Source organism: Paenibacillus sp. 2RAB27 (assembly GCF_052115445.1).
In the GTDB taxonomy this organism is placed as follows: domain Bacteria; phylum Bacillota; class Bacilli; order Paenibacillales; family NBRC-103111; genus Paenibacillus_E.
Map to the genome: position 1 here is coordinate 1 of NZ_JBFRGR010000043.1, position 41,359 is coordinate 41,359.

37 protein-coding genes, 1 rRNA gene, 1 other RNA gene and 2 riboswitches are annotated in these 41,359 nt (G+C 46.8%); of the genes, 28 read left to right on the forward strand and 11 right to left on the reverse strand.

Annotated elements, in window-relative coordinates; translation table 11 throughout:
* Nucleotides 1-374: 374 nt before the first annotated feature.
* Nucleotides 375-779, forward strand: a complete 405-nt coding sequence (locus AB4114_RS31500) for a VOC family protein (RefSeq protein ID WP_441991958.1) — start codon at nucleotides 375-377, stop codon at nucleotides 777-779.
* Nucleotides 780-836: 57 nt separating this feature from the next.
* On the opposite strand, the gene AB4114_RS31505 is transcribed toward AB4114_RS31500, so the two are convergent.
* The 3 genes from AB4114_RS31505 to AB4114_RS31515 form a co-directional block, all read right to left on the reverse strand.
* On the reverse strand, nucleotides 837-1,493 hold the full coding sequence (locus AB4114_RS31505) for a DUF2306 domain-containing protein (RefSeq protein ID WP_441991959.1): 657 nt from the start codon (nucleotides 1,491-1,493) through the stop codon (nucleotides 837-839).
* Between the two features lie 131 nt (nucleotides 1,494-1,624).
* Nucleotides 1,625-2,383, reverse strand: a complete 759-nt coding sequence (locus tag AB4114_RS31510) for an exodeoxyribonuclease III (protein ID WP_441991960.1) — start codon at nucleotides 2,381-2,383, stop codon at nucleotides 1,625-1,627.
* A 555-nt stretch (nucleotides 2,384-2,938) separates the two neighbouring features.
* Nucleotides 2,939-3,601: a hypothetical protein gene (locus AB4114_RS31515; protein WP_441991961.1), complete on the reverse strand. Its 663-nt coding sequence runs from the start codon at nucleotides 3,599-3,601 to the stop codon at nucleotides 2,939-2,941.
* A gap of 232 nt (nucleotides 3,602-3,833) precedes the next feature.
* Between AB4114_RS31515 and cysK the strand changes: the two genes are divergently transcribed.
* Nucleotides 3,834-4,772, forward strand: coding sequence for a cysteine synthase A (cysK, locus tag AB4114_RS31520; protein WP_441991962.1), 939 nt, complete (start codon nucleotides 3,834-3,836; stop codon nucleotides 4,770-4,772).
* Between the two features lie 96 nt (nucleotides 4,773-4,868).
* Here cysK and AB4114_RS31525 read toward each other — a convergent pair whose 3' ends face one another.
* Nucleotides 4,869-5,651, reverse strand: coding sequence for a lipase family protein (locus AB4114_RS31525; protein ID WP_441991963.1), 783 nt, complete (start codon nucleotides 5,649-5,651; stop codon nucleotides 4,869-4,871).
* 176 nt (nucleotides 5,652-5,827) lie between these two features.
* Between AB4114_RS31525 and AB4114_RS31530 the strand changes: the two genes are divergently transcribed.
* From AB4114_RS31530 to AB4114_RS31545, 4 genes are all read left to right on the forward strand, one after another.
* A complete protein-coding gene (locus AB4114_RS31530; protein ID WP_441991964.1) occupies nucleotides 5,828-7,543 on the forward strand; it encodes an ABC transporter ATP-binding protein in 1,716 nt (571 codons plus the stop codon).
* Nucleotides 7,544-7,690: 147 nt separating this feature from the next.
* Nucleotides 7,691-8,767, forward strand: a complete 1,077-nt coding sequence (locus AB4114_RS31535) for an ABC transporter permease subunit (RefSeq protein ID WP_441991965.1) — start codon at nucleotides 7,691-7,693, stop codon at nucleotides 8,765-8,767.
* On the forward strand, nucleotides 8,764-9,720 hold the full coding sequence (locus AB4114_RS31540; protein WP_441991966.1) for an ABC transporter permease subunit: 957 nt from the start codon (nucleotides 8,764-8,766) through the stop codon (nucleotides 9,718-9,720). The genes AB4114_RS31535 and AB4114_RS31540 overlap by 4 nt, the downstream gene beginning before the upstream one ends.
* Nucleotides 9,721-10,561: 841 nt before the next feature.
* Nucleotides 10,562-11,503, forward strand: coding sequence for a methyltransferase domain-containing protein (locus AB4114_RS31545; protein WP_441991982.1), 942 nt, complete (start codon nucleotides 10,562-10,564; stop codon nucleotides 11,501-11,503).
* A gap of 106 nt (nucleotides 11,504-11,609) precedes the next feature.
* Here AB4114_RS31545 and sugE read toward each other — a convergent pair whose 3' ends face one another.
* The 5 genes from sugE to AB4114_RS31570 all read right to left on the reverse strand — a co-directional run bounded on the left by sugE (nucleotide 11,610) and on the right by AB4114_RS31570 (nucleotide 16,819).
* Nucleotides 11,610-11,930 (reverse strand): quaternary ammonium compound efflux SMR transporter SugE, encoded by a 321-nt coding sequence (gene sugE, locus AB4114_RS31550; RefSeq protein ID WP_056622008.1) that lies wholly within the window; start codon nucleotides 11,928-11,930, stop codon nucleotides 11,610-11,612.
* Nucleotides 11,931-12,024: 94 nt separating this feature from the next.
* Nucleotides 12,025-12,127: riboswitch (guanidine-I (ykkC/yxkD leader) on the reverse strand.
* 70 nt (nucleotides 12,128-12,197) lie between these two features.
* Nucleotides 12,198-12,809 carry an MSMEG_1061 family FMN-dependent PPOX-type flavoprotein gene (locus AB4114_RS31555; RefSeq protein WP_441991967.1) on the reverse strand — a complete coding sequence of 204 codons (612 nt, stop codon included), beginning with the start codon at nucleotides 12,807-12,809 and terminating at the stop codon, nucleotides 12,198-12,200.
* A 234-nt stretch (nucleotides 12,810-13,043) separates the two neighbouring features.
* A complete protein-coding gene (locus AB4114_RS31560) occupies nucleotides 13,044-13,514 on the reverse strand; it encodes a C40 family peptidase (protein ID WP_441991968.1) in 471 nt (156 codons plus the stop codon).
* A 3-nt stretch (nucleotides 13,515-13,517) separates the two neighbouring features.
* A riboswitch (cyclic di-AMP (ydaO/yuaA leader) is annotated at nucleotides 13,518-13,656 on the reverse strand.
* A gap of 168 nt (nucleotides 13,657-13,824) precedes the next feature.
* A complete protein-coding gene (locus tag AB4114_RS31565) occupies nucleotides 13,825-14,643 on the reverse strand; it encodes a hypothetical protein (protein ID WP_441991969.1) in 819 nt (272 codons plus the stop codon).
* Between the two features lie 181 nt (nucleotides 14,644-14,824).
* Nucleotides 14,825-16,819, reverse strand: coding sequence for a M1 family metallopeptidase (locus tag AB4114_RS31570; protein WP_441991983.1), 1,995 nt, complete (start codon nucleotides 16,817-16,819; stop codon nucleotides 14,825-14,827).
* A 194-nt stretch (nucleotides 16,820-17,013) separates the two neighbouring features.
* Here AB4114_RS31570 and AB4114_RS31575 point away from each other — a divergent pair, with 194 nt between their 5' ends.
* Nucleotides 17,014-17,505 (forward strand): YwhD family protein, encoded by a 492-nt coding sequence (locus AB4114_RS31575; protein WP_056621992.1) that lies wholly within the window; start codon nucleotides 17,014-17,016, stop codon nucleotides 17,503-17,505.
* 172 nt (nucleotides 17,506-17,677) lie between these two features.
* Here the strand turns inward: AB4114_RS31575 and AB4114_RS31580 are convergent, their stop codons facing one another.
* Nucleotides 17,678-19,792 (reverse strand): transglycosylase domain-containing protein, encoded by a 2,115-nt coding sequence (locus AB4114_RS31580; protein WP_441991970.1) that lies wholly within the window; start codon nucleotides 19,790-19,792, stop codon nucleotides 17,678-17,680.
* A 285-nt stretch (nucleotides 19,793-20,077) separates the two neighbouring features.
* On the opposite strand from AB4114_RS31580, the gene speE reads away from it, so the two are divergent.
* The 4 genes from speE (at nucleotide 20,078) to argS (ending at nucleotide 24,341) form a co-directional block, all read left to right on the forward strand.
* The gene (gene speE, locus AB4114_RS31585; RefSeq protein ID WP_056621986.1) at nucleotides 20,078-20,905 is read left to right on the forward strand and encodes a polyamine aminopropyltransferase; all 828 of its coding nucleotides are present in this window, start codon (nucleotides 20,078-20,080) and stop codon (nucleotides 20,903-20,905) included.
* A gap of 641 nt (nucleotides 20,906-21,546) precedes the next feature.
* Complete coding sequence (locus AB4114_RS31590) at nucleotides 21,547-22,050, forward strand: DinB family protein (RefSeq protein WP_441991971.1); 504 nt, start codon at nucleotides 21,547-21,549, stop codon at nucleotides 22,048-22,050.
* 201 nt (nucleotides 22,051-22,251) lie between these two features.
* Nucleotides 22,252-22,662 carry a DUF1934 domain-containing protein gene (locus AB4114_RS31595; RefSeq protein ID WP_171629087.1) on the forward strand — a complete coding sequence of 137 codons (411 nt, stop codon included), beginning with the start codon at nucleotides 22,252-22,254 and terminating at the stop codon, nucleotides 22,660-22,662.
* 5 nt (nucleotides 22,663-22,667) lie between these two features.
* Entirely contained in the window at nucleotides 22,668-24,341 is a 1,674-nt protein-coding gene (argS, locus tag AB4114_RS31600) for an arginine--tRNA ligase (RefSeq protein ID WP_441991972.1), read from the forward strand.
* Between the two features lie 110 nt (nucleotides 24,342-24,451).
* Here argS and AB4114_RS31605 read toward each other — a convergent pair whose 3' ends face one another.
* Nucleotides 24,452-25,618, reverse strand: a complete 1,167-nt coding sequence (locus AB4114_RS31605; protein ID WP_441991973.1) for a S8 family peptidase — start codon at nucleotides 25,616-25,618, stop codon at nucleotides 24,452-24,454.
* A 668-nt stretch (nucleotides 25,619-26,286) separates the two neighbouring features.
* On the opposite strand from AB4114_RS31605, the gene rpoE reads away from it, so the two are divergent.
* The 17 genes from rpoE to AB4114_RS31690 all read left to right on the forward strand — a co-directional run.
* Nucleotides 26,287-26,868, forward strand: a complete 582-nt coding sequence (gene rpoE / locus AB4114_RS31610) for a DNA-directed RNA polymerase subunit delta (protein ID WP_441991974.1) — start codon at nucleotides 26,287-26,289, stop codon at nucleotides 26,866-26,868.
* A gap of 340 nt (nucleotides 26,869-27,208) precedes the next feature.
* Nucleotides 27,209-28,810: a CTP synthase gene (locus AB4114_RS31615; RefSeq protein WP_056621971.1), complete on the forward strand. Its 1,602-nt coding sequence runs from the start codon at nucleotides 27,209-27,211 to the stop codon at nucleotides 28,808-28,810.
* A gap of 163 nt (nucleotides 28,811-28,973) precedes the next feature.
* The gene (locus AB4114_RS31620; RefSeq protein WP_056621969.1) at nucleotides 28,974-29,366 is read left to right on the forward strand and encodes a response regulator; all 393 of its coding nucleotides are present in this window, start codon (nucleotides 28,974-28,976) and stop codon (nucleotides 29,364-29,366) included.
* A 134-nt stretch (nucleotides 29,367-29,500) separates the two neighbouring features.
* Nucleotides 29,501-30,355, forward strand: a complete 855-nt coding sequence (gene fba, locus AB4114_RS31625; protein ID WP_065850891.1) for a class II fructose-1,6-bisphosphate aldolase — start codon at nucleotides 29,501-29,503, stop codon at nucleotides 30,353-30,355.
* A 236-nt stretch (nucleotides 30,356-30,591) separates the two neighbouring features.
* Nucleotides 30,592-31,851: a UDP-N-acetylglucosamine 1-carboxyvinyltransferase gene (locus AB4114_RS31630; RefSeq protein ID WP_441991984.1), complete on the forward strand. Its 1,260-nt coding sequence runs from the start codon at nucleotides 30,592-30,594 to the stop codon at nucleotides 31,849-31,851.
* A 62-nt stretch (nucleotides 31,852-31,913) separates the two neighbouring features.
* Entirely contained in the window at nucleotides 31,914-33,212 is a 1,299-nt protein-coding gene (gene rho / locus AB4114_RS31635) for a transcription termination factor Rho (RefSeq protein WP_441991975.1), read from the forward strand.
* Between the two features lie 73 nt (nucleotides 33,213-33,285).
* Nucleotides 33,286-34,560 carry a radical SAM protein gene (locus AB4114_RS31640; protein ID WP_441991976.1) on the forward strand — a complete coding sequence of 425 codons (1,275 nt, stop codon included), beginning with the start codon at nucleotides 33,286-33,288 and terminating at the stop codon, nucleotides 34,558-34,560.
* Nucleotides 34,561-34,780: 220 nt separating this feature from the next.
* A complete protein-coding gene (gene rpmE / locus AB4114_RS31645; RefSeq protein ID WP_056621960.1) occupies nucleotides 34,781-34,978 on the forward strand; it encodes a 50S ribosomal protein L31 in 198 nt (65 codons plus the stop codon).
* 91 nt (nucleotides 34,979-35,069) lie between these two features.
* Nucleotides 35,070-35,474: a hypothetical protein gene (locus tag AB4114_RS31650; RefSeq protein WP_441991977.1), complete on the forward strand. Its 405-nt coding sequence runs from the start codon at nucleotides 35,070-35,072 to the stop codon at nucleotides 35,472-35,474.
* Between the two features lie 164 nt (nucleotides 35,475-35,638).
* An RNA gene (gene ffs, locus AB4114_RS31655) (signal recognition particle sRNA large type) lies at nucleotides 35,639-35,902 on the forward strand.
* A 173-nt stretch (nucleotides 35,903-36,075) separates the two neighbouring features.
* On the forward strand, nucleotides 36,076-37,512 hold the full coding sequence (locus AB4114_RS31660) for an ATP-binding protein (protein ID WP_441991978.1): 1,437 nt from the start codon (nucleotides 36,076-36,078) through the stop codon (nucleotides 37,510-37,512).
* Nucleotides 37,513-37,590: 78 nt separating this feature from the next.
* Complete coding sequence (gene dnaX / locus AB4114_RS31665; RefSeq protein ID WP_441991979.1) at nucleotides 37,591-39,318, forward strand: DNA polymerase III subunit gamma/tau; 1,728 nt, start codon at nucleotides 37,591-37,593, stop codon at nucleotides 39,316-39,318.
* Between the two features lie 20 nt (nucleotides 39,319-39,338).
* Complete coding sequence (locus AB4114_RS31670) at nucleotides 39,339-39,650, forward strand: YbaB/EbfC family nucleoid-associated protein (protein WP_028555044.1); 312 nt, start codon at nucleotides 39,339-39,341, stop codon at nucleotides 39,648-39,650.
* Nucleotides 39,651-39,695: 45 nt separating this feature from the next.
* Complete coding sequence (gene recR / locus AB4114_RS31675) at nucleotides 39,696-40,292, forward strand: recombination mediator RecR (protein ID WP_056621953.1); 597 nt, start codon at nucleotides 39,696-39,698, stop codon at nucleotides 40,290-40,292.
* Between the two features lie 131 nt (nucleotides 40,293-40,423).
* The gene (locus AB4114_RS31680; RefSeq protein ID WP_441991980.1) at nucleotides 40,424-40,708 is read left to right on the forward strand and encodes a DUF2508 family protein; all 285 of its coding nucleotides are present in this window, start codon (nucleotides 40,424-40,426) and stop codon (nucleotides 40,706-40,708) included.
* 3 nt (nucleotides 40,709-40,711) lie between these two features.
* On the forward strand, nucleotides 40,712-40,981 hold the full coding sequence (locus tag AB4114_RS31685) for a pro-sigmaK processing inhibitor BofA family protein (RefSeq protein ID WP_441991981.1): 270 nt from the start codon (nucleotides 40,712-40,714) through the stop codon (nucleotides 40,979-40,981).
* Between the two features lie 291 nt (nucleotides 40,982-41,272).
* Nucleotides 41,273-41,359, forward strand: a 16S ribosomal RNA gene (locus AB4114_RS31690); the annotation flags it as partial.

A 41,359-nucleotide genomic window follows, 5' to 3' on the forward strand; every position in this document is an offset into this window, starting at 1 on the left:
GTAGCACAAAACATAAAAAAGATCGCCCGACAGCTTGCGAAGTGCGCAAACAAAAGGGGGATCTTTTTTATTGCATGTAAATATGCGTGGAAAGCAAATTGGAGGGTATTGAAAGTTTCATGAAAGCGCTTTACTCGACAGCCTGAAAAAGCGCAGTTAATTTCAAGGCTAGCCTTCGAAAACGAAGAATTCGAAAAATTAACTGTACGTTTTCCATCTATTGCGGATAATTAGCAGTTTGACGTCAAAATAGATGGAGCTTTTCCAGTTAATGAACTGGCGCGCCGCAGGATCTGCACGAAATAAGAACGCTTGATCCCATTCAGATGTGCATGTTACAATTTTAGGAAACTAAAGAATGGTGGGATCGCCAAATGAAAATCCAATTAGAAGGCATCACAATGCTATCGCAGGATGTGGCACGACTAGCTCGTTTTTATCGGGATGTGCTTGGATTTCGTATCGTTGTGGAAGAAGCGCAGTATGTCGAATTTGACAATAGCGGTGTCCGTTTAGCCATTTGCTCGACTCCCCTTATGGCGGATAATACGAATGATCATCCATCGTTCCTAGAGGAGCGCAAAGGGCAAGTCTTCGAGTTCAATTTTCAATGTGACTCACCGGAAGAAGTGAGCGCTCTTTATAAGGAGTATGTCTCCAAAGGGGCTACGGCGATAATGGAGCCAATAGTAAAGTCCTGGGGGCACGTAACAGCCTTCTTTGCTGATCCAGATGGGAATATCCATTCACTTTTCGCGGTTAACCCTGAATCAACTTAAACAAGCTAAGACCCCCCTTCGCAATTAAAGGGGGGTTCTTGTATAGCTAATTCTAGCTTACACGTTCAAAGGACGCGCCACTCTATGAAGCCCAGCGCGAATGATCATCTCCGCTAAGAGCAAATTCGGCAACCAGCAGATCCAAGCAATGACGCCGAACGTATCGTTCGTATCCGTGAGACCCCAGAACACAGCTGCAAGTGGCGTCATAACACGGAGCGAGATCGCTGCGCAGGACAAGGCGTAATTTCGCAGCATCCATTGACCGTGCGCGCGCGGATTGCGATCGACTATAATGCTCTTTAGGCTTTGGTAAAGTGTGTACAACCACATGAGAGATAGAGCTCCAAAGCCAAGCTGAGCGCTCAAACCACCGCTAGTATAATAAGCCATGTAAAGACCAGTCACACCTGCTACCGTAATCATCGTTGCATATACATAGCCAATCGCGCGATGGACATTCGGTGTTCGGAGGCGAATCCTCTTGATGAATTGCAGCCAACCAATGCCAAGCGCAATGCCGCCAGAAACCGCATGGAACCAAAGCACGGTATACCATAGATCAGGCATGGTACCTTTCGCGGTAACGAAGCCTTGATCCTTAATATCATCTGGGTTGCCATACAGCAACAGGGCATAAGCCGCGATCCCCACCGCTAGGAAAGCTAGAATACCAAACACCCAATTCCGTCGTCTTCTTCGGTTTCTCTTCATTTTGCATCCCTCACAGCTCTCATCGAATTCTTGTTGATTCGATTTTACCATTCAGGGAGTTATTTCCAGAAGCGACCATAGTCGGAGCGTGCGCTCCGACTATGGTCGGGGATTGGGACCAGCCAAGTGATCTAGGCTAAATCCAACTCCAAAACCACCGGACAATGATCGCTCCCTAGAATATCACAGGCAATGGATGCCTCCGTGATCTTAGGTGCTAATCGCACTGATGCGAGGAAATAGTCAATCCGCCAGCMCACATTCCGGGCACGAACGCCAGGCATATTGGACCACCACGAATACACATCGGTTCTCTCGGGGTATAGGTGCCGGAACGTATCGAGAAAGCCTGCTGCTAACAAGTCCGTCATTTTACCGCGCTCTTCGAGAGTGAAGCCGGAATTGTTGTTGTTGCCTTTGGCATTTTTCAAATCGATCTCCTGATGGGCGACATTCAAATCACCGCAAACCAGCACTGGTTTAACCGCGTCCAAACCGACTAAATAATCACGGAACCGATCCTCCCACTCTAACCGATAGGGCAATCTGGATAGATCACGCTTCGCATTGGGCGTATACACAGTCACGAGGTAGAAATTCTCGAACTCTAAGGTCAGGATGCGACCTTCAGGCTCGGAATCTTCTTCGATACCGTATCGGACAGAAAGTGGCTCCACTTTCGAGAAAACAGCCGTACCGGAATACCCTTTTTTCTCCGCATAGTTCCAATATTGCTTATAGCCCTCTCCTAGATCGAGGTCGATTTGCCCCTCCTGGAGCTTTGTTTCCTGCAAGCAGAAGATATCCGCATCCACCTCTTTAAAATAATCCGTAAACCCTTTATTCACGCAGGCTCTCAAGCCATTCACATTCCAAGATACCAGTTTCATTGTCGGTTCTCCTTGCACTCTATTTATGATAGTTATCATCTAAAAATCAGTGTACCATATGTTCGCGCTAGGGTCGTCCTAATATGCGGATCTTCCCAACTTACAGGTTAGGCCACACTCTAGAATGCCTCCCGCAACTGCCTCTACCAGCCTGCCAAACTAGAATACCTCTCGCAACTGCCTCTACCAGCCTGCCAAACTAGAATGCCTTACCCAACTGGCTCCCCCCAGCAGCCCCATCGATCTCCCCACTGGATAAATACAGTACAATACTGTTTTTACCCCTAAGAAATCAATTTTGATTGGACAAATCCACTCTAATAACTGAAATGAGCCCCAAATAACACAATTTCAGAGCTGTTTACTGTATAAATCCATTGAAACAGCCATTTCATTTCTCAATTTTAGAAGTACATTGGATAAATCCAATGGGGAAGGCAGGGCAAAGAGCATAGGTATTGGCTATGCAGGGGATAGGAGAGAAGAAAGAGGCGGGCTTAGGTGAGGGAAAAGAACAGAAAAAGAACAGAAAAGGTAATTAATCGCACACACTACTCACAAATGCTCCATCGAAACCTGATTTAGCTCATAATATCGAACATCCTCCCCGCGGACAACGGGTGTTAAATAGCCCTTGTCGACCAAATTTCGAAGCCGTTTGCGTGCGGTTCGGAAATCGATATCGAACTGTTCGATGACATCCTTCGGCCTCACCCGGCTGCCTAATTGCCAGGCCAGTCTAAGCATTTCTTTTTCCATAATGGCAGAGAAGTTCGTCGCTCCATGGCGAATCATACGTGGGCCGATTACCATCTGCAGCAGCATCCGACAAACATCGGGACGATGCTGAATATCGTCGAAGGAGAAATGGATCATCTTCCAGCCCATTCCCGTCAAGAAAGTTTCACGATTTAACGAGTAGCTAAACTTCTCCCGATCCATGTCCTTCACATGACTTTGATAACCATCACATTCAATCCCGAAACGACCGAAAGGAGTTAAATAGGCAAAATCGATAAACTGAGATTTTCGATTCCAATCGTAGATCTCATACTCAGGGTGCAAATGGTCAAAATGCTGAAACAACGGATACCAGACTTGCTGAAGAAAAAGTTTCTCCGCATAGTTATGTCCCCGCAGGAGACGTCCTTTTCTTTCACCTCTACGAAGTGCAGTATGCTTCTTCATAAAAGTTTGATGAGCTAGTTCAAATTCCATTCCTTCCGACCTCCGATTTCTGGCTAAAATAAAAAAACGCCCTCTCGCCACATTGGCAAAAGGACGTTCCTCGTCTCTGAATTGTAGTATAGCAAATCCCCCAATATAAGAAAATACCATACCTCTTCATCAGGATTATTGATTTAATTTCCCTCAAAACAGGTGTTATACTTTAAGAATATCCCACTAAACGTATCGGTTTAATATTACACCTGCGAAAGCGAGGGTCCTTATGACCAAAATATATAATAATTTAACAGAACTCATCGGAAATACGCCGTTGTTGGAGCTCTGGAATTTCAATAAAAGGCAAGGGATTGAAGCACGCATTGTCGCGAAGCTGGAGTATTTCAATCCGGCGGGCAGCGTGAAGGATCGCATCGGCTATGCCATGCTGAAGGACGCAGAACGCAAGGGGAAAATCAATCAGGACACCGTCATTATCGAGCCGACGAGTGGGAATACAGGCATAGGTCTGGCTTTCGCAGCAGCAGCTTTGGGCTATCGGTTGATCATTATTTTGCCGGATTCGTTCAGTGAAGAGCGTCGCAAAATTGTAAGAGCTCTAGGCGCAGAGCTTGTGCTCACGCCAGCTGCGGAAGGCATGCAAGGTGCCATTCGCAAGGCCAAGGAGCTAGCTGCTGAGTTGCCCAATTCCTATATTCCGCAGCAGTTCAGCAATCCAGCCAACCCTGAGGTTCATCGTACGACCACCGCAGAAGAAATTTGGCGAGATACGGGCGGGAAGGTTGATATTTTTGTGGCAGGTGTTGGTTCGGGAGGTACCATTACAGGTGTAGGAGAGATTCTGAAGCAGCGACATTCCGATGTTCAAATCGTGGCCGTTGAACCTGCGGATTCTCCCGTGCTGTCCGGCGGCACACGTGGTGTGCACCAGATCCAAGGGATCGGCGCAGGTTTTGTGCCGGATAACTTCAACCGGGCCATCGTGGACGAAATCCTCACCGTTAGCAATGAAGAGGCGATGGAAACGGCGCGCCAATTGGCGAAAAGTGAAGGGCTTCTTGTCGGCATATCGTCTGGGGCTGCAGCCTTTGCAGCCGTTCAACTGGCGAAGCGACCTGAGAATAAAGGGAAGACGATCGTCGTTATCCTGCCAGATACCGGGGAGCGATATTTGTCATCGGCGCTTTTTGCAGAGCTCGAATAAGGAGAGCAAGATAGTCCAATAGGCCGTGAAAGGTAGCGAAATTCAGCGAATTACGTTTGAAAAAAAGAGACTATGGGGACCTTCCCATAGTCTCTTTCAGTTCGGGCAGAAGCCCAGCGTCTTGGCGCAGAGGAGCTTCGCATATTTCGGATCGAGCTTAGCCAGCTCCGTGAAGTAGCTGCTAACGGCATGATTACCAGCGAGTGATCCTGTTGGAAAGTCGAGCTCAACGGCTTTTTTTACATGAATATAGTGATAGAGGTCACCCGTACGAGGCGATTTGTAAACGAGAGGCGGCAGTGAAGGAACCATATCGTTACGATTATATACGCGATAGTGGGGGCCTGTTTTGCGGTTAAACTGACCTGCGAATGTCGTATTACCGACCCTGGGCGAACCAAACGTATAGACGGAGGGATCTTTGAACTTGGTGTTCGTTGCCAAGTCTGAAGCGCATAACGTGGCGAGAGAGCCACCGAGGCTGTGCCCTGTGAGGTAGAGTTGTTTGTGAGGGGATAGTTTGCTCATAGCTGTTACAATTTGTTTGCGAGCGGATTCGTAAATATCCAGGAATCCCTGGTGCACGAGACCGCCTTCTTTGGCATAGGGGAACTCAGTCTGTCTGGCGATGGCATCCGAGATCCAGTCCGATGTGGTGGACGTGCCTCGAAATACAATCACAATTTGACTATCGGACTCTGTAATAAAGCCGAATAACTCACGTCCACCAAAGGCGGAATTCGCCGTGAATGAAGTTACGATTCGATAGGCAGCGGGTAAGATAACGCCTTCCGTACCTTGTTCCAGTTGGGTATAGCTTTGGCCGCACATCGCTGCGAGGCGAAGAGCAGTTCGCGTATCCATAGAGTTGTTGAACATGATGACATGCCTCCACAGCCAGGATAAGATATACCTATTCATATGAAAATATTGGATACATGTCCTCCGACAACTGCCTATTTGTGGAGGTTTTCAGGTATAATAGGCATTGTTGCAGCCATTAGGTGTGCGAGGCCATGGTGGTTGTCGACGATACGAAAGGTGGGATTAGACACATGTTGAGAAGGTTTTTTTCATACTATCGACCCTATAAGCACTTATTTATATTGGATTTCACTTGTGCGGTGGTGGCTGGGTTGCTGGAACTAGGTTTCCCGCTAGCCGTCAATCAGGTTATCGATAAATTGCTTCCTGCAGGAAATTGGGCTTGGATTATTTGGGCATGTGTGGGGTTGTTGGCCGTCTATCTGCTGAATACACTGCTGAACTTTGTCGTGACGTATTGGGGTCACATGCTGGGGATTAACATTGAAACGGATATGCGGAAAAAGCTGTTCACTCATCTGCAGAAGCTGAGCTTCCGATTCTATGACAACAATAAAACAGGGCAACTCATGTCGCGTATGTCGAATGATTTGCTGGAAATTGGCGAGGTCGCGCATCATGGTCCGGAGGATCTGTTCATTGCTGTTATGACGCTCATTGGTGCACTTCTGCTCATGTTGCAAATTAATGTGAAGTTAGCACTCCTAACGTTCGTCATTGTGCCGTTCCTCCTATGGATTGCCGTGTATTTTAATCAGAAAATGACCAAAACCTTCCGTCGCATGATGGGCGATCTCGCGGATATTAATGCTAGAGTTGAAGATAACATCGGCGGTATTCGTGTCGTACAAGCGTTCGCGAACGAAGCTCATGAGAAGAAATTGTTCGAGGTAAACAATGGCCGATTCCGATTGACGAAGTTGGCTTCTTATAAAATCATGGCGTGGAACATTTCCTTGAGTTACATCTTAATGCGTTCTGTGACGGTATTCGTACTGATCTGCGGTACTTGGTTTGTAATCGACAAACAAATTTCCTATGGTGAGTTCATTGCCTTTGTTCTATTAACGAATGTATTCTTAGGTCCGATTCAGAAAATTAATAACGTCATCGAGAGCTATCCGAAGGGGATCGCTGGCTTCAAGCGCTATGTAGAGGTCATCGACACCGAGCCGGAGGTTGCCAATCATCCGAATGCTCGGAAGGTGGATCATCTCGATGGCCAAATCAAATTCAACAACGTGTCCTTCGGGTATGGGGACGAAGCTCGTGTTTTGAATAACATCTCCCTGTCCATTCGTGCAGGGGAGACCGTTGCATTCGTCGGTCCTTCAGGCGCAGGCAAAACGACGATCTGCTCCCTGCTGCCTCGTTTCTACGATGTCAGCGAGGGAAGCATCGCCATTGACGGTCTCGATATTCGCCATATCGAGCTGGAATCGCTGCGCCGCCAAATCGGCATCGTGCAGCAGGATGTGTTCCTGTTCTCCGGCACGATGCGGGAGAACATTGCGTACGGCAAGCTAGGCGCGACGGATGAGGAGATCTGGGACGCTGCGCGGCGCGCGCAGTTGCAAAGCTATATCCAGTCCCAGCCGAAGGGACTGGATACGGTCATCGGAGAGCGCGGCGTCAAGCTCTCCGGCGGGCAGAAGCAGCGCCTCGCGATCGCGCGCATGTTCTTGAAGAATCCGCCGATTCTCATCTTAGATGAGGCGACATCGGCGCTGGATACCGAGACCGAAGCGGCGATCCAGCAGTCCTTGGCGGAGCTGTCGAAGGGCCGCACGACGCTCGTCATTGCGCATCGACTCGCGACGATCAAGAACGCGGACCGCATCGTCGTTGTGACGGAAGAGGGCATCACCGAGCAAGGCGCGCATGAGGAACTCATTGCGGTCGGCGGTGTGTACAGCCGCCTGCATCAGGCGCAGTTCAGTTCTTAGGAAGCTTTCGCCTCCCTGTTTGTTAGGGGGGCGGAGGCTTTTTCTTTTTTCAATAGATTAGACTAGTCCTGCCCAAAACCTTCGTGATAAACTATGACCATACAACGATTATTTACCTAAGGTAAATTACAAAAGAGGTGGCACGGAGTGAAGTCAATAGGACGATGGCTTTTGCTGGGTGCGATCACGCTGATCGGTATTTTTTTGCTGAGTAATATTAGGCAGATGTTCTTGGCTGTCCAGCCCGATCAGATTGAAGTGAGGGTCAATTCCAGCGTTAGCATGCAGAAGGTAAGTGAAATGCTGCCCGGCAGTAAGATTTTGAATGAGAAAAGTGGTCTGCTTGAAGTCCCTTATGGCAAGTTCTGGGAGTACCAAGGCACGGCTATGACGATTAAAGGTGTGCTGAGATCCTCAGTCGTACTACTAGATAAGCCTATTATTTCATGGCGCTATTATGGCTACACCGTCAAAGATCAGATGAAAAGCTTCTTGCATGGCGATTTTGGGAAATACCGTGATCCCTATACACGCAAGGAAGTGCCGATGACAACAGCGATTCCGAAGATGCTGCTCAAAACCTGCACCTATTTCATACCTGGCTTGCTGCTCGCCATCCTACTCAGTATGCTAGTTGCTCTATGGGCTTCCATATCAAGGCGAATTGGCGTCGTGCTGGATGGTATTCATGCGCTGCTTGTTGGATTACCAGACTTTTTCCTGATCGTGATGATTCAATTGGCGGCGATTTACGCGACTAAGTTCCTCGGCCACTATGTACTGCTGATCGTTCAAGTGGGAGACCGAACGCCGTTCCTCATTCCGTTTCTGACGATTGCGTTGATTCCGTCGGTGACGATCTATGGGACACTGCGTGTCGCCATTGCGCGTGAGCTGGGTCAGGATTATGTTGTTACTGCACTGGCCAAAGGACTGACCCGGCGCGAGGTGCTCTTCTCGCATGTGCTGCGGAATGTGATGGAGGATGTGTTTGCTATTTTGCCCAGAGCTACGACATTAGCCCTTGCTAGTATGGCAGTTGCGGAGGCGATTTGTGGCATTGGAGGCTTGGGAGGCTTCATCATTCTGCCGATTTACCAGGGGATTACTTCGATGTCGGCAATCTGTATGGTGCTTGGTGTGGTTGCCATGGCTTTTCATATCCTGTATGCGCTGCTGCGGAAGCGGCTCGTGGTCCGTGCGGAGGAGGTGGCTAGACCGTGAGGAAACGTCCTTCTACCGCCTTTTATATTTCCATCGCTATCTTGGCGCTATTTCTGCTCGTGATGGTGTTCGGGACCTGGTTGAAGCCGCATGGGATTTCGCCAGAGGACAAAATCAACATGATCCAATACCAAGAAGACGGGAAGACCAGGTACGCTATCCCGCCGTACGCTCCCAATAACACCTTCCTGCTTGGAACCGATCACCGTGGGTTTGACATGCTCAGCTTATTATTGAATGGGTTAAAATACACACTAGGCACAGCACTCGGTCTGACTTTGCTTCGGTTTGCGGTGGCGTTGCCTTGGGGATTATGGAGCGGAATGACGAGCAAGGGGAAAGGCCTTCTACGTTCCTTACAGTGGGCGGTTGCCGCAGTGCCGGCATTTATTTTCCTTTATCCACCGCTAGCGGGGATGTATTACGGGCTAAGGCTCGACCTCGGGGCCAAAGCCGATCCGCACAACAAGTTGTTGTTCAGCATCACTTTCATTATTTTAATTACGCTGATTGGCATCTTCCCGTTGGCACATCAGATCGCAGATCGGACACGCTATTATAGTGGCAAAATGTTCATTGAAGCGTCCCGCCTCATGGGCGGTTCGTTCTGGCATCGGACGCTTCGGCACATTTTCCCTTCGATGCGTAATGAAATGATGTTCATCTTCTTAAGCGAGTTCATGCAGGTGCTTTTCCTGCTGGGGCAGTTAGCCGTATTCAACATCGTGCTTGGTGGTACAGAAACGATCGGCGACGAGGAAGCCGGCTTCCAGATCACGATCAGCACCTCTGGGGAATGGCTGTCGCTGATCGCTTACGGCGCACGCTATATTCGCCTGCACCCTTGGATTATTCTCAGCGCAGGGACAAGCTTTGCGTTGTTATTCCTTTCATTGCAATTTTTCTTAAATCAGCTTAAGCGCCGTTATGGCGAGGAACGTCAGCTGATGTAACAGAGTCGAGCTTCATCCTAGGATGGGGCTCGGCTTTTTTGTCGGTTTTGTAGGAGCTCCCCATCCCCATCCGCCCCCGCACACTAGAGATATTTAAAATAAATGGATTTCATGTAGCTAATTCTTCTGTATTTCCCGCCTTGAGGCGATTAACTGTAAAAAGTACAGCTAAATTCACACATTTACTCCGAATGAGGGAATATGGAGGAATTTAGATGGAGTTTTTCCATCTAGATTAAAATTAGTGGCCATAATCGAGAAAATTAACTGTAGGTAATCCATCTAAAGTAGTGTAATCGTGCCAATGCGATCGTTAGTGGAAGTTGAGGACAGGCTGAGGATACCCAAAGGAAAGGCGATGCTACTTTAAAACACATTTCAAGCCATGCCATTCACTTCCACCCCCACCCCCGCCTCCGCACTCGCCTCGCGCTAGGACACGCCCCCGTCGCGTATCGGCACCTGCCCCGTACCCTCATCACAACCCGCACCTAGAGAAATTTAAAGTAAATGGATTTCATGCAGCTAATTCTGCTGTATTTCCCGCTTTGAGCCGATTAACTGTAAAAAATACAGCTAAATTCACACATTTACGCCGAACGCGGGGAATATGGAGGAATTAGATGGAGTTTTTCCATCTAGATTAAAAAGTGGCCATAAACGAGAAAATTAGCTGTAGGAAATCCATCTAAAGTTGTATAGTCGTGCCAACGTGATCCTGAGAGGAAGCTGAGGAGAGGCTGAGGACAGGCCGAGGATACCCAAAGGAATGGCGATGCTACTTAAAACACATAAGCAAAAGTGTTCGCAATTCCATGCATACAACATAATTAATGTTAATATGGTACATATTATATGTTACAATGTAATAAAAAGGAGGCGGCTAACCATKGAGGACAAGCAAGACAAAACGAAACGACTCTCGGTTTATTTGCCTGAGAAAGTGAAATCCGAGTTAGAACAAATGGCGGATGCCACGGGCCTATCGATGACACAGCTGATCGTCATGGCGACGCAGGGGCTGCTTGCGAATTATGCTGCACAGGGTGGCGCGATTTTTGCGGATCTGCTGTCAGCGAGACATCGTATCCTGCACGAAGTGAAGGAGAAGCAGACGCTTCTGGACCAGGAGAAGCTGAGCATGCAAGCTTACTACGGCGCACGGGCAGAGGAGTATGAACGGATTTATCACCGCGAGGATGCGGAGTATCAACAAGAATTGGCCCTTCTGTCGGAGATCCTGAAGAAGCAGGTGGAGGGACGCTGTGTGCTGGAAATTGCCTGTGGCACAGGTTATTGGTCACACATTGCCGCAGAAACGGCGACACAGCTAGTAGGTGTAGACATTCGCCCAGAGGTACTGCGCATCGCGGAATCGAAGTCATGGCCGAAGGGGAATGCGTCTTTCAAGGAAGGAGATGCGTATGAGCTCTCCGGGATAAGTGGGGAGTTCGATTACGGGCTGGCCAACTTCTGGTTCTCGCATATTCCGCGGAATCGGATCGACAGCTTTTTACAAGGCTTCCATGAACGATTGGGCAGCGGAGCGCAGGTGTTCATTGCAGATAATATGTATGTGCCTGGCAGAGGCGGCGAGCTTATCACGCATGAGGAGAGCGAAGACACCTACAAAAGACGCGAGCTAGCCGACGGCTCCAAGCATGAAATACTTAAGAATTATTTTACTTACGAAGAGTTAAATGACATTTTTCGACCCTTGTCACAGCATTTGCGCATCTTTGTAGGGGGCAGCTTCTGGTATGTGAGCTATACAATCAAGTAGCCCAACACCGGGTTCATTTTTCACTAAAATAAGGTGGCCATAACCATGAGTATAATTTTGCCAACGTTGTCACGCAGATGAGTGGCGTGTAAGCGACCAATACTCCCTAGTGCCCTGACGTAAATTTCAGTCCGAGCACGCCGACCAGAATCAAGACCATAAACAAGATACGAACTAAGCTGATCGGTTCATCGAGAAAAAGAGTGCCAATGATAATCGCGCCTACAGCACCGATGCCAGTCCAGGCCGCATAGGCCGTTCCGATCGGAAGAGTTTTCGTTGCTGCAGCTAAGAAATAGAAACTAACGATCATGCCTAGAATCGTAACAATCGACGGGACTAGTCGCGTAAACCCATTGGAAAATTTCAATGAAATGGCCCATACGACCTCAAATACACCTGCAATAGCTAGAAATAACCATGCCATAATGAACACTCCTTCATGTGCGAATTTATGATTTACGATGTCAGTGCCACAAAATAAACAGAGAAAAGCCCGGGAATATCGCACTGTTGCGATAGACTCCCGGGCTTTTCTCCCTCCGTGACCACAGCATATTTGCTGTGTGTTTTCCCTTGGACCAGCCGGCAGTGAAACGCCGCGGAACCCTAGAAAACGACATGCCGTTATTATAGTCTGGCTAACATGTCATGTCAAGTTATCCATTTTGGCTGCGACCTAGTTAGCTTATCCTTATTCCTCTAGCGCTATGTTGTTCAATGCCAGATGCGCGCGGAACATATCCATGCCGTCTGGCTGCTCCTGTTCGGGTACCCACGTAGCGGTATCCCATATCTTCGAAAGTTTAAGTGCACGACTGCAGTGTACGAAACATTCCTGCACCTCGACGCCAACAGCGACGATCGGCGATTTCCCATTAAGCTGCATAGTCGCAAGGAGCTCTTCATCTCTCGTCAGCCAAGCGCGACCATTGACGCGGAGCACCATGTCGACGCCTGGAATGATGAATAAGAGACCCACCTGCGGGTTGTTTACTATATTTTGCATAGAATCTATTCGACGGTTTCCGAGTCTTTCTGGATAAATCAAGCGGTGATTATCGAGAACGCGAACGAAACCTGGGCCATCGCCACGGGGGGACACATCACACAATCCATCCGCACCTGATGTAGATAAGAAGAATAAAGGTGATTTGGCGATGAACGCTTGAGCATGTTCGTCAATTTGATTGATGACTTTATTTTGTACCGCAGGATGAGGCTCTCCAATATGATCTCTAATTTCATCAATGGATCGAACGATGCCGGGAAATGGGGGTGAAATATTGTCTTGTGTGTTGTCCATGCGTTCTTTTCCTTCCTGAGGCCAGAGGCCTTTGTTCAAAATACCAGCATGTATATGCGGAACATAAAAATTCGGCTGTTTTCTCCGTAAACACTTTGAGAAGTCCTCGAAGGACGTTGTAGACGTTTATTTTGATATTGTAGTATACGCCGATAACCTCGTTCAAATGAATGAAGCCCTGCAAGCTGCTCTTTCGAGCAAAGCTTAGCAGGGCTTCATTCTGTAGCGAGAACATTACTTGGATTCAGCAGTTAGTTGATTGTAGATATCATCCCACAGAACACGTCTGGCGGATACATATCGCTTCGCATAATAGGATTCGCTCAACTTATTCTTCACAACACCTTGATTGGTAGCGGAGTGAACGAATTCACCGTCTCCGAGGTACATACCTACATGAGAGATACCGCTGCCATCCGTGTTGAAAAATACAAGATCGCCCTTACGAAGATCTTTTTTGTCAACCCAGTAGCCTTCGCTGTTTTGCGATTTGGAGCTGTGTGGAAGGTCGATGCCGAACTCATCGAATAAGTAGGATGTGAAACCAGAGCAATCAAAGCCTTTGGTTGTCGTTCCTGCCCATTTGTAGGGAGTTCCTACGAGATCTTCGACTGCGTTGTCCATGGAGGACGATGCGAAAACGCTTCCTACACTTACACTCAAAAACAAAACAAGACTAAAAACAAGAGCAACTACTTTCTTCAACTGCTTGTCTCCTTCCGGTGCCTACGAGGTTAGCTGGAGGGTTCGGTTGAAGGTTCCCTATGATCCCTGTCTTGCAAGATCAATTCACCCGGAGTGGTTCCCCCGTTTCCCCATAAACTGAGGAATTCGGCATGAAAAATTTGGTTTTCTGATGCTAGTCCTTTTAATTCGTCATAAACAATGAAATTCCTCTTTTTTTGTTTAAAAAAAGGCGGAAAAATAGGCAAATAGTTCGGGAAATAGACAAAAAAAAGCCCCTTTCTCAAAGAGAAGGGGAGAGCGCGTAAGCTATTCACTGTTTTGCTGGATATTAGTTAGGTATTTTGGCTGAAAGCAGCTGATATTGGGAAGAAATGCCCCAAATTTGGAAAAAAATGTGGAAGAGGGGATACAATTGATAAATGATGAGGGCTACCAGTCCTGCCCATAGGTAAGTAGCCGTGACTGTGACCCCTGCCAAAAGTCCTGTGAACAGTAATAGGATGATGGCAAGTCCAATAATCGGCAGCGAATATCGAAAGAAAGAGATGATTGTCGATGTAATCCCCAGTTTGGCCGCGATGGCGAATTGCACATACATGAACAGCAACTGCAGGACAAAGCCATAGACCATTAAACTGAGCAGCCAAGGTAGAAGCTTGAGAACGATCTGCTCATAAGAGCCGCTATGTCCCAGCATATAGGCGGCTTTGGGAATAAGCCAGATGAGTGGGAATAGTGTAAGCGCGATGCGGATCAAATACACGAGCAGGAAGGGGAGCATGAGCTGCTTCATCCCGCGAAAGAAGCGATAGCCGGCATTCTGGTGAGGGTGAGTGAGCGAATAGTAGACACCGCTATTTAAGAGAGGCGTCAGCAGCATGCGCGCACATAAGAGTGCAGCAAGCCACCATAGATAGGAATAGCTGAGATCTGTTTTAATTAACTGAAACTGGCCCTCTGCTAGGAAAATCTGCAAGGCCTGCTTGGGTTGCTCAGCGCCAGGGAACCGATGCATGAGGGGGACAAGAACACCTTGTACGAGCTTATACAGGAGAATACCCCAACCCATCTGATATAGGAATAAAAAGATCGTGGCAAAGGGCTGCGCCATAGCTGCCCTGAAGCCTGCTTTGATATAGGTGGCCAACGAGGGTCCCTCCTTAACGTTTTCTTTAAAATATAAGAAAGTATAGTTGCAGTTTATACAATGCTTATATTTCTCCATAAACACTGTGATACGTCCTTGAGGGACGGTGTAGTCGTTTATTCTGGGAAACTAGCATCGTAAGCATACGCTCAGAGTTTGTCATGAGACGTAAGCCAAGTCCTTACCAGGCGACTGAGCCAAAAATGGCTTGCAGGAATTGAATAATGCCAAGATTCCACCGAATTTGAAGCTTCGTATTTAATTGCGTTTGATAAAAGTTGTTGATGTGCTTATTTTCGAGTATGAGCGTGTACTTGGGATCGATGCGCACCCAGTCGACAGGCGAGGTATGCGTTAATTTGAAATCGATGCTGCCTTCCTTGCCATCCCATGTTTTATCTAACAATGTGCCATCTGCGAAGTGGAACTGAATCGGCACTTCAGGTGAGTTGCCGCCAAACTTAACGATGCGGACTGTGCTTTCATAAGTCTCGGATCCCTTGTTGCCTTGAGGCTTTACATGGACACTTTCGACGGAGTAATCCATCATCAGATTGCCATAGACATATTGATTAAAGAAATCGTTCCAATCTGTTTTGCTGATCTCCTCCACGACCTGTTGGAAATCCTTCGTAGACGGATGTTTGAACTGCCACTTTTGGAAATAGGATTTCATGATACGATCCATCGTCTTGGTGCCGACTTGCTGCTCAATGGCTTTGAGTACGAGCTTGCCACGCGTGTACACATTTTCAGCATATTGATCATGCCCTGTGTAAGCCCATGCATTCTTCTGCAGTCCATTTGGTGAGGTGATATAACTGGATTCAACAGGTAAATTAGGTGCTTCGCCGTATTCGACTTCCATCACTTTATCTTCTGCATAAGAGGTGAAGCCTTCATCAAGCCATGCTTCCTCGAATTCATTGCTGGCTACAAGCCCATAGAAGAATTGGTGGCCGATCTCATGGACGACGACGCGTTCCAGTTCCAAGTCTGGATCTTTGTCGCTAGCTCCCCATGCGGTGACTAAGGTTGGATATTCCATGCCGCCAGCACCATTCCCGCCAGGAGGGGGGACGACGATGGAAAGAGTAGAGTACGGATACGTTCCGTACCACTGACTGTAACGGGAGAGTGCTTTTTTGGCCGCATACATGTAACGATCTTTTAAATCCTGATGATTAGGATCAAGATACAGTTTGATTTTGACTCCGGGAACCTGTGGGGCTGAGAAAGGCTCTTCCACATAGATGAAATGAGGAGAGGCTGACCAAGCGAAGTCATGCACATCCTCAGCATAGAATTGGTATGTCTTCGTGCCCTTGTCCGTCACAGCAGGTTTAACAGGAAATCCAGTCGCAGCCACAATATAATTTGCGGGCACCTGAATTTTCACATCGTACATGCCGAAATCCGCATAGAACTCGGAATTTCCGTGGTATTGATGGAGATCCCAGCCAGGTTCAGCCCGTCCCCTAGTTCCCTTGCGCTCATAAGCGGCAACCTTCGGGAACCATTGTCCAGCCATAACGAAGTCATCGACATACCCCATTCTGGCAAAAGCTGCAGGCAGCTTAACAAGGAATTCGGTATTGATGGTTACACGTTCACCAGGTCCAACAGGCTTGGATAACGGTATTTTGAGCAGCGTGTGGTCATCCTTATTGCCGTCATCCGGCTGAACGAATGACATCCGCTTGGTCAGATCATCACCTGTATCTGATTTCACGGAGAGCAGTTCCATACTGCCGCTACTCTCGTCTTTCGCTTCATCTTCACGCAGTTTCCCGCCAGACTCGCGCATGAATGTCGTTTTCTTCGAAGCGAACGCATTCGGATAGAGGTGAAAATACATTTCTTGTACAGGAACTGAGCCTGGATTTTCCCACGTGAGTGTTTGTTGGCCTTGGAGCTGCCTCGTTTCTGGTGTGTAGGCAACATTCATGTGATATTCGGCAATACGATAACTAAGTGGTGTTGAGGTTTCTAACGGTTTGCCATTATCTGCAGGCTGCATGTCCGGTGTCTGAACATGGGGAACATCTTTAGAGACGACAGGAACAGTCCCTCTTGGTGTGGAGGGGAGCAAGGTGTTCGTTATTAACACTGCGCCGGCTGCAAGGAGCATGACAGCAAACCATTGTACCTTGCGGCTATTGAATAGAGCATTCATATCCATGAGATTCACCCCGCCTAAACAAGCATCTACAGCATGTATATGTAGACAACCTAGGGAATATTTCTGCGAGGTGAAAGAAATATGATAAATGTCCATGGGAGCCCGCCGCCACTTGTTCTACTGGGAGACTTTCGCTACAATGAAAGCATGTCGTCATTTTAACCTAATGTAGAGTGGAAGGTGCCCTTATGGAAGCGGATAAGAAGAAGCTGGCCTTAAATATAGTAAGCTCGAAAGTGAATCACAAAGGCTTCGGTGCAGGAGCCATTGATCTGAGTAACGTCTCCGGCATCATTATTGATGGGGATGAAGCGTATTTGGATGAAGGTACTCTTCATGCGAAGAGTAAGATCGAGAAAGGCATTAAGTTCTCCACGAACAAGGAGGATGTCCCTAATGGTCGTAAAGCGTGGATCGTGTGGGTAGCGGTTGATCGTACAGAAGAGGGCGCCTACTATGCGGGGATGTCCGCTTGCGAAATGCTAGTCGACACCGAAGCACGCCGCGGATGGAAGATTCTTGCGGAGCACGTGAACAAAATGGACGGCGCGATGAAACGTAAATTCATCCTGGAGGGCTTGTCTGACAGTGAGCGAACAGCCCTTCGAAACTGTCTGATTGCGCACAACGAAGACTGGTGGAACCGCTCGGATCAAAGCCTCAAGGACGCACTCTCCTAAGCTTAAAGCGGCGAATATGGAGAATATGAACATTATGTGTCATCCATTGTTCCGCAATGTCGAAGCGGGTATACTATACCCTAGTGTATGTTACCTCATATACTAGGACAGCAAAAAGGCAGGACTAAGACGCGCTTAGTACTGCCTTTTTGTGTTTTTATTTAGTGGAATGTTAGTCGTTCCACCAACGTTTTAGATCGTTCCACCAAGAGCCGTTATCGCCTTTGGAACCGGATTTTTGACCGCCTGCCGCATCTGGATTAGCAGGTTTGCCTGTACAATATGTCGTGGGTTCAGTACCCGCAAGAAAAGCCTCCATTTTGGAATTCGGACAGTCCTCATTAGACAATTTGCCGCTTAGCGGATCAATGTAAACCGTCGTCACACCTTCAGGGATCGGGAACAGCTTCGGCGGAATCGCATCCAAAGTCTGTTCGGTGAAATCCGCGAAGATCGGTGAGGCGAGATGGGATTCCACCGTTGTGATATTGCGGCTCTTGTCATAGCCCACCCAGACTGCAGTGGAAAGCTCCGGCGTGAAGCCGACGAGCCAGGCATCCGTATCCGTTGTACCCGTTTTGCCGGCAATTGGCCGCTTAATCGTACTGGCTACACGGTTTCCCGTTCCACCCTCTTCGAACACACTTTCCATGAGATTAGTCATCACATAGGCAACAGCAGGTGGTATGACTTGCTCCTCCTTAGGTGTCGCTTCATATAAGACACGCCCATTGGCATCCTCGATTCGCAAAATCGCGGTCGTTTCATGATGCACGCCCTGATTCGCAATAGAGGCAAAGGCTGAAGCCATTTCCAGCGGACTCACGGGGAAGGAGCCTAGCGCTAAGGAAGGCAGCGGCTTCATTGGCGAAGCAACCCCGAGTTTACGCGCGAAGTCGATGACCTTCTGTGGACCCACCTCGAGAATCGTATGCACCGCATAGATATTATCTGACTTCGAAATCGCCTGCCGCATATCAATATTCCCATTGGTATACTKGTCATTGAAATTTCTTGGCGTATATTGCTGGCGCCCTTCATCATAGGTAAATACCGTCGGTTCACTCTTGACCATGGAGACAGGTGTGAGGCCATTCATGAGTGCGACCATATACACGAATGGTTTAAAAGATGACCCTGGCTGTCGTGTATTCGACAGCACACGGTTGAACTGATTTTCCGCGTAGTCGCGTCCGCCAACCATGGCTTTAATTTCTCCCGTGCGCGGATCTACCGCGACCAGAGCGGCTTGCAACTCGGGCTTGCCTTCAAGCTGCTTCGTGATGACATTCTCCGCAATTTGCTGTGCATTTTTATCCAGCGTGGTATAGATGCGAATGCCGCCTTCATCGAATTGTTCTTCCGAGATGCCGAGCTTTTCCGTCGCTAGGTTACGTACATAATCCCTGAAATAAGGGGCAGCGGAAGGCTTCTTTTTCGTTAACGGCAGAATCGTTAGCTTTTCCTTGCTAGCAGCGTCAGCGGCGCTTTGGGTAATAAAGCCGCTGTTCACCATCGTCTGGAGAACGACCTTTTGCCGATCCATCGCATTTTGCAAATCATAATAAGGGGAATAGTAACGCGGTCCTTTCGGCACCCCAGCGATCATTGCGCTCTCTGCTAGGGTTAATTCACTGGCATGCTTGCCGAAGAAAAGCTCGGACGCAGTCTCAATGCCGTAGGTCGAATGCCCATAATAGATTTGATTCAAATAATCAGCAAGGATATCATCTTTACTGAGCTGCATTTCCATTTGAATGGCGTACACGGTTTCTTTGATTTTACGGGTCCACGTACGATCATGAGTTAAGTATAAATTACGAGCTAACTGCTGCGTGATCGTGCCAGCTCCTTGCACCTTGGCCATCGCCTGAACATTCACAATGGCTGCGCGTGCTACCGCTTTAACGTCCACGCCGAAATGATCGTAGAAATGTTGATCCTCCACGGCGAGCGTTGCATGTATTAAGTAAGGTGAGATGTCATTTAATGAAACCACCTGTCGATTTTCCCCTGAATAAAAGGTATCAATGACCTCGCCGTGTACATCATACATCTGGGAGGTTTGCATCGTTTTGGTGACGGGAAGTGTTTGGGAGCGCAAATAAACTAGAAAGGCAGCGGCCCCGATAAGCATCAATAGGCTGCAGGTAAAGAAGAACGAAAAGGTCTTCTTGATTCGCCTCATCCACCGCATGGAAGCAGGAATCTCATCCTTCCGTCTGGCCGATTGTGTTTCTGGTGTTTGTTGGCGTGGCTTCTCATTCGTATTCTCATTATCGGACATGCTTCGCTTGCCTCCTTTCTCCTTGCCCAAAGGCGCTATTACCCAGTATGGAAAAGCATGGCAGTCCGTATTCAATGAATTGTAAATATTTTTTGTTAATTGGCCAAAAGATTGAGGAAAATATTGCATTTTGGGGGTAATGAACTATAATACAATTTGTGCGTGTGAGAGGACTGGGAAATACAACTCAAACTCGTATGACTTTTCCAACTGGTGGAACACTGTTAGTGATAACGAATGTCTGGAATTATTCATCCAAATAGAGAAGCGAAAGAAGGGTTACATATGGAATTATGGTATACAGAGAAACAAACCGATAGCTTCGGTATTACAGCGAAAGTCACGGAGACTTACGTCAGAGAGCAAACAGATTTCCAAGATCTTTCCATGATTGAAACCGAAGAGTGGGGCACAATGCTTACACTAGACGGCATGGTTATGACAACAGTGAGAGATGAATTCGTTTATCATGAAATGGTTGCTCACCCAGCGCTTGTTACTCACCCGAACCCAGAGTACGTACTCGTAGTAGGCGGCGGAGATGGCGGCGTTATTCGTGAAATCATGAAGCACCCGAAAGTGAAGAAAGCCGTTCTTGTTGATATCGATGGCAAAGTTATCGAGTACTCCAAGAAATACCTGCCAACAATCGCTGGCGAATTGGACAACCCGCGCGTTGAAGTTATCGTTAACGATGGTTACATGCACATCCACGATCACAAAAACACTTACGATGTCATCATGGTCGATTCCACAGAGCCTGTAGGTCCAGCTGTTGAGCTGTTCTCCAAAGGTTTCTACCAAGGCATCTTCGATGCGTTAAAAGAAGACGGAATCTTCGTGGCTCAAACGGATAACCCATGGTTCAAAGCGGATTTGATCCAAACGGTAAATCGCGACGTGAAAGAAATTTTCCCGATCGTTCGTGTGTACAGTGCGAATATCCCTACGTACCCAAGCGGTTTATGGACATTCACAATGGGCAGCAAAAAGCACGATCCGCTTCAAGTAGAAGAATCAGCAATCCCTGAATTCCCAACGAAATACTACACACCACGCTTGCACAAAGCAGCTTTCGTATTGCCTAAGTTTGTTGAAGATTTGATTAAATAAGCTGCGGAATCGCGGATAAATAAGATTTGAATAGAAAAGGGAGCCGATTTGTCGGCTTCTTTTTTGCGTGTTGGCCACGCAAGCCGCCCCCAACCCCCAAACCTCAAATCCACATAGTTACACACTAACGCATCCCCCAACCCTCAGCTCTATCCAACTCCTCCACCCATCCCGATCCCCGTCCACTTGCCGACCGCCGACTTACCAATGAAGCGGAACTACGGTGCGCTATTTGAGCTGTATTTGTCATTTTCAGACTCGAGAGGAACGTCAGTACGCTAATTCAGCTAATTTGCATAGTTCGCATCACTTTTAAGGAAAATAAGGTATCCACGTTCCCCTTTATCCCATATTCAGCTGCTTTTGAGCAGAATAACGCACTGACGTTCCCCTTCATGCATTCGGCGCCAACTCAACTCAACTAAACTCAACTAAACTCGCTTACGTTCCTTCAAGTAACAATTCTACTTTAAACAAATTTTAATCACTGCCATACAGCTGTCAGTAGCACCTAGTTATACTGTAAACATAAGGACAGGACATGAATCGCACCAAGCGCGAGCTTCGAGCACGAGTGCTCGTGCTAGTGCGAGCATCAAGATCAAGTGAGCCTGTACCGCCATCCCTAGGAGGTTTTATATATGTTTACGACAATTGAGAGTTTCATCCAAGAATACCAAATGGAATCGGCTACAACGCAGCAACTGCTAGATACATTAACAGATGCGTCCCTTAACCAAGTCCAAGCCGAAGGTTACCGTCCACTTGGTTATATTGCGTGGCATCTGGTTCACGCGGAGCGCGGTATGCTGTACGGAACAGGTCTGGAATTCGAATCGCCGGCTGCTGTAAGTGTGCCACCTGCAGAGGCAGCAGTCATTGCAGAAGCATATCGGACTACAACGCAGAACATACTCGGCGCGATTCGCACGCAATGGACAGACGAGAAACTGCAAGATGTAGTTACGATGTTCGGTATGCCATGGACGATCAGCACAACCCTATACAGCTTCTTGAAGCATGAAATTCATCATCGTGGTCAGCTGACGATTCTAATGCGCCAAGCAGGCCTTCCCGTTATCGGCGCCTACGGTCCAGCCAGAGAGCAATGGGCAGCGATCGGTAGACCCGTTCCAACGTTATAACACAGGAGCCTCCAAGTCCGTTTTCTACGGATCAGGAGGCTTTTTTTCATCTTTTTCCAATCACGAACTCGTCTCCAATCCTCTCAAACCCTTCCATGCATTGAATTTACTTATCCTTTCATATAAACTATTAGCTAACATGCCTACGTTGTGACACGAATTGTCATTCGTAGCAACAGAAGAAGAGGGGATTATCGAATCATGACGGACAAGCAGCGGGTGCGGATTCGAATCGAGAGTCGAAGCGGGAGTGAGACCACGGTGCAGAAGGCGCGCGGGGATCTGTACCGGAAAGGCGATCATACCTATATCCGCTATGAGGAAGAGCCGAACGAGCTTGGACGGACCGTGACGGTTATTAAGCTCGAAGATAATCAGATCCGTATTATTCGCCAAGGGGATGTACAAGCGGAGCAAACCTTCGTTCCTGGAGAGAAGCGGACGGGCTTTTATCACACACCACAGCTCCGAATGGAACTGGAAATTGAGACGCACAAGCTGACTTCGGAGGCCATCCATGGGATCGGTATTACGAGGTGGAGCTATGATCTATATGCATCAGGCACACATGCAGGAGCCTATCGAATCAAGTTGTTAATTCAGGAGGAGTAAGACAAATGGACGTTCTTAACGAAGTAAAAGCGAAAGTGAAGCAAGCAATTAAAGAGGCTGTTCTAGCGGCGGGTATCGTCTCCGAGGAGCAGTTGCCAGAAATCATTCTGGAAGTGCCGAAAGAGAAGACACATGGCGATTTCGCGACGAATGTAGCGATGCAGCTGACGCGTATTGCGAAGGTAAACCCAAGACAGATCGCGGAGCAAATCAGTGCCAACTTGAACAAAGACGCAGCTAATATATCCGAAGCGGCAATCGCGGGTCCAGGCTTTATTAATTTTAAAATGGATAATGTTTACCTCTACCCAGTGATTGCTGATGTTGCAAAGCTCGGTGACCGCTATGGAGAATCGAACGGAGGTCAAGGACTTAAAGTGCAAGTGGAATTCGTTAGTGCGAATCCCACGGGCTCCTTACATCTTGGACATGCCCGTGGCGCAGCCGTAGGTGACGTGCTATGTAACGTGCTGGATCTTGCCGGCTACAACGTATCTCGTGAATACTACATCAACGATGCGGGTAATCAAGTCATTAATTTGGCGAAATCCATCGAAGCACGCTATCTGCAAGCGCTTGGACAAGAAGCGGAAATGCCAGAGGATGGCTATTTTGGTGAAGATATCAAAGGATTTGCAACGGAACTCGCAGCTACAGAAGGCGATCGTCTACTGAGCTTGTCGGATGAAGAGCGTCGTGCTTATTTCCGTACGTATGGACTTGAGAAAGAGCTCGACAAAATCAAACGCGATTTAGGCCGCTTCGGTGTTCATTTTGACCACTGGTTCTCCGAGACGTCCATCTATGAAGACAATCTTATCCCGCCTGTACTTCAAGAGCTGCGCGATAATGGTCATATCTATGAAGAAGAGGGCGCAACGTGGTTGAATACGACACCGCTTGGAGATGACAAGAACCGTGTTTTGATCAAAAACGACGGATCCTTCACCTACCTTACGCCAGATATCGCTTACCACCGCAATAAATTCGGACGCGGCTACGACCGCTTAATTAATATTTGGGGCGCTGATCACCATGGCTACATCCCGCGGATGAAAGCAGCTATGACCGCTCTTGGCTTCGAAGCAGACCGTCTTGTCGTGCTGATCGCTCAAATGGTGAGCTTATTCCAGAATGGTGAAAAAGTTAAAATGTCCAAACGTACCGGCAAAGCCGTTACGATGGAAGACTTGATGGACGAAGTCGGCGTAGACCCGATTCGTTATTTCTTCGCGATGCGGAGCATGGACTCGCATTTGGATTTTGACATGGACTTGGCCGTTTCCCAGTCCAATGAAAACCCCGTGTTCTATGTGCAATATGCCCATGCACGGATTTGCAGCATCTTCCGCCAGGCGGAAGAGCAAGGGGTTCAAGTCCTTCCCCTGGAACAGGTTGACCTGTCCCAGCTGTCTTCGGAAGCCGAGTTCGACTTGCTTCGCAAGATCGGCGAGCTTCCGGAAGAGATCGCCATTGCGGCTGAGCAGTACGCGCCGCACCGCTTGATCCGCTATGTATACGAACTGGCAAGCCAGTTCCATAGCTACTATAGAGGCCACTACGTCATCACAGATGACGCAGCCTTAACACAAGCGCGCCTCGCGTTGCTCGGTGCGCTGCGCACGACCTTAGCCAACACGCTTCGCGTGGTTGGCGTGTCCGCCCCTGAGCGGATGTAACACCCGCTCAGCCAGAAGAAGCTCCCCTTGACCACTGGTCAAAAGGGGAGCTTCTTCTTTTTCTAAGCGCAGGAGGTACCCCTGCGCTTAAAAGCTGGCGCCGCGCCAGCTTACTCTTGCCCCGCCGCGCGGATCGCGCGCTGGGCGTTCAATTGCCCGGGCTGCCACCGGACGTTCGGGCGCTTGCTCAGCGGGAACGCGCAGCGGCGCAGCGCGTTTTTGATCTGCTGCGGTGACATGGCGCGCATGGAAAGCATTAAGGCGATAACGCCGCTTACATGCGCCGTTGCCATCGACGTGCCGCTGAGCTCGTTATATTTGCCGCCGATCCAAGCCGAATACACGCGCTCACCGGGGGCATAGATGTCGATTTGTGCTCCGCGATTGCTGAAGGGAGCAATCCGCCCTGTTCGTGTTGTGGCGCCTACGGAGACAACGTAGGGAAACCGAGCAGGGTAATCAATGGTTTTCTTCCGGCCATCATTACCAGAGGAGGCTACAATAACCTTCCCTCGGTAGTAAGCGTTCAAAACCGCTTGCTCCAGTGCAGGATTGTACGTCTTCATTCCGAAACTCATATTAATAATATCGAGGTCATTTTGGACGCACCAATCAATACCGGCGATGATATCAGATACATAGGCACTTCCATTTTGGTCAAAAGCTTTAACAGGATGAATAATAGATCGGGGAGCTACACCAATAATACCGGAATTACGGCCCGTTGCCGCAATAGTGCCCGCAATGTGTGTGCCATGCCCGTTATCATCATGGGGCATGAGCCTGCGATTTAATAAGTTGACGCCATGCGAGATTGAGTTTTGCAAATCAGGATGCTTATAGTCGATACCCGTATCAATGACGCCGACGTGAATATTTTTACCGACAGATTTACTCCAGATCTCAGGAGCACCAATTTGATCAACTCCCCAAGGGATGGTGCGTGCACGCGAGCTGGATAGAATAGTGGCTCGTTTCGGTACGGTCTTTCTACCTTTAACCTTATTTATAGTCAATTTCGTATCCGCTTCGATACGTGTCGTGCTTGTAAAGCTTCTGAGTTTTGTATCCGGACACAAGGTACAGGAAAAGGCGTGGATAATGTCTAGAGGCAGAACCAGGGATAGTCTGGGGAGTTCAGACGTCATGCGTAGGAGCTCTGATTTGCAGGCAAAGTAATCTGTGTTAGAGGTGAAATGGATAAGGTGCTTTCTAGCTGGTTGTTTAGTAAGACCTAGATCTTCATGGAGCAGATGAAGAAAGGTGGCTGTATCCATCGTGCCATCCCCCCGTTACAGCATATAATCATTATCTCCCCTATCCTATGTACAGGTCATCGAACTTGACCGTGTCATCGCCTTTATAGAGGTTGTCGAAAAGTCCAATTTTGATCACGAAGTAGTCCAAGTTCCGTATTCGACATCGAAGATTGAATTCAGCCGGAAATTCCGGTGCTCACTTAGCTTCCACTACGCTCCGCTCCTCATTTCCTAGGCTTCTCGGTGCTGAAAACCAGACTTTTTAACACGCACTTGTAGAAATAAATGGGTGCAGGGCCGTGTCAGATGCGTAGGTTCAACATAGGATACATAGAGAGGCGCGGGCAGGAGTGTCTCTTTCTCAGGTAGTGGAAACGACTGCTGTTCATCAGCAAGCGGTTCCTTTGGGTACAGTCGCAGGCGGAGGGGGACCTTTGCCTGTATTCCTTTTTATGGGTTGTTTTTAGATGTTAGGCAGCCGTTTATTTCAAAATATAGAATTTATATGTTTCACAATAGACAATAAATAGGCTATATTTCATGATAAACGCACTCGACCTACGAGGTCGGCGTAGACGTTTATTGTGGGGTAGTTGCAATTTTAGAAAAAATAGGTTTTACTTAATGAAGATATTGGTTATGGTAGATAACGTAGTCAAGAAATGATCGAAAAGGATGTGCCTTAGATGAGCAGCGAATACACACTCAAAATCACCACAGAGCAAGCACGCGAAATGCCCATGGTGGATTTGGCGTTCGAATTGCTGAAGTCGGCGAATACGCCGTTTTACTACCGTGAACTTATGGCTGAAATTGCTAAAATAAAAGGGCTTTCTGAAGATAATGTCATGAATGTAATTGCCCAACTATATACGGAAATCAACATCGATGGACGTTTTGCTTGTGTAGGTACAAACCTATGGGGCTTGAAGCGTTGGTATCCAGTTGAGAAGTCCGACGATGCGGTTGGGAACGCGAAGCGTCCTAGAATTATCAACGATGAAGATGATGATCTGGATGAAGACGTCTATGCGGAAGAAGAAGATACATACGCAGAAGAAGACGAGTATGATGCATTTGGTACCGAAACCGAAGAGGAAGAAGAAGCGGAAGAGGATACTGAATTCTTCGAAGATGAAGAAATCGAAGAGGATCTTGGCGAAGCGGGTATCGAAGAGAGCGATGATACTGAGGATGACGTAGATGATTTGGATTCCGATGAGGATGAAGAAGATTTGGATGAAGACGACGAAGACGACAACAAATAACTTGTCTTGACAGTCCCTATACGTTCAGAGTAAACTATTGCATGGGCTTTAAAAGAATCTTAACAATTCGCGCATGCGTTCAAAAAGTGCCCCGTCACTACGGGTGTCACTTTTTTTGTTTTTTTGCGCTTTTTTTTTTGTGATTTGTTCATGAAAACACTTATTTAGCAGAAGCTAATGCTATTACACCTTTGTCCTGGCGACAACCAAGAGCTTATGCTGATGAAGCCAGTTTTCTAGCACCTTTTTACACTTATCTTCATGTTATAACGATGCCAGTAGCCTGGCGAAAATCTAAAGCGGAAGCTTACAAGCTTACAAATATAAGGAGGCGTACATAGTGACAAAATACATTTTCGTTACGGGAGGCGTAGTTTCATCCCTTGGCAAAGGAATTACAGCAGCTTCCTTAGGAAGACTGCTCAAGAACAGAGGTTTGAAAGTTACGATTCAGAAGTTCGATCCTTACATTAACGTGGACCCAGGAACCATGAGTCCTTATCAGCATGGGGAAGTTTTCGTAACAGATGATGGTGCAGAAACGGATTTGGATTTAGGTCATTATGAGCGTTTTATCGACATTAACTTGTCCAAAAGCTCGAACGTGACATCAGGAAAAGTGTATTCCTCTGTTATTACCAAAGAGCGCAGAGGCGAGTACCTAGGCGGAACTGTACAGGTTATCCCTCATATTACGAATGAAATTAAAGAACGTGTGATTCGCGCAGGTCGTGAAGCTGGGTCTGATGTGGTTATTACTGAAATCGGTGGTACTGTCGGGGATATCGAGAGCTTGCCATTCCTGGAAGCGATTCGTCAAATGAAAAATGATATCGGCCGCGAGAATGTCATGTACATTCACGTTACGTTGATTCCTTATATCAAAGCTGCTGGTGAAGTCAAAACAAAACCAACGCAACATAGCGTTAAAGAACTACGCGGCCTCGGTATTCAACCGCATGTAATTGTTTGTCGTACGGAACATTCTTTGACAGAAGATATGAAGCGTAAGCTCGCTTTGTTCTGTGATATCGATCCAGCTGCAGTTATTGAATGTAAAGATGCAGAAACGTTGTATGAAGTACCGATGATGCTTCGTGAGCAAGGTCTGGATGATTACGTTGTGAATCACTTGAAGCTCTCAACCAATCAACCAGATATGACAGAATGGGAAAGCCTTGTTCGCAAGGTGAAATCCTTAACCAAGAAGACCGAAATCGCCATCGTTGGAAAGTACGTAGCTCTTCACGATGCTTACCTTAGTATTGTTGAGGCACTTGGACACGCGGGTATCGACAATGACTCCGAGATTGATATTCGTTGGGTCAATGCAGAAGATATCTACGATCATAATGTGCATTCCCTGCTTTCTGGTGTGCAAGGTATCCTTGTTCCAGGTGGATTTGGTGATCGCGGGATTGAAGGGAAAGTAGCGGCAATTCGTTATGCGCGTGAGAAAGAAATTCCGTTCTTCGGTATTTGTTTGGGGATGCAGGTCGCTGTTATTGAATATGCACGTTCTGTTTGTGGATTGGACGGCGCGAATAGCTCCGAGATTAATCCAACAACAGCCTACCCAGTAATTGATCTATTGCCAGAGCAGAAGGATATTGAGAATCTAGGCGGAACGATGCGTTTAGGTTTATACCCTTGTAAATTGACGCCTGGTTCACTTGCTGCAACGACGTACAATGATGAGCTAGTTTACGAAAGACATCGTCACCGGTACGAATTTAATAATGAATACCGCGAATTGGTTGAATCTGCAGGTCTGCGTATTTCGGGTACATCACCAGATGGTCGTCTGGTCGAGATGGTTGAGCTTCCTGGTCACCCTTGGTTCTTGGCTGTACAATTCCACCCGGAATTTACATCCCGTCCGAACCGTCCACAGCCACTTTTCCGTGAATTCGTGAAAGCTGCACAATTGATCGCTCGTTAAAATTTCACGTTGCTGACGGAGGAATCTCTCTCCTGATAATCAATTTTTATGTAAAACTTTTCAAAATAAATGCTCTCCTCGGAAGGAAAACGAAAATGAATAGCGAATATCTTGACTAATAGGTTTGGAACTTGTTATTCGTTTTCGGGAGGGGACTTGGCTGATGAAGAAAAAAGTGTTGGTAGTGGATGATCAAAATGGAATTCGTGTACTTCTCATGGAAGTGTTCAGTAACGAAGGGTACGATACCTATCAAGCCTCCAATGGCAAGTTGGCCTTGGAAATCGTAAGAAATGTATCGCCTGATCTCATACTACTAGACATGAAGATTCCCGGTATGGACGGACTTGATATTTTGAAGCATGTGAAAGAAATTGATGTTTCAATCAAAGTCATCATGATGACGGCATATGGTGAGCTGGATATGATCAAAGAAGCGACGGATTTAGGTGCGATCATGCATTTTACGAAGCCATTTGACATTGATGAGCTGCGCCTGGCTGTGAATATGCAATTGAATAATGAATCCAGCAGTGGTTTCGCAGTAGGATCCTAGTCATAGGGTCTTTTTTTTGTTTTGGAAAAATGAAGGCTTGGTTATCATTTGAAAAGTTATGTGCTATAATAACTCAGGTATGAACAGAGAGCGGTATGCGCATCTACTAAAGAGGTTCTAGGAGGAAGAGAAACATGGCATTGGTTTCAATGAATGATTTTTTACCTAAGGCAAAAGCAGGGAAATACGCGGTTGGTCAATTTAACATGAACAATCTTGAGTTTGCTCAAGCGATTGTGGAAGCTGCAATCGAACTGAACTCCCCGTTCATTTATGGTGTTAGCGAAGGCGCACTAAAATATATGGGCATCGAGTTTACTGTAGCTATTGCAGAAGCAGCAGCTAAGAAATCCGGTCTTCCGATCGCATTACACTTAGACCATGGTAGTTCGTTTGAAGTAGCAATGAAATGTATCCGTGCAGGATTCAGCTCCGTTATGTTCGATGGTTCCCACTATTCTTTCGAAGAAAACATTCGTTTGACGAAAGAAGTTGTTAAAGCTGCTCGTGCAATGGGCGTATCCGTTGAGGGTGAGCTTGGAACAATCGGTGGCGTTGAGGATGACATTTCCGTTGATGAAGAGCACGCTAACCTTGCAAAACCAGAAGAAGCGATTCGTTTCTACGAAGAAACAGGCGTGGATTGTTTGGCAATCGCAGTAGGTACTGCACATGGTATGTACGCTGGCGAGCCGAACATTCACTTTGATATTATTGAAGCAGTTTCCAAAGCGATCCCAGTTCCAGTTGTCTTGCATGGTGGATCCGGCGTTCCAGACGAAATGATCCGTAAATCAATTGCAGCAGGCGTTGGCAAAATCAACGTGAACACAGAGAACCAAGTGGCATGCACAGAAAGTATCCGCGCAGCTCTGAACAAAGATGCTAAAATTTATGATCCTCGTAAATATCTAACCCCAGCTCGTAGCGCTATGATCGAAGTAGTAAAATCCAAAATTCAATTGTTCGGAAGCAGCAACCAAGCTTAATTCCAAATTGTATAGACAGGATAGGAAATGCAGTAATACACAGATGGATGGTCGACAATCGTTGCCGTCTGTCTGTGTCATTGCGGGCGTTTCCTTCTTCTATTTGTTGTATTTTACCTCGCACTCATCTATTACTTCCTTATTTTGTGGATTTCCGTCCAATTTTTTGTGAGATTTAGTAGGATCTGTTGATTTAACTTTAGTGAGAAGGCACCTGGTTTAGGGGGAGAAGTATGTTGGAGAAATTAATGGTGGTCGGTGGACGCCCACTACGGGGAACTGTTCAAATTAGTGGAGCAAAGAATAGTGCCATTGCACTTATTCCAGCCGCAGTACTTGCAGAAACACCAGTAACGTTGGATAACCTTCCACATTTAAGCGATGTGGCTATATATACAGAAATTCTGACTGACTTAGGAGCAACAATCGATTGGAACGAGGATCGGATGACGATTGATCCGACTCATATGAAGCCTATGGCTATGCCGAATGGCAAAGTGAAGAAGCTGCGCGCTTCCTATTATTTGATGGGTGCTCTTCTGGGTAGATTTGGTGAGGCAACGATTGGTCTTCCAGGTGGATGTAATTTCGAACCGCGTCCGATTGATCTACATATTAAAGGGTTTGAAGCACTAGGCGCTGTGGTAAGTAACGAAAACGGAGCCCTTCATATTCGTGCTAAGGAACTGCGTGGTGCTAAGATTTACTTAGATATGGCGAGTGTCGGCGCTACGATCAATATTATGCTGGCAGCTTCACGTGCCAAAGGGTTAACTACGATTGAAAATGCGGCGAAAGAGCCTGAAATTATAGATGTAGCAACACTTTTGAACTCMATGGGTGCGAAAATTAAAGGTGCGGGTACGGATACAATTCGGATTGAAGGGGTGTCTGAGCTTCACGGCTGCCGTCATTCCATTATCCCAGACCGTATTCAAGCGGGAACGTATATGATTGCTGCAGCGGCGACGCGCGGCGATGTTACCGTAGATAATGTAATTCCGAAGCATTTAGAAGCTTTGACAGCGAAGCTGCAAGAAATGGGTGTTCATGTTTATGAGATGGATGAATCCATTCGCATCGTAGGTCAGCCTATCTACGAAAGCGTAGATGTGAAAGCATTAATTTACCCTGGGTTTGCAACGGATTTGCAATCACCAATGTCTAGCCTGCTGTGCCAAGCAAAGGGTGTTAGTGTATTAACAGATCATGTGTATAGTAATCGATTTAAGCATATTCCAGAGCTAGTGCGCATGGGTGCTAAGATAAGAGTGGAGGGGCGTTCGGCCATTATTGAAGGCTCGCAGCTGAGCTCAGCCAAAGTAAGAGCGACAGATTTGCGTGCAGGAGCAGCTTTGGTAATTGCTGGCCTCAGTGTAATGACAGGCGGGATCACGGAAGTGTCGGGTGTAGAGTTCATTGATCGCGGATACGAAAACTTAGTATTTAATCTATCTTCCCTAGGAGCCGAAGTTTGGCGTGAGAACGAGGAATAAAGTTCCAGACATCAGGCAATGCTAGAATCCAATTGAAAATTTAATAGTTTGGTGGTTGAAACATGAGCATGCAGCTTGCTGAGCTTGAAGTACTCAAGCTTACTGAATTATATAAACTAGCTAAGAAACATCAGATTCCTTATTACGGTACGTTGAAGAAAAGAGAACTCATTTTTGCCATTTTACGTGCACAAGCAGCAGAGAGTGGATTCTTGTTCATGCAAGGTGTCTTGGAAATTTTGCAGGAAGGATTTGGATTCTTGCGTCCAATTAACTACCTTCCCAGCTCAGAGGATATCTATATTTCAGCCTCTCAAATTCGCAAATTTGATTTGCGCTCAGGTGATATTGTATCTGGGAAATGTCGACCGCCTAAGGAGAATGAGCGCTACTATGGACTTCTCCAAGTCGAAGCAGTGAATGGTGAGAAGCCTGAAACGGCTGCAGAACGCTTGCATTTCCCTGCACTAACGCCGCTATATCCAGATACTCGGATTACACTTGAGACCGAGCCTACCAAGATTTCGATGCGGATTATGGACTTGCTTGCTCCTGTCGGTTTGGGTCAGCGCGGACTTGTTGTGGCACCTCCTAAAGCGGGGAAAACATTATTGCTCAAAGAAATCGCAAACAGTATTTCTACCAACTATCCCGAGATTGAGCTATTCGTTCTGTTGATTGACGAGCGTCCTGAGGAAGTTACCGATATGCAGCGCTCTGTCAAAGGTGAAGTCGTTGCCTCAACTTTCGATGAGCTTCCAGAGAATCATATTAAAGTTGCTGAACTTGTCTTAGAACGTGCTATGCGTCTAGTTGAACATAAGAAAGATGTCGTTATCCTACTCGATAGTATTACGCGCTTAGCAAGAGCGTATAACCTCGTAGTGCCGCCTTCAGGCCGGACATTGTCCGGTGGTGTTGATCCCGCTGCTTTCCACCGTCCTAAGCGTTTTTTCGGAGCAGCTCGTAACATTGAAGAAGGCGGCAGTTTAACTATTCTTGCTACAGCACTTGTTGAAACCGGTTCACGTATGGATGACGTCATTTATGAAGAATTTAAAGGGACAGGTAATCTGGAACTTCATCTCGATCGCAAGATGGCGGAGCGCCGTATCTTCCCTGCTATTGATATTCGTCGTTCAGGGACTCGGCGCGAGGAAGCGTTGCTCGGCAAAGATGAGCTCGAGAAAGTATGGGCACTTCGCAAAGGCATGAATGATTCACATGAATATACCGAAGCCTTTATTAAGAAGCTTGCGGATACGAAGACGAATCAAGAGTTTTTAGACTCGCTGGCCTCCCCAGGGGCKGGAGCGTCAACCCAGCAACATAAAGGCAAAGTCAAAAACTCAGCATCTTAAGCTTTAGTTAAACGACACTTAGTAAGAAAGTTTGCGTGTTCGTTTACTTTAACGTACAAAGAGGAGTACCGTTATGAACTTGGTTTATTCAGATTCACAAGGAAATGTATTTGATCATCCTGATTATTTCGCGCTTGGTCGAAATGCAGAAATGATTACCGAAATATTAGATGAAGAACTGATCCCTCTACCTGAGGGATCAACACTCGTGAGTCTACCCTTCACGCGCCCTGTTGGCATTGATGCTGCAACAGGTGAGATGAAGCTGGTAGAGGGTGATTATCACGCGGTAGGAGCGTTGCTTCCACAAGGCTTCACACGATTGCTACTTCCAGGGTATGTGAAATCCGATAAGACGAAGGCGTTGCCATTGTTCGGTTATACCGCTGTCGTGTGGAAAGAAGACGGCTTCTACGTAGCCGCGCGTTTGACCGACAATCCGTACTTCTGGAATCCGATTCATTGTGATCCAGATGAGCTCGAGGTTGAAGTCAAACGGTTAGTCGCCAAGTATCCGGAGAATCGCTTGTATGCGCATTTGTCGAACTGTGCACTGGGCTACGAGTGCTTGACCGCTTCGAACACGTTCCTACAACGTTGGGAAGGGGCTGTCCCTGTTTCCTACTCCTGTAATGCAGGCTGCTTCGGATGCATCTCGGAACAGCCAGACGAGAGTGGCTTTGTTGCTCCGCAGACGCGGATGAACTTCAAGCCGAAGGTCGAAGAAATTACCGAGATCATGTTGGAACATCTGCGTACGCCGGAGAGCATTATCTCCTTCGGGCAAGGCTGTGAAGGGGAACCAAGCACGCAGGCTGTCATCATTATTGATGCCATCAAGCGAGTGCGCGAGCAAACGAAGATGGGCTATATCAATATCAATACGAATGCGGGCCTTACGGACCATATCCGCGGCATTGTCGATGCAGGTCTAGATCTAATGCGTGTAAGCACGATCAGCGCTCTGGATGATCACTACAACGCTTATTACAAGCCAAGAGCTTATACTCTTAAGAATGTCGAGAAATCCCTTCGCTATGCAACCGACAAAGGGGTCATCACATCGATCAACTATCTCGTATTCCCAGGTGTTACCGATCGGGAAGAAGAGATCGAAGCGATGATTGAATTTGTACGCAGAACGGGATTGAAATTGATTCAATTGCGCAACCTGAATATTGACCCTGAGAGCTATCTAAGCATTATCCCTAAGGCTCAGGGAGAACTGCTAGGAATGAAGCAAATGATCGAAATTTTTGAGCAAGAATTGCCGGAGGTTGTCATTGGTTCGTACTCCCACACGCCGAAGTTTTACACGAGTGATCGTACGCTCACAACGGTGTTATAAACCATCTCGGTGGAAGTATTACCCGATCGATTTTCCAAAAAATAGAGATGCTTGTTTCACTCGATAATGCGGCTATTTTTCTTGATAAACGCACTCGCCCAAAGAGGGCGAAGGAGTCGTTTATTGTGTTGCATCTAGACTTGCGAATATGCTACAATGCAATAGTACGTCCATTAACTCTGTTTCAGCAAATGATTCAGGGCGGAAAGAGGTGAACCAAATGAAAGCAGGAATTCATCCTACTTATCATGCAACCACAGTGACTTGCGCTTGTGGTAACGTGTTCGAAACGGGTTCAATCAAGCCAAATCTTCGTGTTGAGATTTGCTCCAATTGTCATCCTTTCTACACTGGTAAACAAAAGTTTATCGATGTAGGCGGCCGTGTCGACAAGTTCAAAAAGAAATACGGAATCTAATTGGCATCATTTGCTTGATTGCCAATCAGCATAAGACAACCTCCCTTGGTCATCCTAAGCTTAGGCTTAGAGTCCAACGGGAGGTGTTTTTATGTTCAAGGGTCTAGTTAAGCTTACAGGAGCTGCTATCCTTATAGCGAGTTTAGTAGGTTGTGGCACGGGGAATAACAAGAAAACGAATGATAATTCTACGTATAAAGTTCAGAATTATAAGCAAGACGGTATGTTGGGTATTACAAGTGTTAACCCGAACGATCCGATGAATCCGACCTATCATCATTACGAGGATGATACGAATCTCATGAAGGCAGTGCTTGCTCAGCTGTCAGGCATCGAGAAGACCAATATTGCGATCAATGGTCCTTCTGCCAATGTGAAAATTAAACCACAAGCAGCTTTGACGGCGGCCCAAGTTGAAGAATTGCGGTCGCAGGCTCAAATGGCATTAGAGACGAATATGCCGCGGTATAAGATACAAGTAAGAATGGATCGCTAGTTGGAGTGACTTTAGCTAGCACTAAAGATCCCAAAGCAGAGAGACTTTAACTAACGTTAAAGATCCCAAAGCAGAGAGACTTTAACTAACGTTAAAGATCCCTATATATGGTACTTTTTCCCCTTAGGTTGCTATTTGGCAGTGAATCAGATATACTATTTTTACTGTGCTAGACGGGGAGGTAGCGGTGCCCTGTAACTCGCAATCCGCTGTAGCGAGGTTGAATTCCTGTTAGCGGTACTGTGATGTGAGGTCTGGCTCTTACACGTGGTGTTGAGAGTTGGGTCCTTCGCAATGGATGCTCATGAACCCGGTCAGGTCTGGAAGGAAGCAGCCGTAAGTGAGATGTTTCATGTGCCGAGGGGCTGCCTGATTTGAGCCAACGATAAGAGTTCGCTTGTATCACTTTATCAATAACAGGTGCACGGTGTAATCATACCGTATATGTAAGAACACATAACCGAAACGCCAGCAATTAGGGCGTTTTTTCTTTTGCGTTTTGCAGGAAAAATATGACTTTACAGAGAATCTTTATACAATACGTACATGGACTGATGCAACTCGAAGATGTTCGAAAAGAGAAAGTGAAGGAGCTGTTGACATGCCCATTCATTCGCCTCAGATGTACTCGGTATCGATGAACGAACTGCGGAAACTGTTCAATCACAGCATACAAACCGGTATGGTAATGGTTGATGAAGATGAGAAGTTGTTACTCGTCACGGATCAGCTCTTGAAAGTTTCAGGATATTCAGCAGATGAAATTACTGGTGTTCCCTGCCCTCAATTTTTTAAGATGAGGGCTACTTTGCGTGAGCTATACGAATTTCATTTTAGGGATGAAGCGGATGTTGGGGAGTGGCCCCATGGTTTTCTACTAGGGAAGAATGGGGAAATGATCTATTTTCAGTTCTCCATGCTCAAGCTCCAATGCGAGGATAGAAGTATATATTTATTATCATTAAAAAATAAAGAAGAAGGAACAGCATTAAACTTGCTGCAGCGCTTTTCGGATGCCTTTTTGAAAGACATCAACTTGGGTGTGTTATTAATTAATATGGATTACCGACTTGCTGACATTAGTGATCGCGCCTGCCAAATGCTGGCCATGGAGAAGGAGCATATCCGCAACAAGTCGCTGGATGAGATTTTCGCCACAGTTCCGAGTCAGCACCAGCTCGTGCAGCGAACGATTCTGAATGGAGCGATAGTCCGCAATCACGCCGTTTCCTGGACGAACAATCAAGAACGCTTTGATTTGCTGCTGGATTCTAATGTTTTAAAGGATAGTCAGGGGAACATTGTGGGGGCTTATATTATTTTCAAAGATGTTACGAATATGCGCTCATTGGAACAAATGGTCCAGCGAAGCGATCGTCTTGCGATGATCGGGCAAATTGCTGCAGGAACAGCGCATGAAATCCGCAACCCGCTAACCTCAATCAAAGGCTTCTTACAGATGCTGCGTCGTACATTCGGTGACCGTGGCATGGACAAAGAACAGAATTTTACAGATGTCATGTTGGGAGAAATTGATCGGATTAATGCACTAGTGAATGAATTTCTGATGTTGAGCAAGCCCAAGCATGTGGCCTATGAGCGTATTGGTGTGACGGAAGTCTTGCGTGGCATCGTGCCGGTTATTCAGAATGAGGCGATCCTCTATAATGTTCAACTTCACTATGAGGCTTCCACCCACCTCCCTGAGGTGACGGCAGATATCGAGCTATTGAAGCAAGTTTTCTTGAATGTTTGCAAAAATGGAATCGAAGCCATGCCCGATGGTGGGATATTGACGATTTCGGAGCGTGTAGACACGACAGATCGAAATGTATGTGTGGATATTCATGACACAGGTACAGGGATTCCGATGTTCGTCATTGATAAAATCTTTGATCCCTTCTTCACAACGAAGGATACAGGCACGGGGCTAGGGCTCTCTGTATGCCAACGTATCATTCATGATATGGGCGGGACGATTCGCGTAGCTGCCAAAGGCTTTGGAACGACATTTACCATCACGATTCCCTATATGTGATCCTCTATTTCATCCCTTGGAGCGTTATAGTATAATGGATACAGTCAATCCACGCAGGGATTATTGGAGAGGAACACTATGGCACACATTGCTTTGTATCGTACATGGAGGTCGCAGACTTTTCGTGATGTTGTCGGACAGCGGCATATCACACAAACACTGCAGAATTCGTTGCGGGAAAATCGCCTAACCCATGCTTATTTGTTTAACGGCCCCCGTGGAACGGGTAAAACAAGTACAGCCAAAATTTTAGCCAAAGCTATCAACTGTTTAAACGGCCCCTCGGAAGAGCCATGCAACCAATGCTCTGCCTGTGAGCGTATCACGGAAGGCGCAGTCATGGACGTTGTCGAGATCGATGCGGCATCAAACCGCGGTGTGGAAGAAATTCGTGATATCCGAGATAAAGTTAAATACGCACCGACCGAAGTCAGGCAGAAAGTGTACATTATTGATGAAGTGCATATGCTGACGACGGAAGCATTTAATGCCTTATTGAAGACGTTGGAAGAGCCGCCGGCGCATGTTATGTTTATTTTAGCAACAACGGAGCCTCATAAGATTCCCGCAACCATTATTTCTCGGTGTCAGCGCTTTGATTTTCGACGCGTTTCCATGGAGGATGAGGTAGGGCGTCTACAGTATGTTTGTGATCAAGAGCGCATTTCGATTGATAAAGAAGCTCTTCACTATATAGCAAGATTATCCGACGGCGGGATGCGGGATGCGTTAAGTCTGTTGGATCAAGCGGCATCGTTTGCAACAGGAGAAATACAGCTCGCTGATATTTTGTCGATTACGGGCGGTATTGCTTCCGATCAATTTAAGCGACTTGTCACGTATATCAAGGAACAGAATCTGGGGGCTGCTCTAGAGTTAATTGATACTTTCATGCAAGAGGGGAAGAGCGCAGACAAGTGTATTGAGAATTTGATTCATTATTTCCGAGATTTGCTGATGGTGCGCATGGTGCCGAATTCACCTGTGATCGCTGAACGCGTATTTGATATGGCAGAGCTTAAGGAGATTGCGAGTCACTTCACGCCAAGTGAGATGATGAGTATGATTGAAACGCTGAACCATTATCAGAGTGAGATGAAATATTCGGTGCAACCGCAAACCTTATTAGAAATCGCTATTATGAAAATAAGCGGTGGCCACCGAGGATCGGACGGCTCAGTGGAAGTAGGGGCGCGTCAGCCGCAKGGTGATCTTTTTGCTCAAATGACCCAAAGAATGAAACAACTTGAAGATCAACTAGCTCTACTGGTAAAATCGGGAGTGAGTGTTGCTTCGGGTGAAAGTGCTAAGCAAGCGCCTGCGGCGAAAGTAGCCGTGGCCTCGGCACCTTCTAAGAAGTCAGGTCTTAAGCTTGATCCATACTTGAAGGCTTCTGAGAGTCCAGATACGAAGACGGCACTGATGAAGTGGAGTCAAGTGTTAGGTGATGTCAAAGAGAAGAAAATAACCGTTCATGCTTGGTTTGTTAATGGTGATTTGGTGGCTATGCTAGATGATGTTGTTCTAGTCGCATTTAAGAATGATATGCATCGTAATACAACGGAGAAGCCAGAGAATAAAGTCATTATTGAACAAGTGCTTTCTTCTGTATTTGGTAAGCCAATGCGTTTGCTGACCTTAATGCGTAAGGAATGGGATGATGCGAAGAATGAAGCGACGCACGCCCCGCCTGAAGAGATGGAATTAGTGGCTGAGGATGGTCGCGGAAACGCGGTCAAAGAAGAATGGATATCCGAAGCCATCCAATTGTTTGGTGAAGATCTAGTAACGATTAAAGAAGACTAACGATAAGGGAGCGATCTATAATGAATAACATGAACCAAATGATGAAGCAAGTGAAGAAAATGCAAGAGCAAATGATGAAGGCACAAGAAGAACTAGGCACCAAAATGATTGAAGGAACAGCTGGCGGCGGTGTAGTAACGTGTATAATCAACGGGCACAAGAAAGTACAAAGCATCACGATCAAACCGGAAGCGGTGGATCCAGACGATGTTGAAATGCTGCAAGATCTTGTGTTGACTGCAGTTAACGACGCAATGTCCAAAGCCGAAGAGATCGCTAACAAAGATATGGGCAAATTCACAGGCGGAATGAACATCCCTGGATTGTTCTAAGACAACCAAGAATCAACGACTCTGTACCATGAAGGAGTACTTCCTTTGTATTACCCCGAACCGATAGCGAAGTTAATCGATGCCTTCTCCCGCTTGCCGGGAGTAGGTCCCAAGACAGCGGGACGCTTAGCCTTTCACGTTCTTCGAATGAAAGAGGAAGACGTGATTGATTTTGCTAAATCGCTTGTTAATGTAAAACGGAACCTGCATTATTGCTCTGTGTGCTGCAATATTACCGATGTGGATCCTTGTCGTATTTGTCAGGATAAAAGCCGTGATAATTCCGTCATCTGCGTTGTGCAGGAACCGAAGGACTTGGTTGCGCTGGAGCGTACCAAAGAATTTGAAGGCTATTATCATGTGCTGCATGGTGCCATATCCCCTATGGAGGGAATTGGACCCGATCAAATTCATATCGCGGAATTACTCAAGCGTTTGGGTGACGAAACGGTGCAGGAATTGATTCTTGCCACCAATCCGAACATTGAGGGTGAAGCCACAGCCATGTACTTATCTAGATTGATTAAACCGTTTGGGCTGCGTGTTACCCGTATTGCCCATGGCTTACCGGTAGGCGGCGATTTGGAGTATGCGGATGAGGTAACCTTATCCAAAGCGATGGAAGGCCGCAGGGAATTATAAAAGCATACATGTTAAGGAGAGCTGAGAAGCTCTCTTTTTTTCTACCCATAAAGTGTCGTAATGGTTCTGAAAATGCCATGATCCCCATATGTATAGATCAACCCAATTGTGGGAGGAATGGAGGTTTGCCTATGAAACCGGCTCTATTAGGCATGCGTGGATTTAAGAGTCCGCGAGCAAAGACTGTTAAGGAAGAACTGAAACGGGACAAGATCATGTTGATTCAAGAGATACGTGCTGCGCATCTGACGTGGGTGGCGGCGCAAGCTCACTTTGAATTCGCTTTGGACAAGGATCAGATCGACTATACAATTTACGCAATGGAAGCGGCAGAGAAGAGATTCGAAATGCTCATCAAACAAGCGAAGCGATTAGGGGTAAGCCTGATTGACAGCGATCATTTAATGGAGGTGTAAAGCATGATTCTTAAATATGCCATTTGGGGGGTGTTGATACTCTCCTCGCTTATGTTAGTGATGATTGTGTTTCGCAGCCGAGGTGGCGGTAGACTAGTAGCGTCATTAGGTCTAAATGTAGTAGTCGCAGCTTTTCTGTTATACGTACTGAATCTATTGAGCGGATATACACATATAGAGCTGCCTATTAATACGGCTACATTAGGGACGGCTACTATATTAGGGATCCCGGGTGTTATACTACTAATTGGTGTGAAATGGGCTTTGTTGTAACTGTAAATATAATACATCTACTATTGGGTTGACTCGACTGCGGCATCTGTGTTATCTTATAAAAGTTGCCGCTGAGACATGCGGAAATACAAAAGTAACTTGAGAAAAACAAGTTGCAAAAGAAAAGTAACTATGGTATATTGGTCTTCCGGCTTTCGAGAGAGAGCAGGTTGGACAAGAGTGATTGATCTTTGAAAACTGAACAACGAGTGAGTAAGCACAGTCGAGTAATCGACTATAAAAGAGATTGCAAAATCTCGCTAGCATCAAAATGAGCATTTCAGCTTTTCTATTATGGAGAGTTTGATCCTGGCTCAGGACGAACGCTGGCGGCGTGCCTAATACATGCAAGTCGAGCGGGTTTATCCTTCGGGGTAA

Coding starts and splice junctions, on each gene's coding strand:
- AB4114_RS31640 (WP_441991976.1), top strand. CDS start 33,286: ATGAACTTGGTTTATTCAGATTCACAAGGAAATGTATTTGATCATCCT.
- AB4114_RS31570 (WP_441991983.1), bottom strand. CDS start 16,819: ATGAATGCTCTATTCAATAGCCGCAAGGTACAATGGTTTGCTGTCATG.
- AB4114_RS31620 (WP_056621969.1), top strand. CDS start 28,974: ATGAAGAAAAAAGTGTTGGTAGTGGATGATCAAAATGGAATTCGTGTA.
- rpoE (WP_441991974.1), top strand. CDS start 26,287: ATGAGCAGCGAATACACACTCAAAATCACCACAGAGCAAGCACGCGAA.
- AB4114_RS31555 (WP_441991967.1), bottom strand. CDS start 12,809: ATGGACAACACACAAGACAATATTTCACCCCCATTTCCCGGCATCGTT.
- AB4114_RS31650 (WP_441991977.1), top strand. CDS start 35,070: ATGTTCAAGGGTCTAGTTAAGCTTACAGGAGCTGCTATCCTTATAGCG.
- rpmE (WP_056621960.1), top strand. CDS start 34,781: ATGAAAGCAGGAATTCATCCTACTTATCATGCAACCACAGTGACTTGC.
- AB4114_RS31530 (WP_441991964.1), top strand. CDS start 5,828: ATGTTGAGAAGGTTTTTTTCATACTATCGACCCTATAAGCACTTATTT.
- AB4114_RS31525 (WP_441991963.1), bottom strand. CDS start 5,651: ATGTTCAACAACTCTATGGATACGCGAACTGCTCTTCGCCTCGCAGCG.
- AB4114_RS31670 (WP_028555044.1), top strand. CDS start 39,339: ATGAATAACATGAACCAAATGATGAAGCAAGTGAAGAAAATGCAAGAG.
- AB4114_RS31595 (WP_171629087.1), top strand. CDS start 22,252: ATGACGGACAAGCAGCGGGTGCGGATTCGAATCGAGAGTCGAAGCGGG.
- sugE (WP_056622008.1), bottom strand. CDS start 11,930: ATGGCATGGTTATTTCTAGCTATTGCAGGTGTATTTGAGGTCGTATGG.
- AB4114_RS31605 (WP_441991973.1), bottom strand. CDS start 25,618: ATGGATACAGCCACCTTTCTTCATCTGCTCCATGAAGATCTAGGTCTT.
- fba (WP_065850891.1), top strand. CDS start 29,501: ATGGCATTGGTTTCAATGAATGATTTTTTACCTAAGGCAAAAGCAGGG.
- AB4114_RS31660 (WP_441991978.1), top strand. CDS start 36,076: ATGCCCATTCATTCGCCTCAGATGTACTCGGTATCGATGAACGAACTG.
- AB4114_RS31680 (WP_441991980.1), top strand. CDS start 40,424: ATGAAACCGGCTCTATTAGGCATGCGTGGATTTAAGAGTCCGCGAGCA.
- AB4114_RS31500 (WP_441991958.1), top strand. CDS start 375: ATGAAAATCCAATTAGAAGGCATCACAATGCTATCGCAGGATGTGGCA.
- speE (WP_056621986.1), top strand. CDS start 20,078: ATGGAATTATGGTATACAGAGAAACAAACCGATAGCTTCGGTATTACA.
- cysK (WP_441991962.1), top strand. CDS start 3,834: ATGACCAAAATATATAATAATTTAACAGAACTCATCGGAAATACGCCG.
- AB4114_RS31590 (WP_441991971.1), top strand. CDS start 21,547: ATGTTTACGACAATTGAGAGTTTCATCCAAGAATACCAAATGGAATCG.
- AB4114_RS31685 (WP_441991981.1), top strand. CDS start 40,712: ATGATTCTTAAATATGCCATTTGGGGGGTGTTGATACTCTCCTCGCTT.
- argS (WP_441991972.1), top strand. CDS start 22,668: ATGGACGTTCTTAACGAAGTAAAAGCGAAAGTGAAGCAAGCAATTAAA.
- AB4114_RS31505 (WP_441991959.1), bottom strand. CDS start 1,493: ATGAAGAGAAACCGAAGAAGACGACGGAATTGGGTGTTTGGTATTCTA.
- AB4114_RS31575 (WP_056621992.1), top strand. CDS start 17,014: ATGGAAGCGGATAAGAAGAAGCTGGCCTTAAATATAGTAAGCTCGAAA.
- AB4114_RS31515 (WP_441991961.1), bottom strand. CDS start 3,601: ATGGAATTTGAACTAGCTCATCAAACTTTTATGAAGAAGCATACTGCA.